At 55.2% G+C, this 57,671-nt stretch carries 55 protein-coding genes and 1 pseudogene (1 of these 56 running past the window's edge); 33 read left to right on the plus strand and 23 right to left on the minus strand.

Annotation, left to right across the window (positions count from 1 at the left end; genetic code table 11):
* From ENI00_RS11055 to ENI00_RS18765, 11 genes and pseudogenes are all read left to right on the plus strand, one after another.
* Positions 1-114 (plus strand): annotated as a pseudogene (locus tag ENI00_RS11055) (prepilin peptidase); the annotation flags it as partial.
* Between the two features lie 8 nt (positions 115-122).
* On the plus strand, positions 123-722 hold the full coding sequence (gene coaE / locus ENI00_RS11060) for a dephospho-CoA kinase (protein WP_414674248.1): 600 nt from the start codon (positions 123-125) through the stop codon (positions 720-722).
* A complete protein-coding gene (locus ENI00_RS11065) occupies positions 715-1,815 on the plus strand; it encodes a hypothetical protein (protein WP_304102055.1) in 1,101 nt (366 codons plus the stop codon). The genes coaE and ENI00_RS11065 overlap by 8 nt, the downstream gene beginning before the upstream one ends.
* A 37-nt stretch (positions 1,816-1,852) precedes the next feature.
* A complete protein-coding gene (gene tsaA / locus ENI00_RS11070) occupies positions 1,853-2,596 on the plus strand; it encodes a tRNA (N6-threonylcarbamoyladenosine(37)-N6)-methyltransferase TrmO (RefSeq protein ID WP_304102058.1) in 744 nt (247 codons plus the stop codon).
* 43 nt (positions 2,597-2,639) lie between these two features.
* Positions 2,640-5,000, plus strand: a complete 2,361-nt coding sequence (locus tag ENI00_RS11075; RefSeq protein ID WP_304102060.1) for a response regulator — start codon at positions 2,640-2,642, stop codon at positions 4,998-5,000.
* A gap of 17 nt (positions 5,001-5,017) precedes the next feature.
* Complete coding sequence (gene yacG / locus ENI00_RS11080) at positions 5,018-5,206, plus strand: DNA gyrase inhibitor YacG (protein WP_304102062.1); 189 nt, start codon at positions 5,018-5,020, stop codon at positions 5,204-5,206.
* A 126-nt stretch (positions 5,207-5,332) separates the two neighbouring features.
* On the plus strand, positions 5,333-5,893 hold the full coding sequence (locus tag ENI00_RS11085; protein WP_304102065.1) for a YfaZ family outer membrane protein: 561 nt from the start codon (positions 5,333-5,335) through the stop codon (positions 5,891-5,893).
* 107 nt (positions 5,894-6,000) lie between these two features.
* Positions 6,001-6,921 (plus strand): glucosaminidase domain-containing protein, encoded by a 921-nt coding sequence (locus tag ENI00_RS11090; RefSeq protein WP_304102068.1) that lies wholly within the window; start codon positions 6,001-6,003, stop codon positions 6,919-6,921.
* Between the two features lie 108 nt (positions 6,922-7,029).
* Positions 7,030-8,910, plus strand: a complete 1,881-nt coding sequence (locus ENI00_RS11095) for a phospholipase effector Tle1 domain-containing protein (protein WP_304102071.1) — start codon at positions 7,030-7,032, stop codon at positions 8,908-8,910.
* A 16-nt stretch (positions 8,911-8,926) separates the two neighbouring features.
* Positions 8,927-9,544 (plus strand): DUF2931 family protein, encoded by a 618-nt coding sequence (locus tag ENI00_RS11100; protein ID WP_304102074.1) that lies wholly within the window; start codon positions 8,927-8,929, stop codon positions 9,542-9,544.
* 129 nt (positions 9,545-9,673) lie between these two features.
* Positions 9,674-9,808 (plus strand): DUF2931 family protein, encoded by a 135-nt coding sequence (locus ENI00_RS18765; RefSeq protein ID WP_414674249.1) that lies wholly within the window; start codon positions 9,674-9,676, stop codon positions 9,806-9,808.
* Between the two features lie 4 nt (positions 9,809-9,812).
* Here ENI00_RS18765 and ENI00_RS11105 read toward each other — a convergent pair whose 3' ends face one another.
* From ENI00_RS11105 to zapE, 4 genes are all read right to left on the minus strand, one after another.
* Positions 9,813-12,500 (minus strand): LuxR C-terminal-related transcriptional regulator, encoded by a 2,688-nt coding sequence (locus ENI00_RS11105; RefSeq protein WP_304102075.1) that lies wholly within the window; start codon positions 12,498-12,500, stop codon positions 9,813-9,815.
* A 163-nt stretch (positions 12,501-12,663) separates the two neighbouring features.
* Complete coding sequence (locus ENI00_RS11110; protein WP_304102078.1) at positions 12,664-14,025, minus strand: DUF1329 domain-containing protein; 1,362 nt, start codon at positions 14,023-14,025, stop codon at positions 12,664-12,666.
* Between the two features lie 33 nt (positions 14,026-14,058).
* Positions 14,059-15,912 carry a DUF1302 domain-containing protein gene (locus ENI00_RS11115; protein WP_304102081.1) on the minus strand — a complete coding sequence of 618 codons (1,854 nt, stop codon included), beginning with the start codon at positions 15,910-15,912 and terminating at the stop codon, positions 14,059-14,061.
* A 255-nt stretch (positions 15,913-16,167) separates the two neighbouring features.
* Complete coding sequence (gene zapE / locus ENI00_RS11120; protein ID WP_304102083.1) at positions 16,168-17,301, minus strand: cell division protein ZapE; 1,134 nt, start codon at positions 17,299-17,301, stop codon at positions 16,168-16,170.
* Between the two features lie 194 nt (positions 17,302-17,495).
* On the opposite strand from zapE, the gene ENI00_RS11125 reads away from it, so the two are divergent.
* Positions 17,496-17,924 (plus strand): YhcB family protein, encoded by a 429-nt coding sequence (locus ENI00_RS11125; protein WP_304102086.1) that lies wholly within the window; start codon positions 17,496-17,498, stop codon positions 17,922-17,924.
* Here ENI00_RS11125 and ENI00_RS11130 read toward each other — a convergent pair whose 3' ends face one another.
* From ENI00_RS11130 to ENI00_RS11180, 11 genes are read right to left on the minus strand one after another with little or no spacing between them, the layout of a single operon-like run.
* Positions 17,925-18,668 (minus strand): Nif3-like dinuclear metal center hexameric protein, encoded by a 744-nt coding sequence (locus ENI00_RS11130; RefSeq protein ID WP_304102089.1) that lies wholly within the window; start codon positions 18,666-18,668, stop codon positions 17,925-17,927. It abuts the gene before it with no gap.
* 43 nt (positions 18,669-18,711) lie between these two features.
* Positions 18,712-19,764 (minus strand): histidinol-phosphate transaminase, encoded by a 1,053-nt coding sequence (gene hisC, locus ENI00_RS11135; protein ID WP_304102093.1) that lies wholly within the window; start codon positions 19,762-19,764, stop codon positions 18,712-18,714.
* A complete protein-coding gene (gene hisD / locus ENI00_RS11140; protein WP_304102096.1) occupies positions 19,757-21,067 on the minus strand; it encodes a histidinol dehydrogenase in 1,311 nt (436 codons plus the stop codon). The genes hisC and hisD overlap by 8 nt, the downstream gene beginning before the upstream one ends.
* A 29-nt stretch (positions 21,068-21,096) precedes the next feature.
* Entirely contained in the window at positions 21,097-21,735 is a 639-nt protein-coding gene (gene hisG, locus ENI00_RS11145) for an ATP phosphoribosyltransferase (protein ID WP_304102098.1), read from the minus strand.
* Between the two features lie 28 nt (positions 21,736-21,763).
* Positions 21,764-23,026 carry a UDP-N-acetylglucosamine 1-carboxyvinyltransferase gene (gene murA, locus ENI00_RS11150; protein WP_304102101.1) on the minus strand — a complete coding sequence of 421 codons (1,263 nt, stop codon included), beginning with the start codon at positions 23,024-23,026 and terminating at the stop codon, positions 21,764-21,766.
* Between the two features lie 28 nt (positions 23,027-23,054).
* On the minus strand, positions 23,055-23,297 hold the full coding sequence (locus tag ENI00_RS11155) for a BolA family protein (RefSeq protein ID WP_304102105.1): 243 nt from the start codon (positions 23,295-23,297) through the stop codon (positions 23,055-23,057).
* Between the two features lie 24 nt (positions 23,298-23,321).
* Entirely contained in the window at positions 23,322-23,681 is a 360-nt protein-coding gene (locus ENI00_RS11160; RefSeq protein ID WP_304102107.1) for an STAS domain-containing protein, read from the minus strand.
* On the minus strand, positions 23,678-24,331 hold the full coding sequence (locus ENI00_RS11165) for an MlaC/ttg2D family ABC transporter substrate-binding protein (RefSeq protein WP_414674246.1): 654 nt from the start codon (positions 24,329-24,331) through the stop codon (positions 23,678-23,680). Before ENI00_RS11165 ends, ENI00_RS11160 begins: the two co-directional genes overlap by 4 nt.
* A gap of 39 nt (positions 24,332-24,370) precedes the next feature.
* Positions 24,371-24,820 (minus strand): outer membrane lipid asymmetry maintenance protein MlaD, encoded by a 450-nt coding sequence (gene mlaD, locus ENI00_RS11170; RefSeq protein WP_304102109.1) that lies wholly within the window; start codon positions 24,818-24,820, stop codon positions 24,371-24,373.
* Between the two features lie 34 nt (positions 24,821-24,854).
* Positions 24,855-25,637, minus strand: coding sequence for a lipid asymmetry maintenance ABC transporter permease subunit MlaE (gene mlaE, locus ENI00_RS11175; protein WP_304102112.1), 783 nt, complete (start codon positions 25,635-25,637; stop codon positions 24,855-24,857).
* Positions 25,634-26,446, minus strand: coding sequence for an ABC transporter ATP-binding protein (locus ENI00_RS11180; RefSeq protein ID WP_304102115.1), 813 nt, complete (start codon positions 26,444-26,446; stop codon positions 25,634-25,636). The genes mlaE and ENI00_RS11180 overlap by 4 nt, the downstream gene beginning before the upstream one ends.
* 193 nt (positions 26,447-26,639) lie before the next feature.
* On the opposite strand from ENI00_RS11180, the gene ENI00_RS11185 reads away from it, so the two are divergent.
* The 12 genes from ENI00_RS11185 to yjgA all read left to right on the plus strand — a co-directional run bounded on the left by ENI00_RS11185 (position 26,640) and on the right by yjgA (position 35,973).
* Entirely contained in the window at positions 26,640-27,620 is a 981-nt protein-coding gene (locus ENI00_RS11185; RefSeq protein WP_304102118.1) for a KpsF/GutQ family sugar-phosphate isomerase, read from the plus strand.
* The gene (locus ENI00_RS11190; RefSeq protein WP_304102121.1) at positions 27,620-28,183 is read left to right on the plus strand and encodes a KdsC family phosphatase; all 564 of its coding nucleotides are present in this window, start codon (positions 27,620-27,622) and stop codon (positions 28,181-28,183) included. Before ENI00_RS11185 ends, ENI00_RS11190 begins: the two co-directional genes overlap by 1 nt.
* A gap of 2 nt (positions 28,184-28,185) precedes the next feature.
* Positions 28,186-28,806, plus strand: a complete 621-nt coding sequence (gene lptC, locus ENI00_RS11195) for an LPS export ABC transporter periplasmic protein LptC (protein ID WP_304102125.1) — start codon at positions 28,186-28,188, stop codon at positions 28,804-28,806.
* Positions 28,790-29,326: a lipopolysaccharide transport periplasmic protein LptA gene (lptA, locus tag ENI00_RS11200; protein WP_414674247.1), complete on the plus strand. Its 537-nt coding sequence runs from the start codon at positions 28,790-28,792 to the stop codon at positions 29,324-29,326. The genes lptC and lptA overlap by 17 nt, the downstream gene beginning before the upstream one ends.
* Before the next feature lie 27 nt (positions 29,327-29,353).
* On the plus strand, positions 29,354-30,079 hold the full coding sequence (gene lptB / locus ENI00_RS11205) for an LPS export ABC transporter ATP-binding protein (protein WP_304102127.1): 726 nt from the start codon (positions 29,354-29,356) through the stop codon (positions 30,077-30,079).
* Positions 30,080-30,246: 167 nt separating this feature from the next.
* Positions 30,247-31,776: an RNA polymerase factor sigma-54 gene (locus ENI00_RS11210; protein WP_304102130.1), complete on the plus strand. Its 1,530-nt coding sequence runs from the start codon at positions 30,247-30,249 to the stop codon at positions 31,774-31,776.
* Positions 31,777-31,880: 104 nt separating this feature from the next.
* Positions 31,881-32,189 (plus strand): ribosome hibernation promoting factor, encoded by a 309-nt coding sequence (gene hpf, locus ENI00_RS11215; protein WP_291948021.1) that lies wholly within the window; start codon positions 31,881-31,883, stop codon positions 32,187-32,189.
* Between the two features lie 84 nt (positions 32,190-32,273).
* Positions 32,274-32,744 (plus strand): PTS IIA-like nitrogen regulatory protein PtsN, encoded by a 471-nt coding sequence (gene ptsN / locus ENI00_RS11220; RefSeq protein WP_304102139.1) that lies wholly within the window; start codon positions 32,274-32,276, stop codon positions 32,742-32,744.
* A 29-nt stretch (positions 32,745-32,773) separates the two neighbouring features.
* Complete coding sequence (gene rapZ / locus ENI00_RS11225) at positions 32,774-33,658, plus strand: RNase adapter RapZ (RefSeq protein WP_304102142.1); 885 nt, start codon at positions 32,774-32,776, stop codon at positions 33,656-33,658.
* A 6-nt stretch (positions 33,659-33,664) separates the two neighbouring features.
* Positions 33,665-33,934, plus strand: coding sequence for an HPr family phosphocarrier protein (locus ENI00_RS11230; RefSeq protein WP_304102145.1), 270 nt, complete (start codon positions 33,665-33,667; stop codon positions 33,932-33,934).
* A 114-nt stretch (positions 33,935-34,048) separates the two neighbouring features.
* Entirely contained in the window at positions 34,049-35,410 is a 1,362-nt protein-coding gene (mgtE, locus tag ENI00_RS11235; RefSeq protein ID WP_304102148.1) for a magnesium transporter, read from the plus strand.
* A gap of 38 nt (positions 35,411-35,448) precedes the next feature.
* Entirely contained in the window at positions 35,449-35,973 is a 525-nt protein-coding gene (yjgA, locus tag ENI00_RS11240; protein WP_304102150.1) for a ribosome biogenesis factor YjgA, read from the plus strand.
* 8 nt (positions 35,974-35,981) lie between these two features.
* Here the strand turns inward: yjgA and ENI00_RS11245 are convergent, their stop codons facing one another.
* Genes ENI00_RS11245 through ENI00_RS11270 form a run of 6 tightly spaced genes read right to left on the minus strand, consistent with a single transcriptional unit; the run spans position 35,982 to position 44,292 of the window.
* The gene (locus ENI00_RS11245) at positions 35,982-39,761 is read right to left on the minus strand and encodes a YhdP family protein (RefSeq protein WP_304102153.1); all 3,780 of its coding nucleotides are present in this window, start codon (positions 39,759-39,761) and stop codon (positions 35,982-35,984) included.
* Positions 39,762-39,810: 49 nt separating this feature from the next.
* Complete coding sequence (gene rng / locus ENI00_RS11250) at positions 39,811-41,292, minus strand: ribonuclease G (RefSeq protein ID WP_304102157.1); 1,482 nt, start codon at positions 41,290-41,292, stop codon at positions 39,811-39,813.
* Positions 41,289-41,891: a Maf family protein gene (locus tag ENI00_RS11255; protein WP_304102160.1), complete on the minus strand. Its 603-nt coding sequence runs from the start codon at positions 41,889-41,891 to the stop codon at positions 41,289-41,291. Before ENI00_RS11255 ends, rng begins: the two co-directional genes overlap by 4 nt.
* A 2-nt stretch (positions 41,892-41,893) precedes the next feature.
* Positions 41,894-42,370 carry a rod shape-determining protein MreD gene (gene mreD / locus ENI00_RS11260; protein WP_304102162.1) on the minus strand — a complete coding sequence of 159 codons (477 nt, stop codon included), beginning with the start codon at positions 42,368-42,370 and terminating at the stop codon, positions 41,894-41,896.
* Positions 42,370-43,221, minus strand: coding sequence for a rod shape-determining protein MreC (gene mreC, locus ENI00_RS11265; protein ID WP_304102165.1), 852 nt, complete (start codon positions 43,219-43,221; stop codon positions 42,370-42,372). The genes mreD and mreC overlap by 1 nt, the downstream gene beginning before the upstream one ends.
* Before the next feature lie 30 nt (positions 43,222-43,251).
* Positions 43,252-44,292 carry a rod shape-determining protein gene (locus tag ENI00_RS11270; protein WP_072797766.1) on the minus strand — a complete coding sequence of 347 codons (1,041 nt, stop codon included), beginning with the start codon at positions 44,290-44,292 and terminating at the stop codon, positions 43,252-43,254.
* A gap of 260 nt (positions 44,293-44,552) precedes the next feature.
* Here ENI00_RS11270 and ENI00_RS11275 point away from each other — a divergent pair, with 260 nt between their 5' ends.
* The 4 genes from ENI00_RS11275 to gatB all read left to right on the plus strand — a co-directional run bounded on the left by ENI00_RS11275 (position 44,553) and on the right by gatB (position 49,294).
* Positions 44,553-45,911, plus strand: a complete 1,359-nt coding sequence (locus ENI00_RS11275; protein WP_304102168.1) for a mechanosensitive ion channel family protein — start codon at positions 44,553-44,555, stop codon at positions 45,909-45,911.
* A gap of 113 nt (positions 45,912-46,024) precedes the next feature.
* On the plus strand, positions 46,025-46,312 hold the full coding sequence (gene gatC / locus ENI00_RS11280; protein WP_304102171.1) for an Asp-tRNA(Asn)/Glu-tRNA(Gln) amidotransferase subunit GatC: 288 nt from the start codon (positions 46,025-46,027) through the stop codon (positions 46,310-46,312).
* A gap of 51 nt (positions 46,313-46,363) precedes the next feature.
* The gene (gene gatA, locus ENI00_RS11285) at positions 46,364-47,821 is read left to right on the plus strand and encodes an Asp-tRNA(Asn)/Glu-tRNA(Gln) amidotransferase subunit GatA (protein ID WP_304102173.1); all 1,458 of its coding nucleotides are present in this window, start codon (positions 46,364-46,366) and stop codon (positions 47,819-47,821) included.
* Positions 47,822-47,842: 21 nt separating this feature from the next.
* Positions 47,843-49,294 carry an Asp-tRNA(Asn)/Glu-tRNA(Gln) amidotransferase subunit GatB gene (gatB, locus tag ENI00_RS11290; protein ID WP_304102176.1) on the plus strand — a complete coding sequence of 484 codons (1,452 nt, stop codon included), beginning with the start codon at positions 47,843-47,845 and terminating at the stop codon, positions 49,292-49,294.
* On the opposite strand, the gene ENI00_RS11295 is transcribed toward gatB, so the two are convergent.
* Positions 49,284-50,225 carry a LysR family transcriptional regulator gene (locus ENI00_RS11295; protein WP_304102179.1) on the minus strand — a complete coding sequence of 314 codons (942 nt, stop codon included), beginning with the start codon at positions 50,223-50,225 and terminating at the stop codon, positions 49,284-49,286. The two genes, gatB and ENI00_RS11295, sit on opposite strands and share 11 nt — an antisense overlap.
* A 154-nt stretch (positions 50,226-50,379) precedes the next feature.
* Here ENI00_RS11295 and ENI00_RS11300 point away from each other — a divergent pair, with 154 nt between their 5' ends.
* The 5 genes from ENI00_RS11300 to ENI00_RS11320 all read left to right on the plus strand — a co-directional run bounded on the left by ENI00_RS11300 (position 50,380) and on the right by ENI00_RS11320 (position 57,287).
* Positions 50,380-51,795 (plus strand): acetyl-CoA carboxylase biotin carboxylase subunit, encoded by a 1,416-nt coding sequence (locus tag ENI00_RS11300; RefSeq protein WP_304102182.1) that lies wholly within the window; start codon positions 50,380-50,382, stop codon positions 51,793-51,795.
* 19 nt (positions 51,796-51,814) lie between these two features.
* The gene (gene oadA, locus ENI00_RS11305; protein WP_304102184.1) at positions 51,815-53,620 is read left to right on the plus strand and encodes a sodium-extruding oxaloacetate decarboxylase subunit alpha; all 1,806 of its coding nucleotides are present in this window, start codon (positions 51,815-51,817) and stop codon (positions 53,618-53,620) included.
* A 472-nt stretch (positions 53,621-54,092) separates the two neighbouring features.
* Positions 54,093-54,254, plus strand: a complete 162-nt coding sequence (locus ENI00_RS18770) for a hypothetical protein (protein WP_422655574.1) — start codon at positions 54,093-54,095, stop codon at positions 54,252-54,254.
* 356 nt (positions 54,255-54,610) lie between these two features.
* A complete protein-coding gene (locus ENI00_RS11315; RefSeq protein WP_304102187.1) occupies positions 54,611-55,120 on the plus strand; it encodes an IS5 family transposase in 510 nt (169 codons plus the stop codon).
* A gap of 712 nt (positions 55,121-55,832) precedes the next feature.
* Entirely contained in the window at positions 55,833-57,287 is a 1,455-nt protein-coding gene (locus ENI00_RS11320) for an ice-binding family protein (RefSeq protein ID WP_304102190.1), read from the plus strand.
* Between the two features lie 55 nt (positions 57,288-57,342).
* Here the strand turns inward: ENI00_RS11320 and ENI00_RS11325 are convergent, their stop codons facing one another.
* Positions 57,343-57,671 carry the 3' portion of a GGDEF domain-containing protein gene (locus ENI00_RS11325; RefSeq protein WP_304102193.1) on the minus strand. The gene runs 724 nt beyond the window's last position, so the window shows 329 of its 1,053 coding nt (coding positions 725-1,053); the start codon falls outside the window, past its right edge; its stop codon occupies positions 57,343-57,345.

The raw sequence follows: 57,671 nt of genomic DNA on the forward strand, positions 1-57,671 counted from the left end.
CAGGGCCGTGAGGTGCCGATTCCATTTGGGCCCTACCTTGCGGCTGCAGGCTTGCTATGTTTATGGTTTGGCGTTGAGATTCAGGAGCTGTGGTTCCGGTGGTTAGGGGCTTGACGAAAAAAATAGCCGTTATCGGGCTTACAGGTGGAATCGGGTCTGGCAAATCCACGGTTGCACGGCAATTCGCAACCCTGGGGGTGCACTGGGTGGATGCGGACGATGTGGCCCGGGGAGTCGTTGCGCCGGGCATGCCTGCGCTGGCGCTCATTGGCGAACATTTCGGGCAGGATATACTGAACAACGACGGAGCACTCAACCGAGCTCGACTGCGGCAGATTGTGTTTGAACAGCCCGAGCAACGCGCCTGGCTCGAAAGCCTGCTACACCCCATCATTCGTGAAGAATTGGTTCGCCAGCTTCACCCGTTGGATTATACTTTACCCTACGTTCTGCTAGTCTCGCCTCTGCTTCTGGAAACAGACCAGCACCAACTGGCGGAGCGAGTGCTGGTAGTGGATGTACCGGTAGAGATGCAGATAGCGCGTACGGTGGCCCGTGACACCAATTCCCGCGAGCAGGTCGAGCGCATTATCGCCGCGCAAATGCCACGGGAACAGCGCGTTGCCAAAGCCTATGCCGTGATTGACAACAACCAACCCCAAAGCAAGGTCGCAGCCAAGGTACATGCATTACATAAAACGCTCATGGAGGACTTTGGCTAAAGCGTCTCATTTCAGATTCGGCCCGGCGGGCGCATGGTTTCTGACCGCACCACTCCTCGCAATCAGTTTAAACAGCTACGGCGTAGAGCCAGTGTTCAACGTTCAGGAGCATTCTATTCCCGATACACTGAAGCCTGACGCGCTGCCCTTATCGTTTTACACGTTTGAGCCGCAAGAGTATTGGGCCGAACCCAACGATTCCTACTGGATGGGTTTCAGCAACTTTATTTTGCGACAGGAGCGACTTCAAAGCCCAAAGGTTCAGTCCTTTGGGCAGTGGGCAGACCGGACTCTCTCGGGCGAGGTTCATAACCTGCCCCATAACGGAAGCTACCTGCGCGTTGGTTTCGCCACCAAATCCGAATACGGCGATCCGGCGCAATTCAAGCCGGAGGTGCGGTTCCGCCTGGATGTTCCCACCACGCGGCGCAAACTGCGGCTGGTTATCGAAAGCGAAAACAACGAACTCATTCCCCTGGAAGAGCGCCAGCGGGACCGGCAACTGACCGAGCCCGACCGCACAGAAGGCCAGACGACCGGCGCCTTTCGGTATCTTTCACAGATAGGCGACGCCATCAACCTCTCCAACGATTTTGGTGCTCGCCTGCATTTCCCCCCGGACGCTTTTTGGCGAATGACCGCAGAAAAACGCTGGAAACCCGATGCGACCTGGAACCTGCGAGCGCAGCAGCGATTTTACTATTATCACCAGAATGGCTGGGGTGCGCGAACCTGGTTCAGTGCCATTCGGAACATTGGTAATGGCTGGCAATTCGGATCGTCCTCCGAGCTGGAATGGGTTCACAGTGACAGCAAATTTGTGGCCGCACAGATTTTCAGCACCTATAAACGCCTTAACAACCGCTCAACCGTGTCTCCGCGTATCGGAGTAATCGGTGAGAGCCAGCCGGGCTGGCGCACAACCTCGGCTTTTATGGACCTCACCTGGCGCTACCGGCTTTACAGCAACTGGTTGTTTGCAGAACTGATACCCGCATTAACCTTTCCGAGAGAAAAAGCGTTCAAAGACCAGGGCTCCGTTCTGTTCCGTGTAGAAATGTTTTTCTCCGGTAGCATTAATCCCGACTTCTAAAACCAGGCGTCAAATACGGAGGATGAATTTAGAACCAATGCCCAGACACGATTCAAAACCAGCCTCCGACGCTCTGGCATTGACGCCTATAGCCATCACCCGCTCCTGCTTCAACGACAAATTTGGCGTGCCACGCCAGCCTGGCCTCACTCGCTACGCCAGAGCCGATTTAATCATTCAGCCACCCTATAACCGGGAAGATGCGTTTCGAGGGTTGGACACCGCCAGCCATCTGTGGCTGATCTTCCAGTTTCACGAAGCCGTGCGCGCCGAGTGGCGGCCCGTGGTTCGACCACCTCGCCTGGGAGGCAACCAGAAAATGGGCGTATTCGCCAGTCGTTCACCCTTCCGGCCCAACAGCCTTGGGCTATCGGTGGTGCGTAATGAGGGGCTGGTGCAAAAAGGCGACCATCTGGCGCTGCAAATAAGCGATCACGACCTGATTGATGGCACGCCGATTCTGGACATCAAACCCTATCTGCCGTTTGCGGACTCTGTACCCGATGCCGGGTTGGGTTGGGCGGACACAGCACCCACCGAACGCCTGGAGGTCGTTTTTCTGCCGGAGGCTGAGGCCCAGCTTGCCGTGTTATCACCGGAGCACTACCCGGATCTGAAGCTGCTTATAACCGATATTGTGAGCTACGACCCCCGCCCTTCCTTTCGCCGAGGCCGTGATGAAGCGCGTATTTACGGCGCGCACCTTTATGATTTGAACGTTCGGTTTCGGTTTGTGAATGATCATTCACAGAAACGTGTCGAAGTGCTGACGGTCTGTTAGACTTCCGTTGGTGATTTAGTAGTCGACACAGGGAATTCGTGCCTTGCCTTCAATTCGTTTCTTCACGCGTATAGGTATTCGGCCGCTGGCCATGCGGCTGCTCGTGTATGTGCTGCTATTCAGCCTTGTACTTTCTCTGGTCGCAACCGGAGTGCAGATGATCGGCGAGTTTGAGCGCCGTAAATCGGATCTTCAGGAAACCCAGGTACGCGCCGCAGGGCTTGTGTCCGGCGGCATGAGCAACAACATTTGGCTGATGAATTTCAGCGAGGTGGCCAACAGCCTGGATGACATACAGGCATTGGAAGCCATTCATTACGCCAAGGTTGTAACCTCCTCCGGTGAGGAGTTCTCCGCAGGTGGCTATCCGGAAGGCCGGGTCATTTCACAAACCTTCCCGCTGATATTCGATCGTTCCACCATCAATGGCCCGGAGAAAGTGGGCTCGCTTATCATCGCCTCGTCAATTGAGCAGGTTTATTCCGAATTGCGCAACGGCGCTCTCATTAACCTGCTGTTCCAGTCGATTGTCGTTATGCTTGGCACGCTGGGGCTCATGTTGATTGTTCGCTTCACGCTTTCCCGACATCTGGAAACCATGGCGGATTATGCCGCGCGGCTAAACCTGGATGCCCTGGTGGACCCACTCAGGCTAAAACGCAAACTGCCCCGAACCCCCGATGAGCTTTCAGAACTTGAGCAGGCCCTTAACAAAATGCGGCTTCAGATTCTGGAAGACACCCGCTCACTCCGGCAAACCACCATTCTGTCTCAGGGCGAGCGGGATGAGGCAATACGGGCCAACCGGGCAAAAAACCAGTTCCTTGCCAATGTAAGCCATGAGCTGCGCACCCCTCTGCAGTCCGTTATTGGCTACGCCAGCCTGCTTAACGATACGTCTCTGGACCAGGATCAGCGAGAATACGTACACACGCTGCTAAGCGCGTCAGAAGGCCTCTCTGCGATCATCAACGATCTGCTGGACATTTCCAGTATGGAAGCTGAAAAACTCGTAATGGAGGATATTCCGTTTGATCTGCGCGAAACCCTGAACGATCTGGTGCACATGCTGGGCGACCGGGCGCGGGAGAAAGGGCTCGCACTGGAATTACGAATCGACGAAGAGTTGCCCTGGGCTTTAAGGGGCGATCCCGTGCGAATTCGCCAGGTTTTGCTGAACCTGGTGTCCAACGCCATAAAATTTACAGATTCCGGGCACGTGTTGATCAGTATTGAAGTACTGGGGCGTCGGGATGAGAACGTGCGTTTGCGCCTGGCGGTTGAAGATACCGGCATTGGCATTAACTCGGAAGATATTCCACTGGTGTATGAGCCGTATATGCAACTGGGCCAGAGATTTCAACGGCAACTACCCGGGGCCGGGTTGGGGCTGACCATCTGCCGCCAGCTCGTCGACCTGATGGACGGCTCTATGGATCTGGAAAGCCAACCCGGAGAAGGCTCTACATTCTGGATTGAACTTATGTTGCCCGCAGCGCCAGATAACGCATCACGCGTGCGCCCGGATACGCGATTGGTAAAAGGCAAGCGCGCTCTGGTGGCCGATTCCTACGAGCTGTCGCACAAGATTACGCTGGAAATGCTGTCGCGCCATGACGTGCACATTGAGGCTGTTAAATCCGCAGGCGAGGCGTTGACATCGCTACGCCTGGCGTTCGACAGTCGGGAACCGTTTGACGCCATTATTCTCGACGGCTTTTTGCCGGATATGGACAGCGATCTGCTGTGCCAACAGATTCGGGGCAATCCTTTATGGGCGGATATGCGCCTTTTGATTCTGTCATCCAATCCTCAGCGCGGTGATGCGGAGCACTTTCGTCAGGCAGGCGCAGACGCCTTCCTCAGCAAGTCCCTGCGCGAATCCTGCCTGACGCAAATTCTTAATCAGCTATTCACGGATGCCACCAAGGATGGGCGGCGATTTCTTACCCGGTTTTCTCTGCAAACCAGCAGCGATACTGAAAAGCGTCGCGAACTTACGTCCCGCCGCATGAGGGTGCTACTGGTAGAAGATAATCCGGTGAACCGCACGCTAACTCGCAGGCTGCTTGAAAAACTGGGGTGCGACGTGATGACGGCGAACGATGGCGAGGCCGCATCCAGCTTGTGGCGGTGGCACCCGTTTGACCTGATATTCATGGACTGCATGATGCCCAGAGTGGACGGCTTTCAAGCCACCCGACGCCTGCGGGCCTGGGAAGACAAGCGCAAGCGGCCACGGGTTCCGGTCGTAGCGCTCACCGCCAGCGCCATGGAGGAGGACGAGGAGCGTTGCCGGCACGCGGGTATGGATTCCTTTGTTGCCAAGCCTGTCAATATTGAAATGCTACGGGCAGTTCTGGAACAATACGCCAACGGAATTCCCGAAAACGCCCCCGTTTAACGATTTGAAAGGTACCCATGAACGTAGAATGCCCCACCTGCAAAAAATCCGTAGAATGGACAGAGACAAATCCCTGGCGACCATTCTGCTCTGAACGCTGCAAACTGATCGATCTTGGCGCTTGGGCCAACGAAGAGTATCGGGTTCCGGCAGAAGACGCGTTTCCGGACGATCTTGATCAGGGCGGAGAAACGACGCGCCACTGACCCTACTCCTCAAATTCGAACCTGTGCCGCGTATTACCGGGGGCTTACACGCTTGTAATTTGTGGTCCCTCGGGCACCCCGTTACCATTCCCCCGATCCCTGAACCGCAATCAAGAAGGTAAAATAATGAAAGTGTCCCGTATTTCCGTAATAGTTCTCTCTTTGGCTGCTGCGCCCGTGTTTGCCAGCGATCTGGATCTGAGCCTGACTAACGATTCCGTAAAGGGCCAGGTTGATTTTTTCGGCAACAACAGCGACATTCAGCTCGGCGCGGGCTACACCTACCACGAAGGTAGCCGCAATATTGCCAACGTCGACTTTCATGCTCAGGGTCGCACCGCGTTGGGTAATCTCCCCACTACCGCCGGGCTTGGCGTGCGCGCTATCGGTTGGGACGGCAACCGTGTTGACGGCGGCGCTTTAGGCCTCGGCGGCTTTGCTACTGTGAACATCCCCAGGGTTCCGGGCCTGTCGTTCACGGGTGGCCTGCACTACGCACCGAGTATTCTTTCTTTCGGCGATTCGGAAAACATGACCAGCCTTGAGCTGCGAGCCAGCTACCGGGTGATCCGAAACGCCGAGGTGTTTGCCGGCTACCGGTACCTGAATACCAAACTGGATTCACCTTACTCAGGCAACATCAACCTGGATGAAGGCGTTATGGCGGGCATGAAGATTTTCTTCTGAACGCGTACAACCTGTTATAATTGTGAAAGGATACGCCGGACATAGCCAAAATATCGTTTGGATACAAGGGCTTTCCGGGCACACAAACAGGTTATACGAGAGGTTTTATGCTCCCCCCGATGCGCACGCTGATGCTGATTGTTCCTTTGATCGCTTTCGCTTTGGGGGGCGCTTTATATGTGCCGTCAGAGCGCTCGGCTGGTGACTACTCGGGCTCGGAAGCGGCGCTCAGTTCGCTGCCCAAGCTGCCCGCCTGGGCTCGCGAAGATCTCCCGGACTTCTCGGGGTACCAGGACGCCACCGAGAAAAAAGTCGCTTTTTTCTCGTTCCTTTATCCTCGCATCGTGCTTGCCAATTCCCGCATCCTGATTGAGCGGGACTATCTTGATAGCCTCGCCTCCAAAACCACACTGTCGAAGCAGGAACACGCCTGGTTAGCCGCTCAATCCAAGCGTTTGCGCGTTGAGGACGAGCCCGGCAGCCCCGCGCAGTTTGCCTTGCTCAAAAAGCGTCTGGACATCATCCCGCCTTCCCTGATTCTGGCCCAGGCCGCCAATGAATCGGCGTGGGGAACGTCGCGCTTTGCAATTCGCGGGAACAACCTGTTCGGCCAATGGTGCTTCTCCAAAGGCTGTGGCCTGGTGCCCAAGAGCCGCGTCGAAGGCGCCAGCCACGAGGTGGCCTCTTTTGCATCCCCATACCATTCCGTTCGGGCGTACATTCAGAACCTGAACCGGCATACGAGTTATCAGGGCCTGCGCGACACGCGATTTGAAGACAGAAAAGCCAGTGACCCGCTTTCAGGGCTCGCGCTCGCCCGCGGGCTGGCCAGCTATTCCGAGCGCGGCCAGGAGTATGTGAATGACATTCGCTCGATGATTCGTTACAACAATCTGGGCTACTACGATACCCAGTTCAGGACCATCTTGAGTGACCGCAGCCCATCGCACCTGAAGAGCCTGGCATCCGCCAAGGCTGAGCAGGTTCTGCTTCCCGCTCAGAAAACGGATGCTTCGGCTGAGGGCTGATGCTAATTAACCTCTGATACGTGGCAACCACGGTATTCTCACGGGTTTTGAACAATATTTAGTCACGGGTAGCCAGGACGCTACTCATCACAGAAAGGAACTCTGATCATGAGCAATCTGATTGCCGCCTGCGTCGGCGACATGCACGTTTGCCCTATCAAAGGGCACGGCTCCTCCCCCATCATGCAAAATGGCTCCGACATCCTTGTTGAAGGAAAACCCATTGCCCGAGTAGGTGATGTGACCGGCTGCGGTGCTGTGATTACCCAAGGCTACCCGCTGGCGCTGGCCGACGGCATGCCCGTAGCTTACTTGGGCAGCCCCACCAATCACGGTGGCTCCATTGTGAGCGGTAATCCACGCGTTATTCTAGGCGTCGCTACCAACACTGCACCGATTGTGGATTTCGCCATGGCTGGTGCACTGGATAACAAGGGCCAGCTTACCCCAGGCGCCAAAGAGCTTCTGAACAAAGACCCACAGGAATTTGTGCGTCGTGCCGCCCAGAAAGGCGCATTGATTGACGAAGGCATACCAGACGAATCACCTGATAATTCGTCCGAAGAAGAGGACCGTCCCAAGATCCGGGTAGAGGCCGGACTCTTTTTTGATGGCACTGGTAATAGCCGCGGCAACACCCAAGCCTACCAGCAAAAGCTTGACGAATGCCTGACGGCCAATGCCGTCGGATCCATATCGGAAGAAGAATGCAGCAATGAGCTGTCGCAGGTGATGGAAGGCAGTTATCTCAATGCCGAAACCAACGTATCAAAGCTGGAAACGCTTTACTTCAAGGACACCATAGAGAAAGACGGTTCTCCCACTCACCGGCTATCCGTTTATATCTCGGGTGTGGGCACCAAACTTGGTGAGCTTGATGACGGCCAAAGTATGGGGTTGGGACTTGGAGAACAGGGTATTCTCAAGAAGATCGAGGAAGGGGCTGCTGACCTTGTAGTGCAACTGAAGCGCTCCGTTTACGAACTGATAGATGAGCTGGTGCTGGATGTCTTTGGTTTCAGTCGCGGGGCAGCCACCGCCCGGCATTTTGTTAGCCGGGAAATTTATGACACAACTGGCTCTTTGTACGGTGAATACAAAGGGGCCTTGGTCAGAGCTTTCGAACGAGAAGGCATCCCGTGGCCGAAGAAAATGACGGTTCGGTTTCTGGGATTGTTTGACACCGTTGCGGGAGTTGCCGATGTCGGTAATCTGGATTTCTCCGCTCACGATGCTGAAACCGGACGCATCAACGTTAACCTAAAACCGGACCATGCCCAGCAAGCCGTCCAGTTTGTTGCCCGGGATGAGCGCCGGCACAACTTTTCATTAAACAGCCTTCGAAGTGAATCAGGCAACTTGCCTGATAATTTCAACGAATGGGTTCTTCCGGGCGCACACTCCGATATCGGTGGAGGTTACCCAGACAGGTTTCATGAGCGAATTGAAGTTCGCCCGCCATTGGTGATTACAGGCAAAAACCGCCGAAACCCTGAGGCCAGCTTTGAGTTCTCACGCATGTTGCAGGAGCGGGCACTCATTAAAGGCGAAGGTTGGATTGGTTCACACAATCCACTGGCGACTTTGGAAATTGAACAAAAACGCCTGCCGATGCTGCCAACCCAGCCGAGTTTGAGTGGGAACAATGTGGCTTTGCATCTCTGGCTAGACCGTCAAGTTCGGGGCGAATACTCTAGAATCCCCCTGTATCTGATGCACAAGTTGGCGGTTGATGCCGGTGTGCCTTTTGAACCAGTTCCCACGGATAATCCTCAGTTTGTACTTCCCACAGAACTAATGACTATCGCCCGAAATCTTGCCGCTTACGTCTGGCATGGCCAAAACTTGCTTGTATCATCTGAGTCCAAAGCCCTGCTCAAGCAACGGTATATCCATCACTCCGACCATTATCTGGAAATCGGGCCGATGTATCCGTTAAGGCCCGCAAAAAGTGGCCGTCGGGCTATTCACCCTAACGAGAGCCAGTGAATGGATGGAAACCAATATGGGTATTAAGCGTTGGATGTTCAGCCTCTGTATTCTGGTTCTGGTCGGGTGTTCGGAATCGACGGAATTGGAAGGATCAAGACACGGCCCAAATGGCACCTACAGAAGTATCGGTGTTGTCGCACCGAAACACTATGATGTCTGGGTTGATAAGTTTTTCGTTGAATCCTTGTCTGAGGACATTGGCTGGCGGGCACCTATTGGTATCGTTTCCTGCTGTTGGCAAAAGCCATTTGGAGCTATGGCAGACTGGCAAACCATGCCAGAGGTGTTTCTTATTCGCTGGTTCTCATTCGCGGAGCAACAATCCTATGAGGCTTTGATACAACTGGAAAGCCCAGATGAAATTGAAGAAAAGATGAAAGAAATAGCGCCTTTTGAGAGCTATGGCGAAATAGCAGAGCGCCCGCGAGACGTATTAGTTCTCGGGCTGGCACCCGGAGGGACGGTCGTCGTGTGGATTATGAATCGGGGTGAGAACGCTATCGAAGTCGGGCGATATCAAGGGAAAAAAATTGAAACCCATCGAGAGCACTATCGCGAGATTACGGAGCGCTATAATCACGATCACGGCCAATTTTTGCAAGAAAACGGCATTGAGCTTGAAGGTTGGTAATCCGGGCTGTGAGTTAGTCACCACATAACCAGATGCTGGTGGTTTGCCCTTCCAGTCCATAAACTTTGCCGCTCACGTCTGACATGGTCAAGACTTGCGGCTTCCGCCTGAGTCCAAAGCCCAGATAAAATTGAAGAAAAGATGAAAGAAATAGCGCCTTTTGAGAGCTATGGCGAAATAGCAGAGCGCCCGCGAGACGTATTAGTTCTCGGGCTGGCACCCGGAGGGATGGTCGTCGTGTGGATTATGAATCGAGGCACTTGAAGCGTTACAGTAATCCCAGTTCCCGGGCACGAACGATCGCCTGGGTGCGGGAGCGCACTTCCAGCTTGGCGTTTATACGCCGGGCGTGGGTTTTAACGGTATGCAGCGAGATATGCAGTTTGTCGGCGATTCCCTGGTTCGACAGCCCTTTGGCGATCAGTTCGAGCACACCCTGTTCGCGCTCACTGATGGGCTCGGCCAGCATCGCAAACAACGAGTTGCCGCCTATGCCAAACAACTGGCCCAGAGCTTTTCGAAACGGGGTGTCGGGAAGCTGACCGTAAACCTTTTCCATCAGATCTTTCAGCTCGAGCCTCAATTCTGAAAATGGGCTGATGAAGTGCTCTTTTTCCGCCTCGGCTATTACCGAAACGACTATTTTCTGAGCGGCTGCAACACCTTTATCCTCGCTTACGAGTATGGCTTCTAACAATCGCATATGAATATCCACACCCCAAGGGATGGCTTCATCGTAGCGTTTGCGCGTGGTAGCAAGGGTTTCCCGGGCCTTCACGGTTTCGCCCCGAGCGAGATCCAACCGCACCTGAAGACAGTCCAACAGCCCGGGCATCATCGGAAACAATTCCGGCACACAGCCGGCATCACGATAGGGTTGCAGCCGCAACAGCGCCTGGGCGACACTTTCAAGCTGATTCTGAGCCAGCCAGCAACTGGCTTTTAATGCTTCGAGGACTGGCACGTAGAGCGATTCGTCCACCTGCCAGGTGTGCATGGTTCGCTCTGCTCGACCGATCCAGACAAACGCGTCTTCCAAACGGTCCTGAGAGCGGCACATTAGCACTCGAATAGCCATTGCCAACAACAGCCCGAGATCCCGGGTCTGCTCTGCATGGCGACCACAGGTTACCAGCAATCGGTCTGCCTCTTTTTCGCGCCCCTGATGCCAAAGCACCAGCACCAGATTCAGTTGAAGCCGTGTTTCCCCGATTCGGGCTGGTCGCGCAAGCTCTTGTATAACCGTGTCCAGGCCGGTTCGCAGCAACTGCTCTGCGTGCCTGAGTGCGCCTTTGCCCAATTCAATTCGGGCATGGGAATAAACCGCCAGCGCTTCGGAACCCGAGTCACCGGCCTCCCGGGCCAAGCGGGAGGCCGCGCGATTGGCCTCCCGGGCTTCTGAAAACCGCCCGGATGCGCACAAAGCACTGGCGCGAACCATCTGCGTGACCAATTGGCCCTGAGTTGACAGTTCGCGCCCGGAAAGCGCGCGCTCGGCCATTTTCAGCGCTGGCGCCACCTGCCCTTCCCCACGCAGGATAAACGCGCTGAGCGCCCAGATTCGTGTTTCATGCTCCTGCCGGCTTTGCGGATCCATACCGTCGATCAGCGCCCGCGCCTGGCGAAACTGACCGCCAATGGCGTGCACCCAACTGTAGACAATTCTTAACCTGGGGCTGCGTTCGAGCAACGGTGCCGGCAGGCTTTTGCGTAAACGCAGTAACGACGCCGTGTCCTGTCCCAGCAAAAGCGCCTCGGAACCCTCAGACGCGATACGGATCACTTCCTCCGCATCACCGGCCAGCAACGAGTACTTCAACGCCTCGGGAAATTGATTGCGGCTTCCGAACCATCGGCTCGCCGCCAACATTCTGTTGGTATGACCCGCCATGATGGGTGTTCTCAACCACTCCATCAACAATGGGTTTAGCCGATACCAACGTCCCCAGCCTGGCATTATTTTTACAGGCAATCCCCGCTCGCAGGCCTCTGAAGGCAGCAAAGCGCCGTCTGGAATAAGAGATTCGCATTCCAAAAATAACTCGTCGGAGCACAATCCAAGTTCTGACATAGCTCTCAAGGAGCGCATTTGCCCGGGCGTCAGGCCTCCTAATACGGATTCTTTTAAAAACCGTTCAACACCGGGTGTTTCTGTCACCGCATGCCGTTCGGAGCTTTGCTGAATGTCCCGACGGTAAAGAGCCAACGGCGTAGGCCAGCCCTCCGTAAGATCGTACAAATGATCTATTGCAACGCTGGTTAACGGTTGATCACCCAGAACATCCCGAAAAAACTCAAAGGTTTCGCTTCGGCTGAACTCAAGCTTTTCTGTGCCTATGCGGGTATACCGGTTTTCCAGCTCCAGGGCGTGGGTTTCATAAGGCAACGCCCGCCTTGAAAGCATGGCGATTGAGAAGTGAGGGGGAATGGCAACAACCAACTGCTGCAACAAGGCAACGACAGCCGGGTTGGTAATGTGGTGAAGCCCATCCAACACCAGAACGGAACGCTGCCCCGGCTCTGCCTTTTTCAAGCCCATCAGCATGATTGCAAGGGCATCCGGGAAGGAGGCGCCACCTTGCAGGCTGCTTTCCGAAGATTCGGGAATATCCAGCGCTACCGATAACAAACTGAGAAAACGGCTGGGGGCGTTATCCTGGGAGTTAAGCACCAACCATCGGACATTTTCGTCCCCAATGTCCGCTGCCCGGATACCCACCGACATCGTATGGGATTTACCGTATCCGCAGGGCGCTTCTACAAAAATAACACCGCCGGGAATCAATGCGTCGGAGATCAAGGCATTCAGATGAGGACGCGCTAAAGAGTGCGATGGCGCAACAGGCATCTGCAATCTCTGCCTGAGCAAATCTCGTACGAGTTCGCCCCGCTTGAGTCCGTTGTTTGCGGACTGAAACTCGTCATTGGCTGCAAAGCCATCATGGAATGATTTCACACACTGCCCCGGATACGCCTTTAGTATTACAAGAAGGTTAAACCAATAGAGGGGCTGGCTGCAAAGTTTTGACGTGAAAGGAATTTATCCCGCGGCCGTTTTTCAGCGAGAAAACAAAAACGGCGAGCCGAAGCCCACCGTTTTTGAAGATCAACACGCCCGGTTAACGGGTTCCAGCTCTGCGCAACGCGGCCGGAGTGAAATCTCTGGTCTGGCGCTTAACGCCAAACTCGTAGGGATCAACTTCCTCGTTAGTCAGGCCCAGCACCAGATAACGGCCAGACAACAGATCATACAGGGTTTCAACCGCATACCAGGGAACCATCTGATCGTAGAACTGCATAGCGTGGGCTTCTGCTACGCGCCAGAGCTCACCACGGCCATCGTAATGGTCGATTATCGCAGCCTGCCAGGTGTCTTCGTCGATATAGAAATCACGGCGGGCGTAAACGTGACGCTCCCCTTCTTTCAACGTAGCACTGACGTGCCAAACGCGGTGAAGCTCGTAACGGGTCAGGTCTTGATTGATGTGGCCAGGCTTGATGATCTGATCGTAGGTCAGGTTCGGGTCAACCAGTTTGTAGGAATTGTACGGAATGTATATTTCTTTCTTGCCGATCAGCTCCCAGTTATAACGGTCAGGGGCGCCGTTGAACATGTCAAAGTTATCGGTGGTGCGCATGCCGTCAGAAGCCGTACCCGGTCCGTCGTAAGCAACCTGAGGTGCGCGCCGAACCCGACGCTGACCTGCGTTGTATATCCAGGCGCGGCGAGGCTCAGCCACCTGATCAATCGTTTCGTGAACCAGTAGCACGTTACCTGCCAGGCGGGCCGGAGCGGTGATAGCCTGTTTGAAATAAAACAGCACGTTGGCATCTTCGCTCGGCTTGTAATCCGTGAGGTACGTTCTCCAGGTCAGTTCATCCTGAAACTTCACAATGGAATAGGCACCGCTTGCGGTAGGCGTAGCTTGCCCTACGTTACGCTGCACCGAACCACCGCGATATCGCGTGATGTGGTTCCAGATGACTTCCAGGCCATTCTGCGGGATCGGGAACGGGGTAGCGTTCTGGTAGTTGCCGAGGCCGTTACCGTCTTTGATCAGCGTGGTCTCGGTCGCGTTCTTGACCGTCTCATCCATGATGTCTTTTGGGTAGGTCGCTGTACGACGCGTCTCATACACCGGCATCACAAAATCAGGGTACTGTTTGATCATCGCAACCTGGCCCGGAGACAGCTTGTCAGCGTACTCCGAAACGTTGCTCTGGTTAATGGTAAACTCCGGTTTTTCATCCGCGAACGGATTTACATAAATACCGTCGTTTTTGTAATTGGCGGGGGGCTTTGTAAGTCCGCCTGTCCAGGCCGGAATGGCGCCGCCGTTACCGGCTTTTTCGGCACCCATCGGGGTTAACGAATTGCCCAGTTTAGCCGCTTCTTCGGCAGACACCGCGCCCCAGGCCTGACCTGCAACGAGGCTCGCTGCAAGAATGCCCGTGGCCAGTAATTTCTTGTTTAGTTTCATTTACATTACCTCGTTAAATGAATTCTTGGCGACTCAGAATGAGTAAGAAACGCTGGCACTTACGAAGTCCCGGTCGGTTAGCTCATTATACGGCTTGCCGCCGAAAAAGTTTGTGTATCCAATATTGCCAGTGATCCTGTTCTGATATACAGCTTGTATAGACAAACCAATAGCTTTGCTGCCTTCTTTGAAAGCGCCGCCAGGCTGAGGGCTATAACCCTGCACATCATGACTCCACGCCAGCTGTGGCGACAGGTTGATACCCGCAAAAGCATTAAGGTAGCTCCAAACCAGACGGGAGCGATAGCCCCAGGAAAAGTCGGTTGTAAACCCATCGTTGGTACAACTGCTTGCATTGATATTGATGCCTGCCGCGCAGACATCAACCATATTGCCGCCACCAGCGTCGGTAGGAAGCGTACCAACACCAAACGTTCCTGAGCGGCCATAGCGGGCTTCATTAAGACCCGGCAAATCATGAACGTAAGTGGCACCAAACTCGGTGATCAGAGTAAGCCGGCTTGCACCCATTACCTGGTCAAAGAACTTGATCAGTGTGAACTGAGCCTGAGAAACACCAAACTCGTCGTTGCCCGATACTCTTGAGCCTGGCGTAAGTGCACCACCCTGCTCTGCTATGCGTTGTTTTTCCAGCTTACTGACGATGCTGCCGTCAACCGGGTTACGAAGCTGAAGGCCGCCGTAAATAAGCTCGAAAGCGTTCCACTGCAGAGGCATTTTGTCACGATACGAGTACTCGGCACCCAGAGACCACCCACCTGGCGTAGTGGTATTAATACTGATGCCGTACAGGTTAATGTTTTCCGGATATTCAATGAAGTACGAAGGGAAAGGGCTGCTGGAGTCCTTGACGGTTCCACTCACATAAGGCAAACGGCTGTTGTACTTGATGTAATAAAAGCCGAGCTCAGAATCGTTCAACTCGGGAACATACCAGCGCATTGCTACGCCAAACTGATCTTTTGAATCTGCTTCCACGTCGCCAAGACGAGGCGCTACAAACCCCTGAGCCAGGGCCTGGGAATCCGGCAACTGACCGGCTAACAATACAGGGCCACAGCCGTCAGCCGCGAAGTCGTTGGTAGAGAAAAATGTCCCGCAATAGTCGGGGCGAACCGATTCCCAGTCCGTCTGAACGAACGTTTCGAGCGTTACATTCTCGGTGAGACCGGCAGACATATAGAACATCTCCACGGGCAATAACGCATCTTTTAGCTCAGAACCTGGGGCTCGGAACGCGGGCACGTCCACAGGATTGATAATGTTGATGCCGCCTTGGATAAATGTGCTTTCACCCCAACTCAAAACCTGTTGTCCATAGCGAAGGCTGACAGGAACGTCGCCGAAGTACCAGTTCGAAAAAATGTAAGCATCAAGGATTTCGCCGCCGGAAGCATAATCTTTAGCGTTGTCGTTCAACTCACGACGCTGACCTACATAATCAACGGCCCTACCTTCGTCTTTCAATTCGAAATCGTACCAGTAACGACCGCGCAACAAGCCTCCAACACGAGTCAGGTATTGGCTATCAACTGCATAATCGAGGAACAGCTCACTGTTACCTTTTACGATTTTCGAGTAGGTGTCACCCTTTTTAAAGTTCAGGTTGCCATCGTCGTAGTTATTGGTTGATGCGCCCGTGGTGGTGTTGGCAAATTGCGGCCCGAGGTTACCTTGGGCAATCAGACGCCTATCGCGATCTTCAACTCGCCAACCAGCCCCGGCTGAGAGCGTGGTGTTGAACTGGGCTTCCACATCACCGAGATAGAAAGAGTACGCAGATGCCTGACCGGACATGCCGGCCGCCACTGCGACGGCTAGCGGTAATCTTGCCCAACGCTGCCATTGATGTATTTTTTTTGTCATTGGAAGGCTACTCCATTGTTGTTCTGAGTCGCTGCTCTGATTATTGGAATTCACGATGTATCGGAGGTTTCATGCACAGTGCTCGTGATGTAGGCACTATAGCTAACGCTGTCCAGTGCTTTGATCAGTCAAAAGTATGATTTTGCTCTCCGAACCCGCTTACCACCCGATCGACGCCGGGTTTCCTCACACCGCTTCACTATAGACAACAATAATGGATGCAACCACTTTGCTTTTGATGGTTTTTTGGGCCTGTTAAGACTTGTGCTGCGTCTCCAGATATTCCTGCGACTGCATTTCCAGAAGGCGGGATTCCGTTCGTTCAAATTCGAAGCTCAAGCGCCCGCCGGTGTACAGTTCCGTGATCGGGACGGCCGCTGAAATAATGACTTTCACGCTGCGATCGTAAAACTCGTCAATCATATTCACAAATCGCCGGGATTGATCGTCTCTCTCGCCCCCCAAAACCGGAACGTTACTGATAATGATCGCGTGGAACTGGCGCGCCATTTCAATGTAGTCGTTCTGGCTTCGGGGGCCGTCACAGACGTCTTTGAAATCGAACCACACCACGTCATTGGCGTGGGCCTGTGCGGGAATTTTACGACCGTTTATCTCCATCGACTTGCTGTGCTTGCCAGCTTCAACCGCCAACGTATCAAAGCTTCTGCGCAGCGACGTATCGGCTTCTTCACCCAACGGCGTATAGTAAAGGTCGGCCTGTTCCAGGCTTCTCAAGCGGTAGTCGACACCCCCGTCAACGTTCACTACGTCGGTGTATTTTTTAACAAGGGCTATGGCGGGCAAAAACCGCGCCCGCTGCAAACCATCTTTGTAGAGGCCGTCAGGAGCAATGTTTGAGGTGCATACCAGTGTAACGCCGCGCTTGAAAAGGCCGTCCATGAGCGTTGCGAGAATCATGGCGTCGCCGATATCCGACACAAAAAACTCGTCAAAGCAGATCACTCGGGTTTCACTGGCGAACTTTTTGGCGACCAGGTTCAGTGGGTTCTTTTCGCCTTTGACGTTTTTAAGTTCTTTGTGCACTCGCTGCATGAAACGATGAAAGTGCACACGCATTTTGCGTTTAAACGGCAGCGACTCAAAAAAATTGTCCATCAAATAGGTTTTGCCGCGACCGACACCGCCCCAAAAATACAGGCCTTTGACCGGTTCTTCCCGACCTTTTTTCAGCTTGCGGCGCAATTTGGCCATCGCTTTTCCGCGTTCGCTTTCCGCCTCCACCAGTTTGTCGTAAAGTGTCTGAAGACGCCGAACAGCATCTGCCTGGGCCGGATCTGCAAGAAAGTCCGGGCGCTCGAGATCTGTTTGATAGCGCTGCCAGGGGGGTTGATTCTCAATAACTTCAGAAGGCGTAGACGCTGTCATCGGAAAGTCCCTGAGGGTTGATCGTTTATTTTAGGCGGCGCATTGTCGCGTATTTACGGTTTTTTCGCCATGTTGGATGGCTGCGTTAAAATAAGACGTTTAGCGCAGCACGCAAGCATGGGCTCATGAGGCTCCGGGCGTTATACTAGGCCACATGACTTGGCTCATTTTTAAGTAACAGGACGACACAGCATATGACAAACCTGATTCTGGCAGCGATTGCCGCATTGATTGTTGGCATAGTCATCGGAGCATTCGTCGGCCGCTCAGGGCGGGGGTCTTCGCTCCGCCAGCGCCGTTCGGAACAGCAAACAGAAGAACTGCGCAACGAGTACACCCGCTATCAAGCCCAGGTGAACGAGCACTTTATGGAGTCGGCACACCTGCTGCGCCGCTTTAATGATGCGTACCGCGATGTGAATCAGCACATGGCCCGCGGGGCCAATCGGTTGAGCAACGATGAGGAGTTGCGGGCGGAACTGGCGGAAGAAACCTCCCGCAAGCGCCTTGAAGAGGTCAGCGAAGAGGGTGCTGAGCCACCCCGGGATTACGCGCCCAAGACCTCCGGGACACTCTCTGAAGATTTCGGGCTCAATAAAGGTGACAAGACCGCTGAGGCCTGATCAGACCGGGTTATCGCAATCGATAAACCGGTGACTGAGCCCAAACTCTTTCTCTAACGCCACGCCCAGAGCTTTTACACCGTATCGCTCTGTTGCGTGGTGGCCAGCGGCGTAATAATGGATACTGCATTCCCGGGCTACATGGGTGGTTGGCTCAGAGATCTCACCGCTTATATAAGCATCCAGGCCGGCATCAAGGGCGGTATTGATAAAGCCCTGTGCTGCGCCTGTGCACCAACCTACCCTTTTGATCTCTGCTTTGCCGTCGCCCACTCTTAGGGGCTCACGGTGGAGCGCTCTGGCAATGTGCAATCCAAACGTTTCCGGGCTCATCGCTTGCTGGAGCTCACCTTCCCAGACCAGGCCGTTTAGCGGGCGCGGATTCTCGATGCCGAGAACGTCTGCCAACTGGCGGTTGTTACCGTATTCGGGATGGTCATCCAGTGGGAGATGGTAAGCGACGAGACTGATGTCGTTGTCTAACAGCCGCTTGAGACGTTCACGCTTCATACCCCGGATACGCTGGTCTTCGCCTTTCCAGAAGTAGCCGTGATGCACGATAACCATGTCAGCGTTTGCCGCGATGGCCGCTTCGATTAAAGCGCGGGAGGCGGTTACGCCGGTAACGATGGTGTTTACGTCACTTTTACCCTCGACTTGCAGGCCGTTTGGGCAATAGTCCTGAAAGCTTTCCGGTTGTAGCCACTCATTTAGCTTTGAAAGAATGCTGTCGCGGGTTGCCATATGATTTTCTCCTTTGCGCCCCGCTCTGCCCGAATCTTAAAGGCTAGATTGATTCGAGGCCCCGGATCAACGCATCATTCTGCTTTGGAGTACCAATCGTAATCCTTAAGAAGTCGCTGATTCTGGGTTTATTGAAATGACGGACCATGATGCCCTGCTCTCGGAGAGCTTTTGCTAACGCGTCGCCAGACTTTGCTTCGTGGCGCGCGAAGAGGAAGTTAGCTTTGGAGGGCAACACTTCAAAATTCATGCCCTCCAGGCTCTTGGTAACTCGCTCCCGCTCGGAAATAACTCCCTCACAGGAATTCCGGAACCAGGCTTCGTCTTCGTAAGCGGCTTTCGCGCCTGCAAGGGCAAGCCTGTCCAGAGGATAGCTGTTGAAGCTGTTTTTGACACGGTTCAGGGCTTCGATCAAATCCGGATGGCCGATGGCGAAGCCGACTCGCAAGCCTGCCAGTGAGCGGGCCTTGGAGAGTGTTTGGCTGACTAACAGGTTGGGATACTGATCGACAAGCGTGATGGCGGTTTCGCCGCCGAAGTCGATGTAAGCCTCGTCAACCACAACGACACGCTCCGGATTGGCCTGGAGGATTGCTTCAACGTGCTCCAAACCAAGATAACGGCCGGTGGGCGCGTTGGGATTGGGGAAGATGATGCCACCGTTGGGCTGCTTGTAGTCTTCCGGATTGATTTCGAAGCTGTCTGTGAGGGGTACGGTTTTGCCTTCAATTTTGTAGAGGCCGCAATACACCGGGTAGAAGCTGTATGTTATGTCCGGGAACAGGATAGGCTGGCCGTGCTGGAACAGGGCGTAAAATATGTGCGCCAGAACCTCGTCGGAGCCGTTGCCCAGGAAGATCTGTTCAGGCTTTACGCTGTGGTAGCCGGCGATGGTTTGGCGCAGGCTTTCGCCTTCGGGGTCTGGGTACAGGCGAAGGCTGTCGTTGAGCTCGGCTTGTATGGCTTCGATAACCTTTGGCGAGGGGCCAAACGGGTTTTCATTGGTGTTCAGCTTGACCAGGTTCGCCATTTTGGGCTGCTCGCCGGGCACGTAAGGAACCAGGCTACTAACCAGCGGACTCCAGAATTTACTCATGGCTTTTAACCCTGTATTCAGCGGAACGTGCGTGGGCGGTTAGCCCCTCACCCCTTGCCAGAACTGACGCCACCCGCCCCATTCTGTCGGCGCCTTGGGCGCTGAAACCGATAATGGACGAACGCTTCTGAAAATCGTAGACACCCAGCGGAGATGAAAACCGGGCTGTTCCGCTGGTGGGCAGCACGTGATTCGGGCCGGCACAGTAGTCGCCCAGCGCTTCCGCTGTGTAACGGCCGAGAAAGATAGCCCCGGCGTGGCGGATTTCTTCAAGCAGGGCTTCCGGGTCTTCTACCGACAACTCCAGGTGTTCGGGCGCGATACGGTTTGAGACGTTGGCTGCTTCGCTGAGGTCGGCCACGTGAATCAGAGCCGCTCGATCCGCCATGGAGATGCGGATGATGTCGGCGCGCTCCAGGGTGGGCATCAGTTTGTTGATGCTGGCTTCCACGGCATCCAGAAACCCAGCGTCAGGGCTGATGAGTATCGATTGGGCCTGTTCGTCATGCTCAGCCTGGGAGAACAGGTCCATGGCGATCCAGTCGGGATCGGTTTTGCCGTCGCAAATCACCAGGATTTCTGAGGGCCCGGCGATCATGTCGATGCCGACGGTGCCGAAAACTTCGCGCTTGGCGGTGGCAACGAAGATGTTGCCCGGGCCGACGATTTTGTCCACCGCCGGAATGGTCTCTGTGCCATAAGCCAAAGCACCAACGGCTTGTGCACCGCCAATCGTGAACACTCGGTCTACCCCTGCTATCGCGGCAGCGGCCAGCACCAGATCGTTCACCACACCATCCGGAGTGGGCACCACCATGATGATTTCGCCCACGCCGGCGACTTTCGCGGGAATGGCGTTCATCAGAACGGAAGAAGGATAAGCGGCTTTGCCACCAGGCACATAGAGGCCGGCACGGTCCAGAGGCGTCACCTTCTGGCCAAGCACCGTGCCGTCTTCGTCCTTATACTGCCAGGATTTCTGATTCTGCCGCTCATGGTAATCACGCACCCGATCAGCCGCCTTCTCAAGCGCCGCGCGCTGGGTTTCCGGGATGGCTTTCAAGGCTTCCTGCAAACGGCGCTGGCTCATTTCCAGCTCTGCAACACTGGCCACCTTCAGCCGATCAAACTGTTCGGTGAACTCCAGAACCGCCTGATCACCGCGGGTTTTCACGTCGCGCAGGATATGACGTACCGTCTCGTTCACCTGATGATCAACGCTGTCATCCCACGCCAGCAGTTTGGCTAGCTCGCTGTCGAAGTCACTCTGGGAGGCGTTCAATCGTTTGATGCTGACGGTCATTTCTCAAATCCTGCTTTGGATTACACACATTATCTGCGTTTTTCGACGGCGGCCGCCATCTTCTCAATGATGGGGTTGATCCGCTCGTGTTTCATCTTCATGGAGGCGCGATTCACAACCAGTCGGGTGCTGATGTGGTCGATCAACTCACGTGCTTCAAGGCCGTTGGCCTTCAACGTATTGCCGGTATCCACGATATCAACAATCTCATCGGCCAGGCCGAGAATCGGCGCCAACTCCATTGCACCATACAGCTTGATAATATCGGCCTGCCGCCCTTGGGCGGCGTAATACCGGCGAGCCATGTTGACAAACTTGGTGGCTACCCGGATACGCCCGGCCGGTGGTGTTTCGCCCTTGGGGCCCGCGGTCATCAAACGGCAGCGGGCGATGTTCAGGTCCAAAGGCTCGTATAGCCCTTCCCCGCCGTGTTCCATCAGCACGTCCTTACCGGTTACGCCCAAATCGGCACCGCCATACTGTACATACGTCGGCACGTCGGTTGCGCGCAGAATAAGCACTCGCACGTCCGGATCGGTCGTAGGAAACACCAGCTTGCGGGATTTCTTGACGTCGTCAATCAGCTCAATCCCGGCGTCTGCAAGCAGTGGCAGGGTTTCTTCAAGGATTCGTCCCTTCGACAAAGCAATGGTTATGGATTGTGGCATGCGTCCTTCGGTTCCCCGTTTGTGTCTGTCACGCTGGCAGGCGGCGGATACTGGCGCCAAGCAACTGCAGCTTCTCTTCAATGCATTCGTAGCCTCGATCGATGTGGTAAATACGATCGATAATGGTATCGCCTTCGGCCATCAGGCCTGCGATGACCAGGCTTGCAGACGCCCGCAGGTCGGTCGCCATCACCGGCGCGCCGGTAAGGTGGTCAACGCCTTTGATAATCGCGGCATTGCCCTCCAGAGTAATATCGGCGCCCATGCGGGTCAGTTCCTGCAGATGCATGAAGCGATTTTCAAACACCGTCTCGATTATCGTGCCCGTGCCCTCTGCGACGGCGTTCATAGCGGCGAACTGGGCCTGCATGTCGGTCGGAAACGCCGGATAGGGCGCGGTGCGCAGGCTGATCGCTTTCGGGCGCTGGCCTTTCATGTCCAGCTCAATCCAGTTGGGACCGGTGGTGATGTGAGCCCCGGCTTCTTCCAGCTTGAGCAACACGGCATCCAGGAGGTCCGCGCGGGTATCTTTCAACTTTACTCTGCCGCCGGTTGCGGCCGCCGCCACCAGATAGGTTCCGGTTTCGATACGGTCTGGCAACACGTTGTAATGGCACCCGTGCAAGCGCTCGACGCCCTCAATTTCAATGGTCGAGGTACCGTGCCCGGTGATCTGCGCACCCATGGCAATCAGGCATTCGGCCAGATCCACCACTTCCGGCTCGCGGGCGGCGTTTTCGAGGATCGTTTTGCCATCGGCCAGCGTGGCCGCCATCAGCAGGTTTTCGGTGCCGGTGACCGTCACCGTATCCATAAAAATGTGCGCGCCTTTCAGACGCCCGTTGGTTTTCGCCCGGATGTAACCATTTTCCACCCGGATATCCGCGCCCATCTGTTCGAGGCCCTGGATGTGCAGGTTTACGGGGCGGCTACCAATGGCACAACCGCCAGGCAAAGACACTTCCGCTTCACCAAAATGTGCAACCAACGGCCCAAGCACCAGAATGGATGCGCGCATGGTTTTCACAAGTTCATAGGGCGCGTGGAAGTGCTCGATTGTGTTGGCGTGAATTTCCACGCTCATTTTCTCATCAATCATCAAATCCACACCCATGCGACCCAGAAGCTCGATCATGGTGGTAACGTCGTGCAGGTGCGGCAGATTGCCTACGGTCACCGGTTCATCCGCCAGCAACGTTGCTGCAAGAATAGGCAGCGCGGCGTTTTTTGCACCGGAAATCCGAATTTCACCGTCCAGAGGCTTGCCGCCCCGGATCAAAAGTTTGTCCACAATAGTTATCCTGTCGTGTGCGAGCAGTTCAGCCTTGGCGCGCAGCCCACTCAGCTGGTGTAAACGCTTTCGGGTGTAGGGCGTGAATAGAGCCGTCCACAATTTGCTTGAATAGCGCCTTGTTGATCAGTTGCTGCCGCTTGATGGTCGACAAGCCTTCGAAAACCTCACCTACGGCTACCACCATGTAATGGCTACCATCGATCTGAACCTGCACCTCACAATCAGGCAGTGCTTCTTTTACCAGCTCGGTGACTTCGGTGGCGTCCATAGTAGATCCTTGGGTTTTATAAAATTAAGGGCGGGATTGTAACCAATCCTCGAGGTTGCTCAAAGCCGCAAGAGAAACGAGGCGGCCTGGCGCCTCTCTGAAAGACAATGCAACACCCTGTTTTTCAGCCAGGCGGCTCCAGCACAAAAGCATGGAGAGCACCACACTGTGGGTTGTGGACAAGCCTTCCAGATCAACCACCAAGCGGTCGCTAACCGTTTTAATCAGCCGCTCGCCCTCGGCCCGCAGCGCTATCACTGTGTGGGCGTCGATTGCACCAGACACCCAGAGCACGCCTTCTTTCAATTCAACCGTCGGGGCTGATAGGGCTGATGGCTTTAACGGGGCTGAGGGCTCTGTCGAGCGCGCGGCGTTTGCACTCATGATTTGTTCGCTTCATCTTCCAGCTTGAGAGATTTTACCGCATCGGTCCAGCCGTCAATGACCGCTTGGACTTGCCCGCGATTGGCTTCCATTTCCTGGGTGAAACGATCCCGGAATGAAAGGCCAATGTTAACGCCTTCCACAATCACATTCTCCATCATCCAACTGCCGCCTTCCTTGCGGTACATGGAATAGGTAACCGCATGGCGATTTCCGGAGGCAGTAATAACCTCCATGGCAACAGACGCGCGGTTGTCATCCTGCGGGTTGATGGTCGCGTCATTGACCTTTATCTTGAAATCTTCTGCGCTTACCAGTGCCTGAGCATAACTGTCGAACAGGCTGCGCTTGAACTTGGTGACGAACTCATCCCGCTGCTCAGGAGTTGTCTGGCGTGCATAGCGGCCCATGACGCGGGCCGCGATACGGCGAAAATCGACAAAACCTTCCAGCGCATCGTCCATGCTCTGGTAAAACGCATCGGGATCGCGATCATAAAGCCCCTTTTCATTATTGAGCTGATCCACCAATTGCTGGGTGTTTTCGTTTACGTATTGCTTCAAGTCGTCTTCCGGACCCGCCTGAACCGATGCCACGCACGCTGCCATGAGGGTTATCGCGAGAAAAAACCGTTTCGTTAACGCAATCATCTGAGTTCTCCTGTTCTGTCACGTAGCCGTTTGGCCGGCTTACTTGCCAGACGCAAAGTTGCTGATCAGCCGCTCGATATTCATCGCCGACTGGGTAGAGTAAAACGTATCGCCGGGTTTGAGAGAGTCCATTTCTCCACCGATGGATATATCTATGTACTGCTCACCCAGCAGTCCGGATGTACGTATTACTGCAGCGCTGTCGGCTGGAATATTGTCCACGTCGCCCTGAATGGACATGGCAACACGAGCCTGGAACGTTTTCTTGTCCAGGGTAATGGAATCGATGCTGCCCACCGTAACGCCTGCCATAGACACCCTGCCTCTGGGTGTAATGCCGCCGGTGTCGTTAAAATTCGCGTAAACCGTGTAGGTACTCTCGGCTGATTTCGGAGACAGCCCGCTCACTTGAAGCGCCAGAAACATTAGCGCCGCCAGACCTGCGAGCATAAACAGACCCACTGTGATGTTCGTTGTTCGTTGTGTCATTGCCGACTCCCGGTGTCGTCTCGTCAATCGTTAATCAAAAGTTGCCGAACATTACGGCGGTCAGCACAAAATCCAGCCCCAACACGGCCAGCGAGGAATACACCACGGTTTTCGTTGTAGCCGAGCTGATGCCTGCCGATGTGGGTACACAATCGTAGCCCTGATAAACCGCAATCCAAGCGCAGACAAAACCGAATACAACGCTTTTGATCACGCCGTTAACCACGTCGTCCCAGAAATCCACAGAGGCCTGCATATTACCCCAATATGAGCCTTCAAAAACGCCCAGCCACTCTACACCTACCAGCATGCCGCCCCAGATGCCCACTACCGAGAAGATAATGGCCAGCATCGGCATGGCCAGAAAGCTCGCCCAGAGCCTGGGAGCGATAACGCGGCGCAAGGGATCCACGCCCATCATTTCCATGCTGGACAGTTGCTCGGTCGCTTTCATCAGACCAATCTCGGCTGTGAGCGCGGAGCCTGCACGTCCCGCGAACAGCAGAGCCGTCACAACCGGCCCAAGCTCGCGCACCAGGGTAAGCGCAATCATCTGTCCGATCGCAGATTCGGAACCAAAATCGCTTAAAATGGTGTAACCCTGAAGGCCCAACACCATGCCTATGAACAACCCGGACACCACGACAATGGCCAGTGACAACACGCCAACGGAGTACAACTGTTTCAATAGAAGCGGAAAACCGGTTGCGGGGCGTGGAACGCCTGACAGCACGCCCGCCAGGAAACGGCCGGCACGACCAAACGAAATAACAAGCTCAATACTGCTGCGCCCAAGCGACGCAATCTGGTCGATCACAAAACATCCCCCGCCAGCCCGAAATCTTCTGCCGCCGCCGAAGACGGATAGTGAAACGGCACCGGGCCGTCCGGGTGCCCCTGCAAGAACTGCTGCACCTGTTCGGAAGGATGATTCTGCAGCTCAGCGGGTGTGCCTGCACCAATCACCTTCCCGTCTGCAATGATGCAGGCATAGTGACAGATGCTCAGAGATTCTTTCACATCGTGGGAAACCAGCACGCTGGTAAGGCCCATCGAGCTGTTCAAATCGCGGATCAGTTTGACAAGCACACCCATGGCGATCGGATCCTGGCCGGTGAACGGCTCGTCGTACAGGATCAACTCAGGATCCAGAGCAATACTGCGGGCAAGAGCCACACGCCGGGTCATGCCGCCGGACAGTTCGGAGGGCATCAGCTGGCGGGCTCCTCGCAGGCCAACGGCCTCGAGCTTCATCAGCACTATGTCGTGAATCATGTCTTCCGGCAGCTTTGTATGCACTCGCATCGGGAAAGCCACGTTTTCAAATACGCTCAAATCGGTAAACAGCGCACCGCTCTGAAAAAGCATGCCCATTTTTGTTCGCAGTGCGTAGAGCGCCTTGCGGCGAAGTGCCGGAACTGAGTGACCATCCACCGTGATATCGCCGGCGTCTGGCTGAAGCTGGCCGCCGATCAAACGCAGCAGCGTGGTTTTACCGGTGCCGCTGGGGCCCATAATGGCGGTGATTTTCCCGCGGGGGATCTCCATGGACACACCGTCGAAAATACGGCGACCAGAGCGGGAAAATACAACGTCTTTCAGTGAAATGTACGAGCTCAAACCCATAGTCCTTACCTTTCAGCTCACAGCCTTTAGCGCTCAGTCTACAACCCTTAGCGTTCAGCGAGGGGCTACATTAAGTCAAGGAGCCCACAAGCTCAATCATTGGTTCCGAAAGAAATGTTATACTTTTCCGATCTGATCGCAATCCCGTCTTTTCAACCAGAAAGCATCAACGAGAACGCAGGTCCTTTGCCCGATGACTGAACTGAAAACATACGACTTCCGGAACTCCGCACGCAACGCCATTCGCATTGAGCGAGACGCCATCAGCGCCTTGGAAAACCGCATCGATGACCACTTCATACGTGCCTGCGAAGTCATCATGGCCTGCCGGGGGCGCGTGGTTGTGACCGGCATGGGGAAATCCGGTCACATCGGCCACAAAATTGCGGCCACGTTGGCAAGCACCGGAACGCCTGCGTTCTTTGTTCACCCTGGAGAAGCCAGCCACGGTGACATGGGTATGATTACCAGCCAGGATGTGGTTATTGCCATTTCCAACAGCGGCAATACCAGCGAGGTGGTTACCATTCTGCCACTTATCAAGCGCATGGGGGTGCCGCTTATCAGCATGACCGGAAACCCGGCCTCTACCCTGGCAACCGAGGCGGTGGCAAACCTGGATGTAAGTGTTGAGGCCGAAGCTTGCCCGCTGGGCCTGGCACCCACCTCCAGCACAACAGCCACCCTGGTGATGGGCGACGCTCTGGCCGTGGCCTTGCTGGAAGCCCGAGGCTTCAGCGCCGAAGATTTTGCGTTCTCACACCCCGGCGGCAACCTGGGGCGCAAACTTCTGTTGCGCGTATCCGACATTATGCACACCGGCGACCGCATACCCATGGTCAATGAAGACACCACCCTTAGCGGCGCGTTGCTGGAAATCTCCCGGAAAGGGCTGGGCATGACCACCATCGTCGACGCCACGGGCACCATGACGGGCATTTTTACGGATGGCGATCTGCGTCGCACCCTCGACAAATCCGTTGATGTGCACACCACCCCCATGCGGGATGTCATGACCCGCGACGGAAGAACCATTCAGCTTGATCAACTGGCCGCAGAAGCGCTCAACATTATGGAAGGCCTGAAGATAAGCGCGCTGCCGGTTGTTGACGCCAAAGGCACCCTCGTCGGTGCAATCAACATGCACGACCTGCTCCGCGCTGGGGTGATGTAGTGACAGATCTGAAAAACCCACTGGCAGGTGCCTGGCCAGAAGCCCTTCTGGCAAAAGCCGCGCGTATCAAACTGGTGGCGCTGGACGTTGATGGCGTTATGACGGACGGCACGATTTACTTCAGCGCCGAAGGTGATGAACTAAAAGCCTTCAACATTCTGGACGGCTTGGGCCTGAAGCAGATCATGGCAGCCGGTATCAGCGTCGCCGTCATTACTGGCCGCAGCTCGCCGCTTACTGAAAAACGCATGAGCGATCTCGGAATTTCACAACTGATGCAGGGGCGCGAAGATAAAAAGGTCGCGCTGCAAGAGTTGGTGAGCACACTCGACATCTTGCCGGAAGTCATCGCTTACATGGGCGACGATTTGCCAGATTTACCCGCCATTCGTTACGCCGGCTTGGGGGTTACGGTTCCGAACGGTTACTGGCTGGTGCAAGAGCATGCGGATCATTGCACCCGGGCGGCAGGCGGCAGAGGCGCGGTTCGAGAGCTTTGTGACTTGCTGCTGACGGCCGGAGGCCATATGAACACAGCATTGACGCCTTACCTGGAGCCATAACCATGGCACAAAACGGAAAAAACGGCCTGGTGTCTACGCTCACCATGGCAAACAGACCCAAGCTTCGCATGCTGGCGCTTGCAGCGACCCTTACGGCCACGGTTTTCCTGCTTTGGCAAAGTGACGAAGCGCCACTCAATCGTGACCGCGAAGCCCAACAACTTCGGGGTGAAGCAGAGCCCGACGGCTTTGTCGTTAACGGTAGCTACACTTCTTACGACGAAACCGGCCACCGCAAGATCGTTTTCACAAGCCCGCGTATCGAACAATTCGAAGACGAAAACCTGGCCATCATGGAATCGCCTAATGCAGAATTATTCAGCGCAACCGGAGACGAACCCTGGCTTCTGGAAGCCGAGAATGGCAGGCTTTTGCGGAACGAAGACATACTGAACCTCAGTGGCAACGTTCGCGTGTTGCGAACCATTGGGGATCGCGAAGCGACGCTGGTAACCGAGACCCTGACCCTGGACAACAATCAGGGTATTGTTTACACCGACGACCCGGTAAAAATAACTGACAGCCTTGGCATTACCCGGGCTACGGGCATGAAAGCCTGGATTGATAAACGCATTCTGGAACTCAACTCCCAGGTAGAAGGACGCTATGAAACCGTCAGATAACGTAATGCGCAAGGTGCTGGCCATCACTCTGACTGCAAGCCTTGCCGGCCCGGCTCTGGCGTTTGATCTTAATTCAGACGTCCCCATTACGGTCAGCGCAGACAGCGCTCGCCTTGACGATGGCAAGGGCATTGCCACCTACACCGGAGCCGTCGAACTGGTTCAGGGGAAAACCCGCCTGACAGCGGAACAGGTCGTTCTTTACCGCAACGCCCAGGGTCTTAATCGTATTGAGGCCGAGGGCTCACCTGCCCGTTACAAGCAGCCGGTTACCAACGGCGAAGGTGAAACGGATGCCAAAGCGCAAACCATCACGTGGTCAGCTTCGGATAAGCAGCTCACCTTTGAACGGGAGGCTGTTATTAAGCAGAATGGCAACGTATTCCGCGGTGATATCATCCATTACGACACCGAGCGTCGGGTGGTCACCGCTGAGGGAAGCAAAGATACCGGCTCTGGCCCAGGGCGCGTTGAGATGGTTATCCAGCCGCGCAGCGGCACCATTAATGGCAACCCGTAACACCGAACAGCAAACAACAGGAATCCGATGGCCGTTCTCAGAGCGAGTAACCTGGCGAAGAGCTACAAGCAGAAAAAAGTGGTTATTGATGTCTCGTTGGAGATTCGCAGCGGCGAGATCGTCGGTTTGCTGGGCCCTAACGGCGCTGGCAAAACCACCTGTTTTTACATGATTGTGGGGTTGGTGAACGCCGACAACGGCCGCATAACCATCGACAGCCAGGATATTACGCCACTGCCCATGCACGGTCGGGCCCGCAAAGGCATCGGCTATCTGCCGCAAGAGGCTTCGGTGTTCCGCAAGCTTTCAGTGCGGGATAACATCATGGCCATTCTGGAAACCCGTAAGAGCCTGAGCCGCGCTGAACGCCTGACCAAGCTTGAACACCTGCTGGAAGAATTTCACATTACGCACATCCGCGACAGCCTCGGCATGGCGCTTTCAGGCGGCGAACGGCGCCGGGTGGAAATTGCCCGCGCTCTGGCTATGGAACCTGCCTTCATCTTGCTGGACGAGCCGTTTGCGGGCGTAGATCCGATCTCCGTCAGCGATATCAAACAGATCATTCGCCACCTCCGGGACAAGGGCATCGGCGTTTTGATTACCGATCACAACGTGCGCGAAACACTGGATATCTGTGAGAACGCTTACATCGTGTCCGGTGGCCATATTATCGCCTCCGGAAACTCCGAAACCATTCTTGCCAATCAACAGGTCAAAGAAGTGTATCTTGGCAACGAATTCCGCCTGTAGCTTCTGTTTCCACCCGTTCGATTGTTTTGCTGACCCGGAGCAAGTAAACTCGGCAGAGAACTTGCTAGGGTATTCTTAATTGGCGGCAAGTAACTGCCATACATAGATTTTTTAACCGACGCAAGAAATTCAAAACGGGTATAAGTGACGGATCCTGAGCGATGGTTATGAAAGCCTCATTACAATTAAAGCTGGGTCAGAGCCTGACCATGACGCCCCAGCTGCAACAGGCTATCAGGCTTCTGCAGTTATCAACGCTCGACCTTCAGCAGGAAATCCAGCAGGCTCTGGAATCCAATCCCCTGCTGGAAACGTCGGAGGATGACGACCAGGCTGAAACACCGTCCCCGGACGCCGATCACAATCACGACAACGCCTCCGACGAAAAATCTCCTGACGCGACGGCCGACGCCGCCAGCACCGATTGGGATGAAAGCGAGAGCGCGCCAGACTGGCAATCTGAAAACGAAATTCCCGATACGTTGCCAGATGACCTTCCAGTGGACACCGCCTGGGAAGATGTATACCAGTCTGCCCCGGCCACGTCAGCGCGGAATGACGACGATAACGACTATGATTTCGAAACCCGGAACTCGCCGACCGAAACCCTCCGGGATCATCTTGAATGGCAGCTCAACCTTACACCGCTAAACGAGCGGGATCAGGCCATTGCACATGCGCTGATGGATGCAGTGGATGAACGGGGCTATCTCACCAGCGCCATTGAAGATATATATGCAGGCCTGGCGGACGAAGCGGACGAAGACCCGCTTGAGCTGGATGAAGTGGCTGCCGTATTACGCCGGCTGCAGTACTTTGACCCCCCGGGGGTGTTTGCCCGAGACCTTCAGGACTGCCTTCTGATCCAGCTCAACCAGTTGCCACCGGAAACCCCCTGGCTGGCCCAGGCACGATTGGTGATCACCCATTACATCAACCTGCTGGGCAATCGCGATTATGCCCAGCTGCTTCGCCGCAGCCGCCTGAAAGAAGACCAACTGCGCGATGTGCTTGCACTGATCACCGGCCTCAACCCCCGGCCGGGCGACATCATCGACCGCACCGAGCCCGACTACGTTATACCCGATGTCATCGTACGCAAACACAATGATCGCTGGCGTGTGGAGCTGAATCCGGAAATTGCACCACGCATCCGCGTCAATGCCAGCTATGCTTCATTGATAAAGCGAGCCGATAGCAGCGCGGACAACACCTATCTTCGCGACCAACTTCAGGAAGCAAAGTGGTTCATAAAGAGTTTGCAAAGCCGGAACGAAACATTGCTGAAGGTTGCCACTCGCATTGTTGAGTATCAGCAGGGTTTTCTGGACCATGGGGACGAAGCCATGAAGCCGCTGATCCTCTCGGATATTGCTCAGCTTGTGGAGATGCACGAATCCACCATTTCCCGCGTCACCACCCAGAAATACATGCACACCCCCCGGGGCATCTTTGAATTGAAGTACTTTTTCTCCAGCCACGTCAGCACCGACGAGGGCGGCGAATGCTCCTCCACCGCGATACGCGCCATGATCAAAAAGCTGATTGCAGCCGAAACACCGAAAAAGCCGTTGAGTGACAGCAAGATTGCGGCCATGCTTGGGGAACAGGGAATCAACGTGGCACGGCGCACAGTTGCGAAATATCGAGAGGCGATGCACATCCCGCCTTCCAACGAGCGCAAGCGTCTGGTTTAAACCGCACAATACCGGCGGCGCATACAGATTTTGCAGGCGCAGCGTCAAGCGCCTGAACACAGGCCGGCTCCCGAAGCCGGAACGGATGACAACAGGAGACGTCTATGCAACTCAATATTTCAGGCCATCACGTAGAACTGACTCCCGCTCTGAAAGACTACGTATCCGAAAAATTTGAACGCCTGGAGCGGCACTTCGACCACATCAGTAACTGCCAGGTAACACTGGAAGTGGATAAGGTTCGTCAGATCGCAGATGCTACGCTCCACGTGGTAGGCGGTGAGATTCACGCAAAGGCGGAAAACGAAGACATGTACGCAGCGATCGACGGGCTCGTCGACAAGCTTGATAGACAGATCCTTAAACATAAAGAAAAGAGTGTGGACAGGATGCAGGGAAACGCCGCCCGCTAGGCGATTGTTTTCATGCATGTCATCTTATCAGGCTGTGACACGGCGACCGTGTCGCAGCTTTTTTAACGGAAGCGCGGTCGATTCATGAGCGACACACCCCTGACAATAGACAACATTCTTGCACCGGAACTGACCCTGTGTAAGGTACCCGCGTCGAGTAAAAAGCGGGTTCTGGAGTTCATTGCCGAGCAAATCCTTCAGCGCAATGATGCACTCAACGAGAGCCAGGTCTTCAACAATCTGATCGCTCGTGAGCGGCTGGGCAGCACCGGAATTGGCCAGGGAATCGCCATCCCCCACTGTCGCCTTGAAGGGCTTGAGCATGTGATCGGCGTTTTGATGACGCTGGAGGAAGCCGTCGAGTTTGATGCAATCGACAATCAGCCCGTGGACCTTGTGTTTGCACTTGTTGTGCCCAAGGAAGCCACCAGTGAGCATCTTGAGCTGCTGAGCCAGCTCGCCGAGAAATTCAACGAGCGTACTTTTTGCGACCGCCTAAGGCAGTGCGACGATGCCGCTACGCTTTACCAAAGCATGACCGCCGCAAGCGGCTGATATCCACTCTGGCAACAGGCTGTTTCACCATGAAGCTTATCATCGTCAGTGGCCGGTCGGGCTCCGGCAAGAGTACGGCTCTTCACGTACTGGAAGATCTGGGTTACTACTGTATTGATAACCTGCCGATCGGGCTGCTGTTTCCCCTCACCCGGGAAGCCGCCAATCAGAGCGCGCCAGGGCGACTCGACAAGATGGCGGTCAGCATTGATGCGCGCAATCTTTCCGGTGAGCTGGCCAATTTTGAAGAGATTTACCGTAAGCTCCGCAGAGACGATATTCAGGTCGAAGTTATCTTTCTCGACGCGGATGAGCAGTCCCTGCTACAACGGTTTCACGCCACCCGCCGCAAGCACCCTCTGAGCGATGACAAAACATCGTTGAGAGAAGCCATCAGCAGCGAAAAAAAACTGCTTGAGCCCCTCTCCAAACTTTCGGACCTTTACATCAACACCGCGGGCATGTCGATGTACGAACTTCGGGATTTGGTGAAGCAGCGGGTAGCCGGTCGCAAAGATCAGGAACTGGCCCTGCTTTTCCAATCTTTCGGATTCAAACACGGCGTGCCACTGGATTCTGATTACGTGTTTGATGTGCGCTGCCTGCCCAACCCCTACTGGGATACCAGCCTGCGCAAATTTACCGGCCTTGATCAGCCCGTGATCGACTTCCTCGAAAACGAGCCCGCAAGCCGGAAAATGGTGAACGATCTTATTGCGTTCCTCGAAAACTGGATTCCTTCTTTTGCCGACAGCAACCGCAGCTACATGACCATTTCCATCGGCTGCACGGGCGGCCAGCACCGCTCCGTTTATGTGTGCGAGCAGCTGGTACGGCACTTCCGGGAAAGCAACAGCAACGCACAAGTGCGGCACACTGAGTTGCCGCATCTGCAGACCAGGAAAGAGGTCTGACCCAGCGTGATACGCCAGCACATTATTATTGTTAATAAACTTGGCCTGCATGCCCGGGCGACGGCCAAACTGGTTGCCACCGCATCTGCGTTCTCCTGCACTGTGAGAGTGTGCGGCAAGGGCCGGGAAGTAGACGCCAAGAACATCATGCAGGTTATGATGCTCGCCGCCAGCAAAGGCACAGAGGTCGAGCTTGTGGCAGATGGCCCGGGCGAGCAAGAGGCCGTGGATGCCTTGGCTGCGTTGATCAACGACTATTTCGGGGAAGGCGAATAGATCGCTTTCTTTCACATCACCTCTTTATAATTCCCGGCATTTTCCCGCAACTCTTTCTCACGTGCACTCGCTAACTCCGTTATAATGCAGGCGTTTTCTGACTGCAGGTGATCCATGTCCGACAATCCGGAAAAAAGCCAGGCCCATCAACGCTTACGCTCACTGAACGAAGCTCTGGACAGTGGTGCCTTGAAACAGGTCGCCCGCATCCTGAACGGCGGCCTGAGCCCCAGCGATATCGCTCACCTGCTCGAATCTTCGCCGCCGCGTCAGCGTGCCCTGCTGTGGAATCTGGTCGACAAACAGTTGGAAGGCGAGGTTCTCCAGTACCTTAATGAAGACATTCGTGCCGAATACCTGAGCCGGCTGAACGCCCAGGAACTGGCCGACATCATTGAGGACTTCGAGTCCGACGATCTCGCCGACCTTCTGCAACAATTGCCGGACACGGTGATCCAGGAAGTTCTGGACACCATGGATGAGCAGGACCGGCGGCGGGTTGAAGAAGTGCTTTCCTATCCGGAAGACACAGCCGGCGGCTTGATGAACACGGACACCATCACCGTGCGCCCGGATCTCAGCATTGATGTGGTCTTGCGCTACCTGCGCCGGCACAGGGCGCTACCGCCCATGACAGACAGCCTGATTGTGGTTAACCGGCGCGACGAATTTATCGGCATGCTGCCCATTACCAAAATGCTGGTATCCAACCAGTCCGCTACTGTGCGGGAAGTGATGGATACGGATATCGAGCCCATACCCGTCACCCTCTCAGACACCAAAGTGGCCAACCTGTTTGAACGCTACGACCTGATTTCCGCGCCCGTTGTGAACACCGAGGGTCGCCTGCTGGGCCGGATCACCATCGATGACGTGGTGGATGTTATCCGCGAAGACGCGGACCACTCGCTGATGAGTATGGCCGGCCTTGATGACGACGAAGACACCTTTGCGCCAGTCTGGAAAACCACCCGGCGCAGGGCCGTATGGTTGGGTGTTAACCTGCTAACCGCTTTTATCGCGTCTGGCGTGATCGGTCTGTTCGAGGGCACCATCGAAAAGGTTGTTGCCCTTGCGATACTGATGCCCATCGTCGCCAGCATGGGCGGCATTGCTGGTAGCCAAACCCTGACTCTGGTGATCAGGGGCATGGCCGTGGGGCAGATCAGTGGCGCCAACGTGGGGTGGTTGCTAAACCGGGAATTTCTTTCCGGCATTCTTAACGGCATTCTCTGGGCGGCGTTAGTGGCCGCAGCCGCCATGGCCTGGTTTCAGGACGTAACGATCGGTGCGATCATTGCCGCCGCGCTGATTATCAACCTGGTCGCGGCCGCGCTGGTAGGCACGGTACTGCCGCTGTTCCTGAAATCCCGCAACATCGACCCGGCACTGGCGGGTGGCGTTATACTGACAACCGTGACGGATGTGGTTGGCTTCACATCCTTTCTTGGCCTCGCGACCATTTTTTACGCCTGAACCTTTTTGGGCGTAAACCGATAAATCTGGAAGGAACAATGATCGACAGCAACGAAGACGACATTCCGCAATATTCCGGCCCCAGCAAATCCCAGCTCAAACGGGACATGCACGCGCTCCAGAATATCGGCAAGCGCATGACGGAGCTGAGCAATGAGCAGCTTGATACGCTAACCATCAGCGACACTCTGAGGAACGCTATCGAAGAGTCCCGCCGGATTCGTCAGAACGAGGCCAAACGGCGCCACCTGCAGTACATCGGCAAAATCATCCGGCAAGAAGACGATCCCGAAGCCGTACAACGGGCCATTGATGCTTTCGATTCGGGTAGCGAAGAACATACCCGTCGTCATCACTTGGCGGAACGCTGGCGTGACCGCATGATTTCAGACGGCGATTCGGTAACCGGTGAATTTTTCAACTATTGCCCGGATGCTGACATACAGCATCTGCGTAACCTGGTTCGCAACGCTCGAAGGGATGTGGAAAAGCAAAAAAATACCGGCCAGATCCGCAAGCTGTTCCGCTACCTGCGAGAGCGAATCGACGAGATAGAAGCCTAGACCCGCCGCTATTTTCCGGTATCAAATACCTGGCTCAGATTGACCTTGGGCGCATCCCAGGTGCCGGTGACGCTATAGGTGGCGCTGGTCAATTTGCTTAGTGGGTCACCCAACACCTTGTCCAGTACAAAAAGCGCGCCTCCGATAGGCGCACTTGCACCCAAAAGCAGCGCGGCCAGTGGCAAATTCTGTGTCAGTGGTAAAACCACCACCAGGCGCATATCAAGAATCTCCTTCTCCAGGTTCGTGCTTCCGCTGAGCTTGAAAGCGCCGGAGGGCCCTACCACCTGGAGCTCCGGATCCAGGATTAGCAGACCTTCGTCAAGGCGCGCTTTACCGGAGATGGCATCGAACGCAACACCCCGCTCATAAAGATCTGAGAAATCCAGCTTCAGCCTGCGCCACAGCGTATCGGCGTTGAGCAGGTTGAAAATACGGAACACTTGCGCGCTGTTGTTGCTTTTCAGAATCACACCGTCATCGAGACGCACTTTGACATTCCCGTTGACATCTGCCAACTCAAACTCATCGGGACGCCCCGGCCAGTCGAGCTTCAGCTCAATATTGCTTTGTTTGTTGGAAAGTGGAATCTCCGAATCAAAAAGCCCGCTCAGATCCGCCAGCGCGCCCCCGTGGACAGTGCCGGAAAACTGACTGGTTTCCTGATTATTGATAACGCTCCAGGTCATATCACCCAGCAATGTAAGAGACTTGAGCCGACCCTCAATTCCGATAATGTTGAGCTTTTGGTGATCTGGCCGCAAGTGGAACGACCAGCGCCCGAGGCTGTCTTCATTCAGGCGCAATTCGGATATTGCGATATCCACGTCTGGCCAACTCGCCATGTCCATTGCCCGAAACGCTTTCAATTGTTGCTCTATGGTCAATAATTCGGGTGCGTCTTTCGCTGCGGCCTTATCGCGGACCAGGCGCAATACCTCAAAATCTGCTGTGACGGGCCGATTATCATCAGGAAACACAATCCGGCCAACCGCGCGCTCTGAGCGAGTCGTCAGCACCCACCGATCGCCGAGATCGAGAGCCTCAAGATCAATGTTCGTCAGGATTTGATCTCCCAGATACAATTTCCCGAACGTCAGCTCAAGGCCCGTATTTTTCCACAACAAATCAAACGTTGCGCGGTTCTCCCACTGACCAACAATGCCCAGACCGCCTTCCGCCTCGGTATCTATTTCCACGCTGAGCGGCGCGGCTTCGGCCGCCTTTTTTGAAAAAGAGCCAGGCCAGTCAATAGCCAACCCTTCAAGGCTGGAACGAACGGTCACGCGGGGGGGCCTGTTGGCAACTAACTCAAGCTGAGCAGAATATTCAGCACCGCCTGTAAACCCGTACCGACTGCTCTGCGAATCGCCTTCGGTCTCGGCTTCCGGCTTTGGATTCGACGTCGGTAAACCGGCCTGGCGGAGCACGTCAGGCACCGACAAAGTGCCTGTTTGCTGAATTGTAAGCGACGTCATTCCCGGGGCCTGATCCAAAGAGGACTGGCTGAATGTCACCTGAACCGGCTCATCCAGAAACGTCGCCTCAAGCGGGCTTGTGGAGAAACCTTTAACCGAATGATACGTCAGAGCGCCGGAGATATCGTCCCAACGCAGACCGGCTTCAGGGTAACTGATCGAGCCGTTGCTTGTGCGCACATTGGCCTCAACCACGGGCTCTGCGCCATCTTTGAGAGACAAGTGAATCGCCAGGCCAAGTTCGTAATTGCCTCCGTAATCGAGTTTCGCAGCCTCGACTCCGGCCATGTCTCCGAATGGGCTGTTCTGCATCCAGTAGGCTATGGCATTTGCCGGCACGGGCGCCGACACATCCACGCGAACACGAGCGCTGTCTTTTTCCGGAGTGACCGCCACGGTGCCAGGATTGAGTAACAGGCCCCCGGTTTTTCCCGCCGCCAGTGAAACCAGAGTATCGCCGTTCTGAATCGCAACACGCCCGCGGGCTTCGGTTACCTCAGGCCACTGGGTATCGTATTGCACGGTGGCATTGTCGAATTCGTACCACATGGATGAAACAAACGATCCTGGGGGCACATCATTGCCAATCTGCCCGTGGCCGTAAAAAACGCCGGAGGTGATATCCGCCTTCTTGATGGCTGTGGTTAGCCATTCATAGAGCCCCGGGTCCACAATCTTTCCAGGAACAAACGCGCCCAGCATAGAAGCGTCGGCATTTTTTACCCCCACGCGAAGCCCAAGGTTGTCTTCGCCCTGCTGATCCAGTTTCAGATCGAACGCTCCGGTCAGATGGGTGTTTTTGCCATAGGTGATACTTATATCGTCTGCGTATACCCGGGTGATGGGGCCATCCAGTTTCCAGGCGACAGTGGCCGCCACTTCCCCAAAGGACCACGCGTCGCTGAACAACTCGGGAAATGCCAACGTAATCGGCTGTTCTGCGGCGCGGGCCACAACATAGCCTTCGCTCTGGTCAACATAAATAGAGCCGTTCACTCCGCTCACCCCAGGCGCCCCGCCGTAGGCCGCCGTTGCGACATCCCGCAGTTGGCCCGAGAACTCAAAACGGTTCTCGCCGGCGCCGGGAACACGGAGTCTCACGCGATCAAGAAAGCCCGCCGGGCGATAATGTTCCAGCGCTTCGTCTGCAACCGCAGGCAGCAGTGGCACCGCGCTTATCAAACGTCTTAACGGGCGTAACGGCAACGCATCGGCGTTGATGGTGATGCCCTCCGGGCCAGGCGACAGCGTTAAGCTGAATGGCGATACGTCATCACCGTCCCAGGTCCAGGAGAGTTGCTTCAAGTGCCATTCGCCAATGGTTTCCGGGTGACTGCCTGCGTCGTCTGACGCTTCCATCACAGCGCGATGACGGCGCCAGCCGAAACGGGCGTTGATATCCTCCAACGGCGCCAGAGACTCTCCGGCAAGACCAAGCTGCAGATAGGGCGCTCTTAGCGTCCCGTTGACTTGCTGCAAAGTACCTTCTTTGAAGGTTAGCCAGGCTTCGCCGCCCAGATCAAACCCTTCTACGCGTATATCCCGCCACTGATATTCATTGATCAGGCCGTCAAACAAACGACCCGAATCCAGATCAACATACAACTGGCCGGTAAAATCACCGCGGAAGAAATGCTTTCCCACCAGCTTGAAGCTGGCGAGCTGCTGAGTTGTTGCAGATTGCATGGCGCGCCCCGACGCGCGGAACAAGCCCTGTTGGTATATCAGATCAAGCTGGGGAATATCGAGATGTCGGAGTTGGCCCTGGTTATCGCGAATACCAAGGCTTACGCGCGTCACTTTTATATACGGGTCTGAAAGCCATTTTCCCGCAACCTCAAGCCAGTGCTGAAAGCGATTGTTAAGCGGCTCTGGCAAATCAGCGCCCCGAATTCCCAAATCGCCGCTATCCGTCTGATTTAACGTCAACTCAAGCCCTTCGGCTTCAAAATCCTCAAACACAATTCGAAAACGCATCAAGGAGGCCAGTGCGTCGAAACGGACGGCCAGGTGCCGCAAGCTCAACACCTGCACACCCGTATCGGGATTGGTTACCTCTATATCCTGAGCAGTAAAGGAGGGATCTAACCAGACCCATCGAGATGAGAGCTTGCCAATGCTTACTTCGTGCCCCAGGCGGGCAGACAGTTCCCGGGAAAGATCATCCCGGAAGGCATCGACATTCTGGGTGAGCTGCCGGCCAATGCCGGCATAAAGCGCAAAAGTCACCAGAACAACCACGAGCAGCCACCAGATTGCGCCGGTAAACAACGCAACCAAACGGACAGGCGGACTTTCGGGGGCAGTCATCCGGGGCGACACTGTTTATCACCCCCTGCGCCGGTACATCGTGCCGGAATCAGAGTAAAACAACATCGTACTGTTCTTGGCTGTAAAATGGCTCTACCTGAAAACGGACGGTCTTGGCGATAAAGGTTTCAAGATCGGCCACATTATCGGACTCTTCGTCGAGCAGGCGATCCACCACGCTTTGGGACGCCATCACCAGATAGCTTTCCGCATCGTAAACCCGGTTAACCCGGAGGATTTCACGGAAAATCTCAAAGCACACGGTTTCACTGGATTTCAAGAAGCCCCTGCCCTCACAGATCGGGCAGGGCTCACACAAAACCTGACCGAGGCTTTCCGTGGTGCGCTTGCGGGTCATTTCCACGAGACCCAGCTCGGAGACGCCGGTGATCTTGGTTTTGGCGTGATCCCGTTCGAGCATCTTTTCCAGCATTCTGTGAACCTGGCGTTTGTGCTCCTCATCGTCCATATCAATAAAATCGATGATGATGATGCCACCCAGATTGCGCAGACGCAGTTGACGGCTGATCGCCCGGGCCGCTTCCAGATTGGTCTTGAAAATGGTCTCTTCCAGGTTGCGATGCCCTACAAACGCGCCCGTGTTGATATCGATGGTGGTCATTGCTTCGGTTTGATCAATGATCACATAGCCGCCGGATTTGAGCTTGACCTTGCGGCTGAGGGCCTTCTGAATTTCGTCCTCAACGGAGTAAAGGTCAAAAATGGGCCGCTCGCCCGGGTAGTATTCCACTTTGTCTGCAAATTCAATGACAAACTCTTCAACAAATTCCATCACCCGCTGGTGACTCTCTCGGCTGTCGATACGCACTTTTTCGGTTTGCGGCCGAATGAGATCACGGATGGTGCGGATAAACAGAGGCAGGTCTTTATAAACGGCGGCAGGCGCCTGTGCTTTTTCGATTCGTTCATAAATAGACTGGCTGAGATGGTGCAGATAGTTCATATCCGCCATCAGCTCTTCCGCTGAAGCGGCCTCAGCCGCCGTGCGAATAATATACCCGCCCTTTACATCCGGATGCGCGGCTGCGCCTTCTTCAACGAGGGCTTTCAGCCGGGTGCGTTCGGTTTCATCCTCGATTCTCTGGGAAATACCCACGTGACTGACCTCGGGCATGAAAACCAGGTAACGGGACGGTATCGAAAGCTGAGTGGTGAGTCGGGCGCCCTTTGTGCCGATAGGATCTTTGGTTACCTGCACAACCAATGACTGGCCTTCGCGCAGCAAGGTTCGGATATCGGGAACGGTTTTGGGTCCGTCGCAGGTATCGGCAGCTCCAGGCTGGTTGGAGATGACGTCAGAGGCATGAATAAACGCGGCTCGTTCCAGGCCTATGTCGACAAAAGCCGCTTCCATGCCGGGAAGCACTCGCACAACCTTGCCTTTGTAAATATTGCCGACGATGCCTTTGCGGCTGGCACGCTCGATATACGCTTCTTGCAACATGCCGTTTTCAACCAGCGCAACCCGGGTTTCAACCGGCGTCACGTTGATCAGGATTTCTTCACTCATGATTGGCTCTCCCGACTACTCGGCCAGTGTTTCCATACGGGGCTTCCGGCATCGTCCAATAAGGCCGCTGTCTCCTGCAATGGCAAGCCAACAACCGCACTGTAGCTTCCTTCAAGATCTTTCACAAAAATACCGCCCAGCCCCTGAATTCCATAGCTACCCGCTTTGTCCATGGGCTCGCCGGTCGCTACGTAGGCTGCAATTTCAGCCTCAGCCAGCACCCGAAACGTGACCTCTGTTGTTACCAGACACGACCTACATCCACCGTTGTGTGCCAACGCGACTGCCGTCATTACCTTATGGGTTTCGCCAGAGAGCCGACGCAACATGGCCTTCGCTTGTTGATGGTTCGTGGGCTTACCCAGAATCGCACCGTTCAGGACAACCGACGTATCAGCGCCGAGAACGCGACTGCCGTGAAAATCGCCGGCAACCACAAGCGCTTTTTCCCGGGCCAGTCGCTCAACATAAACGTCGGGCGCCTCACCGGCGTGCGGGGTCTCGTCAATATGGGCCGGCTGCACCGTGAAGGAAACACCGATCTGTTCAAGCAGCTCCGAGCGACGCGGCGACGCCGAGGCAAGAATAAGGGATGACATGGCTAACCCAGCTTTCGGTTAATGTTGTCCAACAGTATGCAGAATACCGGCCATAAAAGGGCACTGGTCAGCGCGGGCCACAGATAGCTGAAGCCTGCGTCTTCTCCGCCAAACATCTGTTTAATGAAATGCACCAGCATCTGATTGATACCCAAAAGCAGAAAAACCATCAAACACTGTTGCGGTATGGGGTGCATGCGCAGCCGCTGGTGGATAGTGAGAACGAGGAACGCAACCAACCCCATCCCCAGAGCATTGACGCCCAGCGGGGTTGCTTCCAGCACATCCAGCAGCAAGCCCAGACACCAGGCGAACAAAACGCCGAATTGCGACGGTGCACGGAACGTCCAGTAAAACACCACCAACCCAAGCCACTCGGGGCGAAATTCAAACCAGCCAACGGGAAACAATGAAATGCTCAGCACCAGTGACACGATCACCGACAACACAAATACCGGATAACTGATTACCGAAAACATCAGCGCTGCTCCTCCTGAACCGGTTCGGTGGCCTGGGTGTCCGCCGGCGGGAACACAACCAATACCAGACGGCTCTGATTGAGCTGTGCCTTCGGCTTGGCCTGAATCGACACAAAAGGTTCGCCCGGCTCTTTATTGATCAGGCTGACTTCGGCAACGGGATAGCCTCGCGGGAAACGCCCACCCAGGCCAGAACTGACCAGCAGGTCGCCCTCACGAATGTCCGCCGTATCAGGCACATGAACAAGATCCAGCGTGCCGGAATCACCGGTGCCCAGAAGAATGGCCCGCAAGCCGTTACGCACCACCTCTACAGGAACCGCATGACTGCTGTCGGAAACGAGAAGTACGCGGGAAGTGACCTGGCTGGTTTGCACAACCTGGCCCATCAGACCATAGGCGTCCAGTATCGCCTGCCCGGGCTGCAGGCCGTCACTGCGGCCTTTGTTAATGACGATCTCGTGGGAATAAGGGTCCGGCGACACGCTCACAACTTCGCTGACGATAACCCGGTCATCCAAAAGTTGGGACGAGTTCATCAGCCGTCGGAGTTCGTTATTTTCAGAAGCCAATGCGGCGTACTTGAGGGCTCTGCGTTCGAGAATGAGCAATCGGGCCTTCAGGTCTTCGTTTTCCTGCTTCACGTCTTCGCGGGTAACAAACAGGCTGTCTACCCAGTCGCTGAACTGATAGGGCGCATTGCCCAGCCAGTAAACGGGCGTGAGGCCGGTAGCCAAGGTGCTGCGAACAGGGGCGAGGCGGTCAAACTGCTGATCGGCAACGATAAGCGTTACCGATATAATAAAAGTGAGCAGCAGCCTGAGCCCAGGCACTGCCCCCCGGACAAACATGGTTTTAATGGTGATCCCTCCCCAAAAGGATTACCCCTCGGGGGAGAACATTCCGATGCCGCCCCGGTCAATCACTTCCAGCGCTTTACCGCCACCGCGGGCGACACAGGTGAGGGGATCCTCGGCGATGATGACCGGCAAACCGGTTTCCTCGCTAATTAACTTGTCCAACCCTCGCAGCAAGGCTCCCCCGCCGGTCAGCACAATGCCGCGCTCGGCGATATCCGAGGCAAGTTCTGGTGGGGACTGCTCCAATGCGCTTTTAACCGTCTGTACGATTTGCGCAAGAGATTCCTGGAGCGCGTCCAGAATTTCTTCGCTGTTCAGGGTGAACGCCCGAGGTACGCCTTCGGCCAGATTACGACCCCGCACATCGATTTCGAGAATTTCCAATCCTTCGTAGGCGCAACCTATTTCATGCTTGATGCGCTCTGCAGTGGATTCGCCAATCAGGCTGCCGTAGTTGCGACGCACGTAGGTAACGATGGCTTCGTCAAACTTGTCACCGCCCACCCTCACTGAATCCGCGTATACAATGCCGTTGAGGGAAATAATGGCGATTTCCGAGGTGCCGCCGCCAACGTCTACAATCATGGAACCACTGGCTTCTTCGACCGGCAAGCCGGCGCCAATCGCGGCGGCCATGGGCTCTTCAATCAGGAACACTTCCCGCGCACCGGCACCCAGAGCCGACTCGCGAATCGCTTTGCGCTCAACCTGCGTGGATTTGCTGGGCACACACACCAGAACCCTCGGGCTCGGAGTTATGAAGCTGTTCTCATGCACCTTGTGAATAAAGTGCTGGAGCATTTTCTCGGTAACCACAAAATCAGCGATAACGCCGTCTTTCATCGGGCGGATGGCGGTGATGTTGCCAGGAGTTCGGCCCAACATGCGCTTGGCTTCGGCGCCGACGGCGGCAACCATTTTCTGGGAATTGGTGGTACGAATGGCGACAACAGAAGGCTCGTTCAGCACTATCCCGCGGTCACGCACAAAAATAAGGGTGTTAGCGGTGCCCAGATCGATGGACAGGTCGCTGGAAAATAAGCCTCGGAGTCTTTTAATCAACATTCGTGTAGTTTCAACCTGAGAGTTGCGGTTGCAGAAAAGATGCGGCAACTTTAGCAGTGAGCACCCCGGCAGGCAAGGCACAGCCTGTTGCAAAGGCAAATGATATTAGCCGCTACATGAACAATCGTTCATACTTTAAAGGCGCCAGCCCACGATATTGAGTAAATTGAAGGCTGGCGCAGCCGAGGCCCCATTTGAAACAACGAAAGATTAACCGAGCACAACTTGCCCGCGCGGCCATCATAACCCGGCGTTTAATGCTGTCTCTGCTCCTCGTTATTGCGGCGGTGCAGCCTTCCCTGGCCGTGGCCCTGCAAAGCGAGACTGAGCCGGCGAGCGCGATCAGCCTGGAACCCGGCGCCGACAGTGACGCACGGATGGCCCGGCGCATTACCAGCGTTTTCGGCCAGATTTCGCAATTCAAATCGTTGAACGTTAGCGTCAACAGCGGCGTGGTGGCGCTCTCGGGGCAGATCGCCAACGACGTTCAAGCCCAAAGAGCACTGAAGCTGGCCGGCCGCATGGAGGGTGTTGTTGCCGTTGACGACCAAGTGGTGCGCACACTGGATTTGCAGGATAACCTCAACCCCCTCTGGGACTCGCTGCAGAATTCTCTGCGCGGATGGGTAAGAGCCCTGCCGCTGCTGCTGGTTGCACTGGGTGTTTTTGTGATTGTAGCCTTCGCAGGGCATCGACTGGCGGCGCGCACAACGCTTTGGTCACGGCTGACCAAAAATCCGTTCCTGGCAGAACTGGCTGGCCATGCGGTCCGGCTGGCAGCCGTTCTTCTGGGTGTGCTGCTTGCCCTTAATATACTCGGGGCCACGGCGCTGATGGGCACACTGCTTGGCGGCGCCGGTGTGCTGGGCCTGGCTATCAGCTTTGCGGTCAAAGACTCCATGGAAAATTACATTTCCAGCATCATGCTGAGCATCCGCCAACCTTTTCGCGCTCAGGAACATGTCGTCATTAACGAATACGAAGGCGTTGTGGTGCGGTTAACATCGCGCTCTACCGTATTAATGACGCTGGATGGCAACCATTTGCGCATCCCCAACGCGACGGTTTTTAAAGCCATTATTCTGAATTACACGCGCAATCCCCAGCGCCGCTTTGATTTTGTTCTGGGCGTGGACGCCGAAGATGACCCGGCACAAGCGATTCAGACCGGGCTGGCTGCATTGCAACGGCTAGATTGGGTGCTTGAGGATCCGGAACCCGGCGGAATCATCGAATCGGTTGGTGACTCCAATATTCTGATCCGGTTTATGGCCTGGATTGATCAGCGCGAATCCGACTATGGCAAGGCTCGCAGCCTTTCCATACGTGCTGCCAAAAACGCACTGGAAACCCAGGGCTTCACGTTACCGGAACCCATCTACCGGCTGCGCTTCGACGAGACGCCGGCAACACTGTTAACGGCGAACCCATCCGAAAAACCAGCGAAAGCCGTAAAATCAGACACCACCGCGCCTGCACCCGCAAGCGCTCCCGAATCACCACCGGGTGAGGTTTTGAACGTGCGCCCGGACACTCACATTTCCCGACAAGTGCGAGAGGAACGGCGCAACGCCGCAGCCGAAGATTTGTTGGACGATGCCCGGCCCATTGAATAGCGGAGCGATCCCGCGAGGCCGATGGTTCGCGCGGTTGCAGGCCTCCCGCACAGCCGCGAATCTGTTACTATATTCGCCTTCTTAAAAACGCCGTTTTACACTTTGGAGTCAACGTGACCATTTCCCGCGAAGACATTGAAAAAGTCGCCGTGCTGGCCCGTATTCGTCTTGACGAAGAACAGATACCGGCCCTGGAGAAAGACCTGGGCAACATCCTTAGCCTGGTTGACCAGCTCAGCGCCGCCGATACAGATAACGTTGAGCCGCTGGCCCACCCTCTGGATGCAGTGCAGCGCCTGCGCGCCGACGAAGTTACCGAGAGCAACCAGCGCGAGGCCTTCCAGGCCATTGCCCCGGCCACCGAGAATGGCCTTTATCTCGTACCGCGCGTTATTGAGTGATATGGCGATTCCCACTATCAGCCCACCATCAGCCCACTATCAGGATTGAACATGCATAACAAATCCGTAGCAGAGCTCGCACGCGAGTTGGAAAGCGGCAAGATTTCAAGCGTGGAACTGACCCGTGAGTTCCTCGATCGCATCAAGGCTGAAGACAGCCAATACAACAGCTTTATTACGGTCACGGAAGATCAGGCCATGGCCGATGCCAAGGCCGCTGACGAACAGCGCGCGGCTGGCAAAGCCGGCGTTTGGACAGGTGTGCCTTTCGCCCACAAAGATATTTTCTGTACCAACGGCATAGCCACAACCTGTGGCTCCAGGATGTTGGCGAATTTTGTACCGCCCTATGACGCAACGGTAACCGCCAACTTCCGAGCGGCCGGTGCCGTGTGCTTGGGTAAAACCAATATGGATGAGTTCGCCATGGGCTCCTCCAACGAATCCAGCTATTTCGGACCGGTTACCAATCCCTGGGGCCGGAGCAACGGTGAAAAGCGCGTGCCTGGCGGATCATCGGGTGGCTCAGCGGCAGCCATAGCGGCGCGCCTGATACCCGCCGCCACCGCAACCGACACCGGCGGCTCTATTCGCCAACCGGCAGCTCTTTGCGGTATTACCGGCTTGAAGCCTACCTATGGCCGGGTTTCCCGTTTCGGCATGATTGCCTTTGCGTCGAGCCTGGATCAGGGCGGCACCATGGCCCGCACCGCAGAAGACAACGCGTTGATGCTAAACGTGATGGCGGGAGTCGATCCGCAAGACTCCACGTCTGCCGACCGCTCCGTGCCGGATTATACCGCCACGCTGAACGAGCCTTTGAAGGGCCTGCGCGTCGGCCTGCCAAAAGAGTACTTCTCGGACCAGCTCAGCCCCGCGATGGAGCAGCAGGTACGCAATGCGGTGAAGGAATACGAAAAGCTGGGTGCCATCGTAAAAGAAGTGTCACTGCCCCATGCCAACCTCGCCATTGCGGCCTATTACGTGATTGCGCCGGCCGAAGCCTCTGCCAACCTCTCGCGCTTTGACGGCGTGCGCTACGGCTATCGTTGCGAAAACCCGCAGGATCTCAACGACATGTATACCCGCACCCGGGCTGAAGGCTTCGGAGGCGAGGTGAAACGCCGCATTTTAGTGGGAACCTACGCTCTGTCGGCCGGTTATTTTGATGCCTACTACCTGAAAGCCCAGAAGGTGCGCCGCCTGATCCAGCAGGATTTCATCAATGCGTTCAAGGATGTCGACGTGCTTATGAGCCCGGTTTCACCCTCTCCGGCTTTCGTACAGGGTGAAAAAACCAGCGACCCGGTCACCATGTATCTGGAGGATATTTTCACCATCGCCGTGAATCTGGCGGGCGTGCCCGCCATGTCCGTACCGGCAGGTTTTGTGGACGGCCTGCCCATTGGACTGCAGATCATCGGGAACTATTTTGACGAAGCCCGCCTGCTGAACGCGGCACATCAGTTCCAGCAAGTGACTGACTGGCATCAGAAACTTCCCCAGTAAGCCCGAATCAGGAGAACGTTTATGCAATGGGATATTGTGATCGGGCTGGAAATTCACGTTCAGCTTGCCACCAAAACCAAGATTTTTTCCGGCTCCAGCACCGCGTTCGGTGCCGAGCCCAACACCCAGGCCAGCGCCGTTGATCTGGCCATGCCTGGCACCCTGCCCGTTCCGAACGAACAGGCCTTCCGCTATGCCGTCATGTTTGGCCTGGCGGTAAACGCCGACATCGGCCGGCGCTCGGTGTTTGATCGTAAAAACTATTTTTACCCGGATTCGCCCAAAGGCTATCAAACCACGCAGCTGGATCACCCTATCGTGGGCCCGGGCTTTGTGGATATTGATCTGGCCGACGGCAGCCGCAAGCGCGTGCGCATTCACCACGCCCACCTGGAAGAAGACGCTGGCAAGTCTCTGCACGAAGATTTTGAAGGCATGACCGGCATCGACCTGAACCGCGCTGGCACGCCGCTGATTGAAATCGTTACCGAGCCGGATTTGAACAACGCCGAGGAAGCCGTTGCCTTTGCCAAAAAACTGCACAGCCTGGTGTCTTCTCTGGGCATCTGCGATGGCGACATGAGCCAAGGCTCCTTGCGCTTTGACGTGAACATTTCACTCAAGCCCAAAGGCTCGGATACGCTGGGCACCCGTACCGAAACCAAAAACCTGAACTCGTTCCGCTTTATGGAGCAGGCCATTGCCCACGAAGTAGACCGCCAAATGGACATTCTGGAAGACGGCGGCCGCATTGTTCAGGAAACCCGCCTGTACAATGGCGACAGAGACGAGTCCCGCTCCATGCGCAGCAAAGAGGAAGCCAACGATTACCGTTACTTCCCCTGCCCCGACCTTTTGCCAGTGGTTATTGACGACGCCTTCATACAGAGCGCTCGCGACCTGCTGCCCGAACTGCCAGAAGCCCGCAAAGAACGCTTCAAAGAGCAATACGGCCTGAACGAGTACGACGCTCGCCTGCTCAGCGACGACGCCGGCTTGGCAGCATTTTTTGAAGAAACCGCCAAACACGGCAAAGACGCCAAACTGGCTGCCAACTGGGTGCTGGGCGAATTTACGGCGCGCATGAACGCCGAAGACAAAACCGTCGCCCGTGCGCCCATTACAGGCGTACAGCTGGGACAACTGGTTGCGCGCATTGCCGACAACACCGTGTCGTCATCCGGGGCCAAGAAGGTTTTCGACGCCCTGTGGAGTGGCAAAAGCACTCATGCTGACGACGTGATCGAAGCCCAAGGCCTGAAGCAGGTATCGGACTCCGGAGCCCTGGAGCAAATGGTAGACGAGGTGCTGGCGGAGATGCCAGACCAGGTTGCGCAGTATCAGCAGGAAACCGATCCGAAGAAGCAGAAGAAGATGCTCGGTGGCTTTATGGGGCCTTTAATGAAGGCCTCAAAAGGACAAGGCAATCCAAAGCTCTTCACCGAAATCCTGCTTAAAAAGCTCAACGGCTGAGGAACATCTGCTCAAACTGACGGATATTCTGCTGGACGTAATCGATAAATGCCCGCATGGCCGGCGTAGGGTACCGTGCCTGCGGGTAAACAACACACCAACTGCGCCTTAGCGGGAAACCCTTTATTTCAAGAATATGCAAACTGCCCAGGGCAAGCTCTGACAACACGCCCAGTTTTGGCAAAACGGCGACTCCCAAACCTGCCAGCACGGCGTGTTTTACTGCATCGTTGGATCCCAACTCCATGGTTGGCTTGGTTCGCAAACGCTGCCCCTGACAGTGCAGCTCCAGCGCCAGCCGGCTGCCCGACCCACTCTCCCGCACCAACAGATTGCTATCCAGAAACGCCTGAGCCGTCACGCTGTGCTGGTTAAGCAGAGGGTGGCCACGGGGCACAATCGGCACCAGTTCATTATCCAGAAACGGCAGTGACGTCAACGGTCGCTCGGCCGGCACCATGCCCATAATGAACAGGTCATCCGTATTGTCATTTAACCGCTGCAATGCCGTTGCCCGGTTCACAACGGCCACCGAAACGCTCACCTGGGGGTTCAACTGCAAAAACGCACTCAGCATGTAAGGCACGACATACTGCGCGGTATTGACGGCCACCAGCCTTAGCTCACCCGCGACCTGCCCTTCCAGCGCCGCCAGCCTGTTTTGTACCCGTTCAAGCTCGAGAAACACCGACTCCACACAACTGGCCATTTCCTCGCCTGCGGCTGTGCCATAGAGCTTGCGCCCCACATACTCAAACATCGGCATACCCAGCGCCTGCTCCAGATGACGCACCTGGCTGCTAACCGCCGGCTGGGTGAGACCCAATAGTTCACCGGCCCTGCTGTAGCTTTTCAGATCATTCACCGCCTTGAAAACCTGAAGTTGTCGGAACGTCAAACGGCTGGCCAGGTTCTGGATGCTTAGGGGCATTTCACGTGCTTCCTGTGTTGAGCCATAAGCTATTACTTATAGATAAACAAAATAATATCAATTTTTCGTGAAAGGTCTATCCCGCTATTCTTTTTGTAACCCTAATTCGAGCTTTTATCACCTTCATTCGGGACGACGAAACGAGGAATCTCCCATGCTGAAGAAAGTGTTGATCGCCAACCGCGGCGAAATTGCCGTCCGCATCGTGCGGGCCTGTGCAGAAATGGGGATACGCTCGGTAGCCATCTACACCGAACCGGATCGCTATGGCTTGCACGTGAAACGCGCTGACGAATCCTATTCTCTGGGCGATGACCCCATAGCGGGCTATCTCGACCCCGCCCGCATCGTCAATCTGGCCGTGGAAACCGGCTGCGATGCCATCCACCCGGGCTACGGTTTTTTGTCAGAAAACGCCAACTTCGCCCGCTTGTGCGAGCAAAAAGGTGTGGTCTTTATAGGCCCTAAATCCAGCGTTATCCACGGCATGGGCGACAAAACCCAGGCCCGTGACAGCATGCGCGCCGCCGGCATTCCCATCACACCTGGCTCCGATGGCAACCTCGAAAACCTGGATGAGGCCCTTAAACTGGCCAACGACATTGGCTATCCGGTGATGGTAAAAGCCACATCCGGAGGCGGCGGCCGGGGCATACGCCGCTGCGATACACCGCAAGAACTGAAAACCCAGTATCCCCGGGTGATCTCAGAAGCCACCAAGGCCTTTGGCTCGGCTGAAGTGTTCATGGAAAAGTGCATCGTGAACCCCCGCCACATCGAAGTGCAGATACTGGCAGACAGCCAAGGCAATGTGATTCATCTGTTCGAACGCGACTGTTCCATACAGCGCCGCAACCAAAAGCTGATTGAAATCGCCCCGAGCCCGCAAATCACGCCGGAGCAACGCCAGTACATCGGCGACCTGGCGGTACGAGCGGCCAAAGCGGTGGGTTATGAAAATGCCGGTACCGTTGAGTTTCTGCTGTCGGGCAACGAAGTCCACTTTATGGAAATGAACACCCGGGTGCAGGTGGAACACACCATCACCGAGGCCATCACCGGCGTAGACATTGTGCGCGAGCAACTGCGCATAGCCTCTGGCCTGGCCCTGAGCTATCGCCAGGAAGACATCCAGTTCCGGGGCTTCGCGCTGGAGTTCCGCATTAACGCAGAGGATCCGAAGAACGACTTTCTACCCAGTTTTGGCCGCATCACACATTACTATGCTCCCGGCGGACCCGGGGTGCGGGTAGACACGGCCATCTACACCGGTTATGAAATCCCCCCTTATTACGATTCCATGTGTCTGAAGCTGGTGGTGTGGGCATTGACCTGGGATGAAGTAATCGCCCGTGGCAAGCGCGCGCTGGATGACATGCGCTTGCACGGCATCAAAACCACGGCAAACTATTATCAGCAAATTCTTGAGCATCCAGATTTTCGCAGCGGTAATTTCAACACCAGTTTCGTGCCCGATCATCCCGAACTGCTGAACTATTCAACCAAGCGCCACCCCAGTGAAATTGCGCTTGCCCTCGCCGCCACCATCGCCGCGCACGCAGGCTGGTAATTCGCAGGAGAAAGACATTATGAGTCAAGCAAAAAAAATCCAAGTGACGGATCTCACACTACGTGACGCGCACCAGTCGCTGATCGCAACCCGCATGCGCACAGAGGACATGCTGCCCATCTGCGAAAAGCTGGATCAGATTGGCTACTGGTCTCTGGAAGTTTGGGGCGGCGCCACCTTCGACGCCTGCGTGCGGTTTTTGAAAGAAGACCCGTGGGAACGTCTGCGCCAGCTGCGCGAAGCTCTGCCGAACAGTCGCCTGCAAATGTTGCTGCGAGGCCAGAACCTTCTGGGCTATCGCCATTACGCTGACGACGTTGTAGAAGCGTTTGTTCAGAAAGCGGCCGACAATGGCATAGACGTGTTCCGGGTGTTCGATGCACTCAACGATTTGCGCAACATTGAAACGGCCATGAAAGCGGTGAAAAAAGCCGGCAAACACGCCCAGGGCACCATCTGCTATACCACCAGTCCGGTGCACACTCCGGAGCTGTTTGTGAAACAGGCCAAGGACATGCAGGCCATGGGCGCAGATTCCATCGCCATCAAAGACATGGCAGGGCTGCTAACCCCCTATGGCACGTTTGATCTGGTGCAAGCGATCAAAGCGGAAGTTGATCTGCCGCTGGTTATTCACAGCCATTCCACCTCAGGCCTGGCGCCCCTGTGCCAGCTCAAGGCCGTTGAGGCAGGTGTCGACCGCATTGATACGGCCATTTCGTCGTTTTCGTCTGGCACCAGCCACCCGGCTACCGAATCCCAGGTTGCCGCCCTCAAAGGCACGGATTACGACACAGGGCTGGATCTGGAACAACTGAGCGAGGTTGCCGACTACTTCCGCGAAGTGCGCAAGAAGTACCAGCAGTTTGAAAGCGAGTTCACTCGTGAAGACGTCTCGGTGCAAATCAATCAAGTGCCCGGCGGCATGATGTCTAACCTCGCCAATCAACTTAAAGAGCAGAATGCGCTGGATCGCATTCGCGAAGTGTTCGATGAAATCCCACGGGTGCGCGAAGACCTGGGCTTTCCGCCACTGGTTACGCCCACCTCGCAAATTGTGGGTACTCAGGCGGTTTACAATGTACTGGCCGGCCAACGCTATAAAACCATCACCAACGAAGTGAAACGCTATCTTCAGGGTGGCTACGGACGCCCCCCCGCACCGGTGAACGCGGAAGTGCGCAACAAGGCAATCGGCAACGAATCCGTTGACGAAGGCCGCCCAGCCGACCATCTAAGCCCGGAAATGAACCGATTGCGCAAAGACATAGGCGAGCTGGCCCTCAACGAAGAAGACGTGTTGACCTACGCCATGTTCCCTGACTTGGGCCGGGAGTTTTTGCAGCAACGCAAAGACGGCACTCTGGTACCTGAGCCACTGCTGCCGCCAGAGGCAAAATCCCAAGAGCGCTTAGGCACCGGCCTGGCCACTGAATTTCGCATTGAAGTTCATGGCGAGAGCTATGAGGTGGCGGTAACCGGCGCCGGTGATTCCGGTGTTGGCAAACGCAAACTCTACCTGTCGCTGGACGGCATGCCGGAAGAAGTGGTGTTTGAGCCGCTTAACGAATACGTGGCCGCAGGCGGCAGCGCACGCAAGAAAGCCTCGATGCCCGGGCACGTCAGCACCGCAATGCCTGGCAATGTGGTCGAGGTTCTGGTGAGCGAAGGCGACAGCGTAAGTGCAGGCCAAGCCGTGTTGATTACCGAGGCCATGAAGATGGAAACCGAAGTACACACCGATATCGACGGCAAAGTAGACGCCATCTACGTGACTAAAGGCGACCGGGTAACCCCGGGGGAAGTGCTGATCAGTATCGTCTGATCATCGTAACTTCGGGGATTTAAACCATAGTCTCAGTACATCGACGATTACTCACCCCGGCACAAATAGCGTTTTCTATTGGTGCCGGGCTGTTTCGCTGTTACTTGGTGATCTGGATGTCGACAGAGGAGGTGAGCACCCGCAGGTCTTCGGGCATGGAGTGCGCCATCAGGCGGTATTAAATAGGCCTTTCTGAGCTTCTGACACAAAACCACGGTATTGGGACTGGCCATAATATTTTAACTAGAGATACGGTTCTGAAGGGTCATAAGGAATCGGGCCTGGCTACTCTGGTAGATTGCCGCACCGGCTTCTTGCAGGCGGCCTTGCTGCCCGAAGTGAGGGCGAGCCCGACGGCTGACGTTATGATTCGGCTATTGCGGCCTCTCCGAGGCGCCGTGAAGACCCTAACATTGGATAATGCTCTGAGTTTGCCGAGCACCGACGCATTGGTAAAGCAGTCGCTGCCAGCATGTATTTCTGTGATCCGTACCGATCCAGTCAGCGCGGCACCAACGAGAATACCAACGACCTGATCCGGCAATATTTCCCAAAAGGGACGGACTTCAGGAAGATCACAAAAGCCCAACTAAAGCAGGTGGTGCTGCACTTATTACTTGAATCCAGGATTTAACACCTTGACAAACAGTTTTATAAACGACTTTTAAATACTGTATGCCGCCCTTATCAATAGTAAATAAATTAAATGCTTTATCTCTTAACACAGTAATTTATTTTCTCAATTATTTTTCACCATATTTAAAATAAAATGTTACCCCGAAAATATCCGTCAACCACCTAAAAATAGTCAATCTAACTGCACTTATCCGGTAACACCGCAGTTGATGACCGATGCGGTAGATTTTTATATTTTGAATATCCATTTCGAGAGAAACTTTCATTTAAAATTATAAGTATTAAGGAACCTCTGAATAAGTCCCAAGAATCAGCGATAATACAATCATCGTCAACCGGACAGGATTCATCGCCATGAGTCAGATCACCTTCTCCGAAGCCGAATATCAGAATAAGAAACGCAAGACTCGTCGCGAGATCTTTCTGGAACGGATGGACAAACTGATTCCTTGGAAGCAGTTGGAGAAGAAAGTGACCCGCTATTACCCCAAGGGCCAGACTGGTCGACCCCCATACCCTCTGTCTGCGATGCTGCGCGTTCACTGCATGCAGCTGTTCTACAATCTTAGCGACCCGGCCATGGAAGACGCTCTCTACGAAATTGAATCCATGCGCCACTTTGCGGGCTTGAAGCTGGACCGCTTGCCGGACGAAACCACCATTCTCAAGTTCCGACATTTTCTGGAGCGTCATGGTTTGGGCAAAGCGTTGTTCAAAGAGGTGAACAAGCATTTGGAGAAAAGCGGCCTGATGCTGCGTAAAGGCAGCATTGTTGACGCCACCATTATTTCCGCACCGAGCTCTACCAAGAATGAGAGCGGCCAACGTGTGTTTGGTGATGCCGGCTACCTTGGAATTCAATAACGGGATGAGCATAAGGATCGCAAAAATGTTTCTTGGCTCATTGCCAAACGCCCTGGCACTCGCAAGACGATGGATGAACGTAAACTGAAAGCCGAAAAGCTCAAGGCCAGCGCCCGGGCCAAAGTGGAACATCCTTTCAGGTACATCAAACAAGTCTTTGGTCCTTAATTATATTATTATGAAAAATATAAGATAAAAAAACATCCGCCAGGGAAACACTTTTCAATTCCCGTATGCTTCTGCAAGACCTGAAGCATGCAGTAGCAAGGCGCCGCTCGCCGGCAATGGCCGTAACGACGCGGCTAATGCGTGCTTCAGGCCTTGCCCGGAGGACGAACCCAGCCTTCGCCCTGAGCCCGCTTGACAGACATCCAGCCTGCCTTCGCGAACTCGCCTTGAGGCTGAATTCGTCCCAAGGCCAGAAGCGCACGGGAATTGATCAGCGTTTCCCTCAGATTATAATTTAATATCAATATGTTTATTTTTGTATTTTACAGAGATATAAATAGCTAATTTAAAATATTAGGAATATAAATGCTCCTGACTCGATAAAACCAGCTTGTTGAAATGTAATCAATCGTACTCATAAACAATTCTGTCTGAATGACAGGAATTTGCGCAAGCGCATGAGCCCCCCGGAATGAGTATGTATTACTCAGCTCCCTATCCAGCCAGTTAATACATCGCTGGAACCAAGCAGTAGGAAAATATTATGAATACGATTCAAAAATACACAAAGTCGTTAATAACGATTTTTATTATGTTATTAGCGGCATCGCTCTCGGCTTGTTTTAATGACAGTAGCAGTGGTACCAGCTCACCGGCTCCGACCGGGGGCCTGCTAACCGTTACGGCTACCGGCCCGGCAGCCGATGCCGTCGGCGTAAGCACAAACAGCGCCGTGACGGCGACTTTCGGTGATGCGATAAACGCTGACACCCTCGATACCGCCAGCTTTACGGTAGCTGCGGCCAGCGAAATGCCGGTGACGGGCGCCGTTAGCCTGGACGCCGCAACCAATACTGGCATCTTCCAGCCCAGTGGCGGCAATTTCGGAGCCAGTACTACCTACATCGCTACCATCACGACAGCGGTCGCGTCTGAGAATGGCAAACGCCTGTCCAGTGACTATCAATGGAGCTTTACCACCGGCACGGGTGCCGATAGCAAAGCCCCTACCGTTACCTCGACCGATGCGGCCGATGGGGACATCGGTGTTGCCACCAACCGGAACATTTCTGCCAACTTCAGCGAAGCCATATATGTGCCCAGCGTGAACGGCTCGACCTTTGTAGTGACGGATGTGAACAGCAACGCCGTGACCGGCACGGTAGAGCTTGTTGGCACCACAGCCATATTCAATCCTGTGAATGACCTTGCCACCAACACCGAATACACCGCGACACTCACCACCGGCATCAGGGATCTTGCTGCAAATACCTTGGCGGCGAACGTCGTCTGGTCGTTCACGACCGGCGGCAGTGCAGCCCGGGGTCCGGCTCCGGTTACTCTTGGTACGGCAGGTGATTACGTAATTCTGGCGAAAACCGGCATTTCCACCACTGGCGTCACTAACATCACTGGAGACATCGCTGTCAGCCCGGCCGCAGAAACCGCTATCACCGGCTTCTCCCAGACACGTGACGCATCCAATACCTTCTCCACTTCGGGTATTGTGGACGGCAAAATCTTCGCGGCCAATATGGCTGTGCCAACACCGTCCATGCTCACCACCGCCATCAGTGATATGGAAACGGCCTATACCGACGCCGCCGGACGCACAAACCCGGACAGCACCGAACTCGGTGCCGGCAACATCAGTGGGCTGACACTCAGCCCGGGGCTCTACAAATGGAGCAGTGATCTGTTGATTGCGTCGGATGTGACGCTGGACGGTAGCGCAAACGATGTGTGGATATTCCAGATCGCAGGCAAACTAACCGTGAGCAACGGCGTTTCAGTTATCCTGAGTGGCGGCGCAGTGGCGAAGAACGTGTTCTGGCAGGTGGCGGGTAACACTACCTTCGGCACCACTAGCAACGTCAGTGGCGTTGTCCTCAGCAAAACCCTGATCGACATCCAGACCGAAGCCACTCTCAAAGGGCGGGCACTGGCCCAGACGGCAGTCACCCTGGACGCGAATATGATTACGCAACCGGCACCGTAAAACCGGCCGCAGGACAGCCGTTAACACAAAGGACCCCTTGGGGTCCTTTTCCGTTTCAGGCGCTGGTCATAGGTTCGGCCAGATTCGGTTTTTGCTGGTCAGGCTGAGTCTGAGCAAAACAGTAAACCTGATTTCGCCCGTTTTTCTTGGCCCGGTACATGGCCTGATCGGCGTGCATCAGGAGTTGGTCCGGCGTACCTCCATCCTGAGGGTAGCGCGCGATACCGATGCTGCCCGACACTTGAGGCGTCCCGTCGCCCAAATCAAAAGGTTTCGCCAGTTCACTGATAATGCCCTGGGCAAGCAACTCTATCTGCGCGATGTCAGCTATATCCAATAAAATGACGGTGAACTCGTCACCACTGAGCCGGGCAACTGTATCTT

The organism is Marinobacter antarcticus (genome assembly GCF_011049865.1).
Taxonomy (GTDB): domain Bacteria; phylum Pseudomonadota; class Gammaproteobacteria; order Pseudomonadales; family Oleiphilaceae; genus Marinobacter; species Marinobacter antarcticus_A.

Bases quoted from the DNA above. Each gene is read 5' to 3' on its own strand.
- hpf (WP_291948021.1), top strand. From the start codon at position 31,881: ATGCAACTCAATATTTCAGGCCATCACGTAGAACTGACTCCCGCTCTG.
- lptC (WP_304102125.1), top strand. From the start codon at position 28,186: ATGGCACAAAACGGAAAAAACGGCCTGGTGTCTACGCTCACCATGGCA.
- ENI00_RS11210 (WP_304102130.1), top strand. From the start codon at position 30,247: ATGAAAGCCTCATTACAATTAAAGCTGGGTCAGAGCCTGACCATGACG.
- ENI00_RS11160 (WP_304102107.1), bottom strand. From the start codon at position 23,681: ATGAGTGCAAACGCCGCGCGCTCGACAGAGCCCTCAGCCCCGTTAAAG.
- ENI00_RS11115 (WP_304102081.1), bottom strand. From the start codon at position 15,912: ATGACAAAAAAAATACATCAATGGCAGCGTTGGGCAAGATTACCGCTA.
- ENI00_RS11090 (WP_304102068.1), top strand. From the start codon at position 6,001: ATGCTCCCCCCGATGCGCACGCTGATGCTGATTGTTCCTTTGATCGCT.
- ENI00_RS11100 (WP_304102074.1), top strand. From the start codon at position 8,927: ATGGGTATTAAGCGTTGGATGTTCAGCCTCTGTATTCTGGTTCTGGTC.
- mgtE (WP_304102148.1), top strand. From the start codon at position 34,049: ATGTCCGACAATCCGGAAAAAAGCCAGGCCCATCAACGCTTACGCTCA.
- ENI00_RS11275 (WP_304102168.1), top strand. From the start codon at position 44,553: ATGCTGTCTCTGCTCCTCGTTATTGCGGCGGTGCAGCCTTCCCTGGCC.
- oadA (WP_304102184.1), top strand. From the start codon at position 51,815: ATGAGTCAAGCAAAAAAAATCCAAGTGACGGATCTCACACTACGTGAC.
- ENI00_RS11320 (WP_304102190.1), top strand. From the start codon at position 55,833: ATGAATACGATTCAAAAATACACAAAGTCGTTAATAACGATTTTTATT.
- ENI00_RS11125 (WP_304102086.1), top strand. From the start codon at position 17,496: ATGACAAACCTGATTCTGGCAGCGATTGCCGCATTGATTGTTGGCATA.
- ENI00_RS11185 (WP_304102118.1), top strand. From the start codon at position 26,640: ATGACTGAACTGAAAACATACGACTTCCGGAACTCCGCACGCAACGCC.
- zapE (WP_304102083.1), bottom strand. From the start codon at position 17,301: ATGACAGCGTCTACGCCTTCTGAAGTTATTGAGAATCAACCCCCCTGG.
- rng (WP_304102157.1), bottom strand. From the start codon at position 41,292: ATGAGTGAAGAAATCCTGATCAACGTGACGCCGGTTGAAACCCGGGTT.
- ENI00_RS11295 (WP_304102179.1), bottom strand. From the start codon at position 50,225: ATGCCCCTAAGCATCCAGAACCTGGCCAGCCGTTTGACGTTCCGACAA.
- ENI00_RS11165 (WP_414674246.1), bottom strand. From the start codon at position 24,331: ATGATTGCGTTAACGAAACGGTTTTTTCTCGCGATAACCCTCATGGCA.
- ptsN (WP_304102139.1), top strand. From the start codon at position 32,274: ATGAGCGACACACCCCTGACAATAGACAACATTCTTGCACCGGAACTG.
- ENI00_RS11315 (WP_304102187.1), top strand. From the start codon at position 54,611: ATGAGTCAGATCACCTTCTCCGAAGCCGAATATCAGAATAAGAAACGC.
- hisC (WP_304102093.1), bottom strand. From the start codon at position 19,764: ATGAGTAAATTCTGGAGTCCGCTGGTTAGTAGCCTGGTTCCTTACGTG.
- ENI00_RS11155 (WP_304102105.1), bottom strand. From the start codon at position 23,297: ATGGACGCCACCGAAGTCACCGAGCTGGTAAAAGAAGCACTGCCTGAT.
- lptB (WP_304102127.1), top strand. From the start codon at position 29,354: ATGGCCGTTCTCAGAGCGAGTAACCTGGCGAAGAGCTACAAGCAGAAA.
- ENI00_RS11085 (WP_304102065.1), top strand. From the start codon at position 5,333: ATGAAAGTGTCCCGTATTTCCGTAATAGTTCTCTCTTTGGCTGCTGCG.
- rapZ (WP_304102142.1), top strand. From the start codon at position 32,774: ATGAAGCTTATCATCGTCAGTGGCCGGTCGGGCTCCGGCAAGAGTACG.
- ENI00_RS11245 (WP_304102153.1), bottom strand. From the start codon at position 39,761: ATGACTGCCCCCGAAAGTCCGCCTGTCCGTTTGGTTGCGTTGTTTACC.
- ENI00_RS11255 (WP_304102160.1), bottom strand. From the start codon at position 41,891: ATGTCATCCCTTATTCTTGCCTCGGCGTCGCCGCGTCGCTCGGAGCTG.
- mreC (WP_304102165.1), bottom strand. From the start codon at position 43,221: ATGTTTGTCCGGGGGGCAGTGCCTGGGCTCAGGCTGCTGCTCACTTTT.
- hisG (WP_304102098.1), bottom strand. From the start codon at position 21,735: ATGCCACAATCCATAACCATTGCTTTGTCGAAGGGACGAATCCTTGAA.
- mreD (WP_304102162.1), bottom strand. From the start codon at position 42,370: ATGTTTTCGGTAATCAGTTATCCGGTATTTGTGTTGTCGGTGATCGTG.
- ENI00_RS11180 (WP_304102115.1), bottom strand. From the start codon at position 26,446: ATGGGTTTGAGCTCGTACATTTCACTGAAAGACGTTGTATTTTCCCGC.
- mlaD (WP_304102109.1), bottom strand. From the start codon at position 24,820: ATGACACAACGAACAACGAACATCACAGTGGGTCTGTTTATGCTCGCA.
- tsaA (WP_304102058.1), top strand. From the start codon at position 1,853: ATGCCCAGACACGATTCAAAACCAGCCTCCGACGCTCTGGCATTGACG.
- lptA (WP_414674247.1), top strand. From the start codon at position 28,790: ATGAAACCGTCAGATAACGTAATGCGCAAGGTGCTGGCCATCACTCTG.
- gatA (WP_304102173.1), top strand. From the start codon at position 46,364: ATGCATAACAAATCCGTAGCAGAGCTCGCACGCGAGTTGGAAAGCGGC.
- yacG (WP_304102062.1), top strand. From the start codon at position 5,018: ATGAACGTAGAATGCCCCACCTGCAAAAAATCCGTAGAATGGACAGAG.
- ENI00_RS11110 (WP_304102078.1), bottom strand. From the start codon at position 14,025: ATGAAACTAAACAAGAAATTACTGGCCACGGGCATTCTTGCAGCGAGC.
- ENI00_RS11300 (WP_304102182.1), top strand. From the start codon at position 50,380: ATGCTGAAGAAAGTGTTGATCGCCAACCGCGGCGAAATTGCCGTCCGC.
- yjgA (WP_304102150.1), top strand. From the start codon at position 35,449: ATGATCGACAGCAACGAAGACGACATTCCGCAATATTCCGGCCCCAGC.
- hisD (WP_304102096.1), bottom strand. From the start codon at position 21,067: ATGACCGTCAGCATCAAACGATTGAACGCCTCCCAGAGTGACTTCGAC.
- ENI00_RS11130 (WP_304102089.1), bottom strand. From the start codon at position 18,668: ATGGCAACCCGCGACAGCATTCTTTCAAAGCTAAATGAGTGGCTACAA.
- ENI00_RS18770 (WP_422655574.1), top strand. From the start codon at position 54,093: ATGTATTTCTGTGATCCGTACCGATCCAGTCAGCGCGGCACCAACGAG.
- gatB (WP_304102176.1), top strand. From the start codon at position 47,843: ATGCAATGGGATATTGTGATCGGGCTGGAAATTCACGTTCAGCTTGCC.
- ENI00_RS11095 (WP_304102071.1), top strand. From the start codon at position 7,030: ATGAGCAATCTGATTGCCGCCTGCGTCGGCGACATGCACGTTTGCCCT.